At 41.0% G+C, this 57,671-nt stretch carries 47 protein-coding genes, 1 tRNA gene and 1 pseudogene (1 of these 49 only partly in view); 19 read left to right on the top strand and 30 right to left on the bottom strand.

Annotation, left to right across the window (positions count from 1 at the left end):
- Positions 1-50 precede the first annotated feature (50 nt).
- Together H6G08_RS09185 and H6G08_RS09180 are read left to right on the top strand one after the other, a co-directional pair.
- Positions 51-2,582, top strand: coding sequence for a sensor histidine kinase (locus tag H6G08_RS09185; RefSeq protein WP_313941667.1), 2,532 nt, complete (start codon positions 51-53; stop codon positions 2,580-2,582).
- Positions 2,583-3,028: 446 nt separating this feature from the next.
- Positions 3,029-4,798 (top strand): PAS domain-containing sensor histidine kinase, encoded by a 1,770-nt coding sequence (locus tag H6G08_RS09180; protein ID WP_190540703.1) that lies wholly within the window; start codon positions 3,029-3,031, stop codon positions 4,796-4,798.
- A gap of 232 nt (positions 4,799-5,030) precedes the next feature.
- Here H6G08_RS09180 and H6G08_RS09175 read toward each other — a convergent pair whose 3' ends face one another.
- The 3 genes from H6G08_RS09175 to H6G08_RS09165 all read right to left on the bottom strand — a co-directional run bounded on the left by H6G08_RS09175 (position 5,031) and on the right by H6G08_RS09165 (position 6,548).
- Complete coding sequence (locus tag H6G08_RS09175; RefSeq protein WP_190540702.1) at positions 5,031-5,315, bottom strand: peptidase; 285 nt, start codon at positions 5,313-5,315, stop codon at positions 5,031-5,033.
- A gap of 304 nt (positions 5,316-5,619) precedes the next feature.
- On the bottom strand, positions 5,620-6,252 hold the full coding sequence (locus H6G08_RS09170; protein WP_190540700.1) for a hypothetical protein: 633 nt from the start codon (positions 6,250-6,252) through the stop codon (positions 5,620-5,622).
- Between the two features lie 101 nt (positions 6,253-6,353).
- Positions 6,354-6,548, bottom strand: a complete 195-nt coding sequence (locus H6G08_RS09165; protein WP_242046105.1) for a peptidase associated/transthyretin-like domain-containing protein — start codon at positions 6,546-6,548, stop codon at positions 6,354-6,356.
- Between the two features lie 206 nt (positions 6,549-6,754).
- Here H6G08_RS09165 and arfB point away from each other — a divergent pair, with 206 nt between their 5' ends.
- Positions 6,755-7,168 (top strand): alternative ribosome rescue aminoacyl-tRNA hydrolase ArfB, encoded by a 414-nt coding sequence (gene arfB / locus H6G08_RS09160; RefSeq protein ID WP_190540698.1) that lies wholly within the window; start codon positions 6,755-6,757, stop codon positions 7,166-7,168.
- Between the two features lie 399 nt (positions 7,169-7,567).
- On the opposite strand, the gene H6G08_RS09155 is transcribed toward arfB, so the two are convergent.
- Positions 7,568-8,332: a DUF6748 domain-containing protein gene (locus tag H6G08_RS09155; protein WP_190540696.1), complete on the bottom strand. Its 765-nt coding sequence runs from the start codon at positions 8,330-8,332 to the stop codon at positions 7,568-7,570.
- A gap of 299 nt (positions 8,333-8,631) precedes the next feature.
- Between H6G08_RS09155 and H6G08_RS09150 the strand changes: the two genes are divergently transcribed.
- Both H6G08_RS09150 and H6G08_RS09145 read left to right on the top strand, forming a co-directional pair.
- On the top strand, positions 8,632-9,312 hold the full coding sequence (locus H6G08_RS09150) for a response regulator transcription factor (protein ID WP_096644867.1): 681 nt from the start codon (positions 8,632-8,634) through the stop codon (positions 9,310-9,312).
- Positions 9,309-10,745, top strand: coding sequence for an ATP-binding protein (locus tag H6G08_RS09145; protein ID WP_313941651.1), 1,437 nt, complete (start codon positions 9,309-9,311; stop codon positions 10,743-10,745). Before H6G08_RS09150 ends, H6G08_RS09145 begins: the two co-directional genes overlap by 4 nt.
- A 104-nt stretch (positions 10,746-10,849) precedes the next feature.
- On the opposite strand, the gene H6G08_RS09140 is transcribed toward H6G08_RS09145, so the two are convergent.
- The 6 genes from H6G08_RS09140 to H6G08_RS09115 all read right to left on the bottom strand — a co-directional run bounded on the left by H6G08_RS09140 (position 10,850) and on the right by H6G08_RS09115 (position 20,337).
- Entirely contained in the window at positions 10,850-11,407 is a 558-nt protein-coding gene (locus tag H6G08_RS09140) for a hypothetical protein (protein WP_190540694.1), read from the bottom strand.
- Between the two features lie 451 nt (positions 11,408-11,858).
- A complete protein-coding gene (locus tag H6G08_RS09135; protein ID WP_190540692.1) occupies positions 11,859-13,208 on the bottom strand; it encodes a cytochrome P450 in 1,350 nt (449 codons plus the stop codon).
- Between the two features lie 338 nt (positions 13,209-13,546).
- Positions 13,547-16,429 carry an isoleucine--tRNA ligase gene (gene ileS, locus H6G08_RS09130; protein ID WP_190540690.1) on the bottom strand — a complete coding sequence of 961 codons (2,883 nt, stop codon included), beginning with the start codon at positions 16,427-16,429 and terminating at the stop codon, positions 13,547-13,549.
- A 676-nt stretch (positions 16,430-17,105) separates the two neighbouring features.
- Entirely contained in the window at positions 17,106-18,539 is a 1,434-nt protein-coding gene (gene glgA / locus H6G08_RS09125) for a glycogen synthase GlgA (RefSeq protein WP_190540689.1), read from the bottom strand.
- Positions 18,540-18,655: 116 nt separating this feature from the next.
- Positions 18,656-19,627 (bottom strand): hydroxymethylbilane synthase, encoded by a 972-nt coding sequence (hemC, locus tag H6G08_RS09120; RefSeq protein WP_190540687.1) that lies wholly within the window; start codon positions 19,625-19,627, stop codon positions 18,656-18,658.
- 287 nt (positions 19,628-19,914) lie between these two features.
- Complete coding sequence (locus H6G08_RS09115; protein ID WP_190540685.1) at positions 19,915-20,337, bottom strand: lysozyme inhibitor LprI family protein; 423 nt, start codon at positions 20,335-20,337, stop codon at positions 19,915-19,917.
- 47 nt (positions 20,338-20,384) lie between these two features.
- Here H6G08_RS09115 and H6G08_RS09110 point away from each other — a divergent pair, with 47 nt between their 5' ends.
- The 3 genes from H6G08_RS09110 (at position 20,385) to H6G08_RS09100 (ending at position 23,605) form a co-directional block, all read left to right on the top strand.
- Positions 20,385-20,642 carry a hypothetical protein gene (locus H6G08_RS09110; RefSeq protein WP_190540683.1) on the top strand — a complete coding sequence of 86 codons (258 nt, stop codon included), beginning with the start codon at positions 20,385-20,387 and terminating at the stop codon, positions 20,640-20,642.
- Positions 20,643-20,884: 242 nt separating this feature from the next.
- A complete protein-coding gene (locus tag H6G08_RS09105) occupies positions 20,885-21,877 on the top strand; it encodes a YegS/Rv2252/BmrU family lipid kinase (RefSeq protein ID WP_190540681.1) in 993 nt (330 codons plus the stop codon).
- 165 nt (positions 21,878-22,042) lie between these two features.
- Entirely contained in the window at positions 22,043-23,605 is a 1,563-nt protein-coding gene (locus tag H6G08_RS09100; RefSeq protein WP_190540679.1) for a metallophosphoesterase family protein, read from the top strand.
- Here H6G08_RS09100 and H6G08_RS09095 read toward each other — a convergent pair.
- From H6G08_RS09095 to H6G08_RS09070, 6 genes are all read right to left on the bottom strand, one after another.
- On the bottom strand, positions 23,602-23,907 hold the full coding sequence (locus tag H6G08_RS09095; RefSeq protein ID WP_190540677.1) for a hypothetical protein: 306 nt from the start codon (positions 23,905-23,907) through the stop codon (positions 23,602-23,604). The two genes, H6G08_RS09100 and H6G08_RS09095, sit on opposite strands and share 4 nt — an antisense overlap.
- Before the next feature lie 28 nt (positions 23,908-23,935).
- The gene (locus tag H6G08_RS09090) at positions 23,936-24,508 is read right to left on the bottom strand and encodes a GNAT family N-acetyltransferase (RefSeq protein WP_190540675.1); all 573 of its coding nucleotides are present in this window, start codon (positions 24,506-24,508) and stop codon (positions 23,936-23,938) included.
- Positions 24,509-24,799: 291 nt separating this feature from the next.
- Positions 24,800-25,207: a hypothetical protein gene (locus H6G08_RS09085; RefSeq protein WP_190540673.1), complete on the bottom strand. Its 408-nt coding sequence runs from the start codon at positions 25,205-25,207 to the stop codon at positions 24,800-24,802.
- Positions 25,208-25,483: 276 nt separating this feature from the next.
- Positions 25,484-25,918, bottom strand: a complete 435-nt coding sequence (locus H6G08_RS09080; RefSeq protein WP_190540671.1) for a CAAD domain-containing protein — start codon at positions 25,916-25,918, stop codon at positions 25,484-25,486.
- Between the two features lie 199 nt (positions 25,919-26,117).
- Positions 26,118-26,588, bottom strand: a complete 471-nt coding sequence (locus tag H6G08_RS09075) for a BON domain-containing protein (protein WP_190540669.1) — start codon at positions 26,586-26,588, stop codon at positions 26,118-26,120.
- A 268-nt stretch (positions 26,589-26,856) separates the two neighbouring features.
- Positions 26,857-28,800: a hypothetical protein gene (locus H6G08_RS09070; RefSeq protein ID WP_199322445.1), complete on the bottom strand. Its 1,944-nt coding sequence runs from the start codon at positions 28,798-28,800 to the stop codon at positions 26,857-26,859.
- A gap of 700 nt (positions 28,801-29,500) precedes the next feature.
- Here H6G08_RS09070 and H6G08_RS09065 point away from each other — a divergent pair.
- Positions 29,501-32,650 (top strand): YrzE family protein, encoded by a 3,150-nt coding sequence (locus H6G08_RS09065; protein ID WP_190540667.1) that lies wholly within the window; start codon positions 29,501-29,503, stop codon positions 32,648-32,650.
- Here H6G08_RS09065 and H6G08_RS09060 read toward each other — a convergent pair.
- Positions 32,633-32,833: a hypothetical protein gene (locus H6G08_RS09060; RefSeq protein ID WP_190540665.1), complete on the bottom strand. Its 201-nt coding sequence runs from the start codon at positions 32,831-32,833 to the stop codon at positions 32,633-32,635. The genes H6G08_RS09065 and H6G08_RS09060 overlap by 18 nt on opposite strands.
- A 110-nt stretch (positions 32,834-32,943) precedes the next feature.
- On the opposite strand from H6G08_RS09060, the gene H6G08_RS09055 reads away from it, so the two are divergent.
- The 3 genes from H6G08_RS09055 (at position 32,944) to H6G08_RS09045 (ending at position 34,686) form a co-directional block, all read left to right on the top strand.
- Positions 32,944-33,099: a QAALIT motif small membrane protein gene (locus tag H6G08_RS09055; RefSeq protein ID WP_190540664.1), complete on the top strand. Its 156-nt coding sequence runs from the start codon at positions 32,944-32,946 to the stop codon at positions 33,097-33,099.
- A gap of 98 nt (positions 33,100-33,197) precedes the next feature.
- Entirely contained in the window at positions 33,198-33,968 is a 771-nt protein-coding gene (locus H6G08_RS09050) for a pentapeptide repeat-containing protein (RefSeq protein WP_190540662.1), read from the top strand.
- 88 nt (positions 33,969-34,056) lie between these two features.
- Positions 34,057-34,686 (top strand): TenA family protein, encoded by a 630-nt coding sequence (locus H6G08_RS09045; protein ID WP_190540660.1) that lies wholly within the window; start codon positions 34,057-34,059, stop codon positions 34,684-34,686.
- 102 nt (positions 34,687-34,788) lie between these two features.
- Here the strand turns inward: H6G08_RS09045 and H6G08_RS09040 are convergent, their stop codons facing one another.
- A complete protein-coding gene (locus tag H6G08_RS09040) occupies positions 34,789-35,802 on the bottom strand; it encodes an IS701 family transposase (RefSeq protein WP_190540781.1) in 1,014 nt (337 codons plus the stop codon).
- 126 nt (positions 35,803-35,928) lie between these two features.
- On the opposite strand from H6G08_RS09040, the gene H6G08_RS09035 reads away from it, so the two are divergent.
- The gene (locus H6G08_RS09035; RefSeq protein WP_190540658.1) at positions 35,929-36,072 is read left to right on the top strand and encodes a hypothetical protein; all 144 of its coding nucleotides are present in this window, start codon (positions 35,929-35,931) and stop codon (positions 36,070-36,072) included.
- Positions 36,073-36,351: 279 nt separating this feature from the next.
- Complete coding sequence (locus tag H6G08_RS09030; RefSeq protein WP_096644585.1) at positions 36,352-36,648, top strand: hypothetical protein; 297 nt, start codon at positions 36,352-36,354, stop codon at positions 36,646-36,648.
- Positions 36,649-36,688: 40 nt separating this feature from the next.
- Here the strand turns inward: H6G08_RS09030 and H6G08_RS09025 are convergent, their stop codons facing one another.
- From H6G08_RS09025 to sufB, 4 genes are all read right to left on the bottom strand, one after another.
- A complete protein-coding gene (locus H6G08_RS09025) occupies positions 36,689-37,951 on the bottom strand; it encodes a cysteine desulfurase (RefSeq protein ID WP_190540779.1) in 1,263 nt (420 codons plus the stop codon).
- Positions 37,952-37,983: 32 nt separating this feature from the next.
- The gene (gene sufD / locus H6G08_RS09020) at positions 37,984-39,336 is read right to left on the bottom strand and encodes a Fe-S cluster assembly protein SufD (protein ID WP_190540656.1); all 1,353 of its coding nucleotides are present in this window, start codon (positions 39,334-39,336) and stop codon (positions 37,984-37,986) included.
- The gene (sufC, locus tag H6G08_RS09015; protein WP_096593905.1) at positions 39,336-40,124 is read right to left on the bottom strand and encodes a Fe-S cluster assembly ATPase SufC; all 789 of its coding nucleotides are present in this window, start codon (positions 40,122-40,124) and stop codon (positions 39,336-39,338) included. Before sufC ends, sufD begins: the two co-directional genes overlap by 1 nt.
- Before the next feature lie 105 nt (positions 40,125-40,229).
- Positions 40,230-41,669, bottom strand: coding sequence for a Fe-S cluster assembly protein SufB (gene sufB / locus H6G08_RS09010; RefSeq protein WP_096593907.1), 1,440 nt, complete (start codon positions 41,667-41,669; stop codon positions 40,230-40,232).
- 244 nt (positions 41,670-41,913) lie between these two features.
- Here sufB and sufR point away from each other — a divergent pair, with 244 nt between their 5' ends.
- Positions 41,914-42,594: an iron-sulfur cluster biosynthesis transcriptional regulator SufR gene (gene sufR / locus H6G08_RS09005; RefSeq protein WP_190540654.1), complete on the top strand. Its 681-nt coding sequence runs from the start codon at positions 41,914-41,916 to the stop codon at positions 42,592-42,594.
- Positions 42,595-42,697: 103 nt separating this feature from the next.
- Positions 42,698-42,949, top strand: coding sequence for an NDH complex assembly factor CRR9 (locus tag H6G08_RS09000; protein ID WP_190540652.1), 252 nt, complete (start codon positions 42,698-42,700; stop codon positions 42,947-42,949).
- Between the two features lie 135 nt (positions 42,950-43,084).
- On the opposite strand, the gene H6G08_RS08995 is transcribed toward H6G08_RS09000, so the two are convergent.
- The 5 genes and pseudogenes from H6G08_RS08995 to H6G08_RS08975 all read right to left on the bottom strand — a co-directional run bounded on the left by H6G08_RS08995 (position 43,085) and on the right by H6G08_RS08975 (position 50,797).
- Positions 43,085-43,705 (bottom strand): Uma2 family endonuclease, encoded by a 621-nt coding sequence (locus H6G08_RS08995; RefSeq protein ID WP_190540650.1) that lies wholly within the window; start codon positions 43,703-43,705, stop codon positions 43,085-43,087.
- A gap of 131 nt (positions 43,706-43,836) precedes the next feature.
- Positions 43,837-44,892: a c-type cytochrome biogenesis protein CcsB gene (gene ccsB, locus H6G08_RS08990; protein ID WP_190540648.1), complete on the bottom strand. Its 1,056-nt coding sequence runs from the start codon at positions 44,890-44,892 to the stop codon at positions 43,837-43,839.
- Positions 44,893-45,098: 206 nt separating this feature from the next.
- Positions 45,099-46,799: a DUF3352 domain-containing protein gene (locus tag H6G08_RS08985; protein WP_190540646.1), complete on the bottom strand. Its 1,701-nt coding sequence runs from the start codon at positions 46,797-46,799 to the stop codon at positions 45,099-45,101.
- 279 nt (positions 46,800-47,078) lie between these two features.
- Positions 47,079-48,350, bottom strand: a pseudogene (locus H6G08_RS08980) (RNA-guided endonuclease InsQ/TnpB family protein).
- Positions 48,351-48,820: 470 nt separating this feature from the next.
- Positions 48,821-50,797, bottom strand: coding sequence for a response regulator (locus tag H6G08_RS08975; RefSeq protein WP_190540644.1), 1,977 nt, complete (start codon positions 50,795-50,797; stop codon positions 48,821-48,823).
- 866 nt (positions 50,798-51,663) lie between these two features.
- Here H6G08_RS08975 and H6G08_RS08970 point away from each other — a divergent pair.
- Together H6G08_RS08970 and H6G08_RS08965 are read left to right on the top strand one after the other, a co-directional pair.
- Positions 51,664-51,864 carry a hypothetical protein gene (locus H6G08_RS08970; RefSeq protein ID WP_190540642.1) on the top strand — a complete coding sequence of 67 codons (201 nt, stop codon included), beginning with the start codon at positions 51,664-51,666 and terminating at the stop codon, positions 51,862-51,864.
- A gap of 594 nt (positions 51,865-52,458) precedes the next feature.
- Positions 52,459-54,606, top strand: a complete 2,148-nt coding sequence (locus H6G08_RS08965) for a peptidase domain-containing ABC transporter (RefSeq protein ID WP_190540640.1) — start codon at positions 52,459-52,461, stop codon at positions 54,604-54,606.
- A gap of 280 nt (positions 54,607-54,886) precedes the next feature.
- Here H6G08_RS08965 and H6G08_RS08960 read toward each other — a convergent pair whose 3' ends face one another.
- Together H6G08_RS08960 and H6G08_RS08955 are read right to left on the bottom strand one after the other, a co-directional pair.
- Positions 54,887-55,510, bottom strand: a complete 624-nt coding sequence (locus H6G08_RS08960; protein WP_190540638.1) for a chorismate lyase — start codon at positions 55,508-55,510, stop codon at positions 54,887-54,889.
- A gap of 192 nt (positions 55,511-55,702) precedes the next feature.
- Positions 55,703-55,783, bottom strand: a tRNA-Leu gene (locus H6G08_RS08955).
- Between the two features lie 369 nt (positions 55,784-56,152).
- On the opposite strand from H6G08_RS08955, the gene accC reads away from it, so the two are divergent.
- Positions 56,153-57,496 (top strand): acetyl-CoA carboxylase biotin carboxylase subunit, encoded by a 1,344-nt coding sequence (gene accC, locus H6G08_RS08950; protein ID WP_190540636.1) that lies wholly within the window; start codon positions 56,153-56,155, stop codon positions 57,494-57,496.
- A 129-nt stretch (positions 57,497-57,625) separates the two neighbouring features.
- Here the strand turns inward: accC and H6G08_RS08945 are convergent, their stop codons facing one another.
- Positions 57,626-57,671, bottom strand: partial view of a YggT family protein gene (locus H6G08_RS08945; protein ID WP_190540634.1) — the end only. Its footprint extends 248 nt past the window's final position; 46 of the gene's 294 nt are visible here — the last part of the coding sequence; its start codon lies off the right edge, out of view — the gene reads right to left on this strand; its stop codon occupies positions 57,626-57,628.

The following is a 57,671-nucleotide window of genomic DNA, read 5'->3' as shown; positions in this document are numbered from 1 at the left end:
CAGAAATTGTCACAATCAGATTATTTGCTGGTTTTATCAAGGCACAAAAAGTGGATGAAATTGTAAAATTACTGCATAAACCAGATTTTCCACAGGGGAATCACACTTTGTTGGAAAAAATTGCTGCTAATTTACCGGGAATGATTTTTCAAATCCTGCAACGGCAGGATGGTTCGGAATTGGTGATGTATGTAAGTTCTGGTTGTCGCGAATTATATGAGTTAGAACCAGAAGTTATCCAAGCAAATTTGCAGGTTTTAGATCGACTAGTTCATCCAGAAGATGTGCAATCGTTAGCGAAATCTATAGAAGTTGCGAAAGCTACATTATCACCTTGGCGTTGGGAAGGTCGCATCATTACACCAAGTGGCAAAATCAAGTGGATTCAAGGTGCTTCCCAATTGGAAAGACAAGCTAACGGTGATTGGCTATGGGAGGGTTTGGTAATGGATATTACAGACCGCAAGCAGGTAGAAGAACAATTGCGTCACAGTGAGAGGCGCTATAAAGCAATTGTAGATGCAATTCCCGATTTGATGTTTCGCCTCAGCCGGGAAGGCGAATATTTAGATTTAAAAGAAGATGTAGACAGTTTGCTGCTACCTAAAGAAGAGATTTTAGGCAAAAAAGTAGGAGATTTATTACCTTCTGATGTCGCCGCAATTAGTCAAGAAGCGATCGCTAAAACTTTGGATTCGCAAAATTTACAAATTTGTGAATATCAATTAGCAACACCTGTAGGCGTTCGCGATTATGAAGCACGCTTGGTAGTTAGTGGTAGCGACGAAGTTTTAGCCATTGTGCGGGATATTACAGAACGCAAACAAGGGGAAACTAACTTACAAAGTCTCGCCCAAAAATATGCTAAAGCTTTTCGTTGCAGTCCCGATCCAATTCTCCTCAGCACTGTGGAAGAAGGACTTTTCTTAGAAGTGAACGAGAGTTTTGTCAAGCTTTCTGAGTATCAGCAAGAGGAAGTGATTGGACGTACAGCTTTTGAATTAAATATTTGGCTAGATAAGCGCGATCGCATGGCGTTGTTGCAACAATTGCAAATGGAAGGCTTTGCGCGTAACTTAGAACTCAACTTCCGCGTCAAATCGGGGAAAATCATTACAACCCTAGTATCAGCCGAAATCATCGAATTAGAAAATATTCCCTGCATACTGGCTGTAATTCACGATATTACCGAACGCAAGCAAGTAGAAGCACAATTACACCTGACTGTACAGCGCGATCGCTTATTAACAGAAACATTAGCGCGAATTCGTTCTTCCCTGAATCTAGAGCAAATTCTCCAAACTACAGTCACCGAAGTTCGGCAATTTTTGCAAGCAGATCGCGTATTTATTGGGATTAGCGATTGTCAAGGGAAAGCGAAAACTGTCGCCGAATCAGTCAATCCCCAATATCCCGCAGTCTTAGGTTGGACTACTGACGATGAAAGTTATCTCCAGGAATTAAAAAATCTCCTGATCACTAATAGCGTGCGGTTAGTGGAAGATGTGAATAAAACTGTTGTTTCTCCCAAAATTAGAACGCACTATCAACAATTTCAGACAAGAGCTACCTTAGCTGTACCGATTATGCTCAATCAGCAATTATTTGGGGCGTTAGTAGCTAATCAATGTTCTGGGCCTCGGCAATGGCAAACTATCGAAATTGATTTATTGCAGCAAATGTCAGAGCAATTAGCGATCGCTATTCAACAAGCTCAATTATATCAAGAATTAGCTGCACTTAATTCTAATTTAGAACGTCAAGTAGAAGAACGCACCGCCCAACTCCAGCAGAAAATGCAGGAACTAGAAGAAATGCAACGGGTGAAAAATGTAGTTTTACATACTGTAGCCCACGATTTGCGGACTGCGGTTATGGGTAACTTAATGGTATTGAAGAATTTACTCAAAACTCAAAGTTTAGGCAATAGTGAGTGGGAACTAGCTAAAGAAGCAACCCAAAATCGCCTTCCCAATTCTCAATCCTTTATTCCTGTATCGCGTTCGGTGATTGAACGCATGATTCAAGGTAACGATCGCCAACTAGCAATGCTCGACTCTTTGCTAGAAATTCATAGTTGTGAAGCTCAAGGAATTAATCTGCGTCGAGAGCTAGTACATTATAACACGCTGCTAGACTCAATTATCAAAGATTTGCAGCCATTACTTAACCACAATCAAGCCATATTAAATAATTTAGTCCCTGACGATTTACCCTTAGTCATGGCCGATCCGACGCGGTTGCAAAAAGTTCTCGCCAATATATTCACATATAGTTTGCAAAACAACCCACCAGGACTGACTTTTACCCTAAAAACCAAAGTTGAAGGCGACATCATTCGCACCGAGATTCAAGATAATGGCATTACTCTAAGTAAACTAGAGTGCGATCGCTTGTTTGATTTGTACATTCCCGAACCACAAGCTTGTTGTTCTAGCAGTATTGCTTTAAAAATGTATTTGAGTCGCCAAGTGATCCAAGCGCATGGTGGGGAAATTGGAATTATTAGTCATCGCCAGCGTGGTTTAACATTTTGGTTTACATTACCCCTCGCTACCCCAAATTCCACAGTTCGCCCTTAAAATCACCATGCATATCAATATATTCTAGAGGGCATGGCAGTGCCCATTAGTGTCAACTTAACGCAAAACCCAGCTACCGCAAGGAACTGAAGTTCCTTGCTAATAGCCAAAGTCATCTCAAGATGACTAAATATCTTCCAAATCTTGAGTCTACTTTAGTAGACTTGAGCTTTGGCCCTGAGAATTCATTCTCAGGCGGGTGACAAAGCCAAGACATAGGCTATTTTTAACTTGAGTTGACACCTATGCCCTACCATCTGTGGCATTCTGTTTGAAAATGAGTAGAATTTAGCATAATTAGGCGATCGCAAAATCATAGCAATATCCCAAAAACCCTTACCAATCAAACTTGTACAGACAAGGGTTCATCGCGTCTCTAACTCACGACTTCATCGCCCAATTCAGAATAGGAGACAATAGCATATAGGCAAACTTGGTAAAAGCTGATGGCTACCTTCTGGAAAACACTGCAAAGGTGGGGGAAAAAAGCCTTTCCAGCCTCAACATCAAAAATAACGGCGGATGTGGCGATAAATGCTGTTCGCGATGAACAATGGCTGAATGCTAGAAGAAGCTTTTTATGGCAAAGATTGCAGTTATGGTTATTAGTAGGATTAGTCTGCTTATTTACTTTTACTTTGCGTAGTATTTATGATGTTTATTTTCCCTTAAAAGAGTTAGACAAACTACCCCAACCATTGAGAACCCAAGCATTATGTATTAATTTTGCCATGTTCTTGATTCTACTGGTTTGTTTTATTGTGCATAAAACCCGGTTTGGTCAACGTTATCCGGGAATGCTATTATTGGGGTCTTCTTGGTCAATTAGTCTAGGAACGCAGTTTTTCGCTACAATTCAAGGCTATGCCCTACGCGATCCTTTATCTTGGTCATTGCTATTTGTCAGTCAAGCTACATTTATACCTGTGTGTTGGCATTTACATTTAACTTCACAGGTGGGTTTGCTAATTTACTATTTTGGTGTGAATCAAGTCTTAGGACTGAAAACATTCCTACCCGAACATCCAGAACTTTATGATGTAACTTTTATCTTATATGTTTTTTGGCTATGTGCTATCTGTGACATCGGCGTTTATCTTTACGATCGCCTACAACGCTCAGATTTTTATGCCCATCAAGAACTAGAATTAGCTTATCAAAAACTGCAAGTTGCAGAAGCTAAATATCGCAGTATCGTAGAAAACGCCATCGAAGGGATTTTCCAAAGTAGTGCTGATGGTAAGTATATTACAGCTAATCCCGCTTTAGCGAAGATTTACGGCTATGCATCGCCCCAAGAAGTCACAGCCAAATTAACAGATATCGAACATCAATTATATGTTGACCCTAAGCGGAGAGCCGAGTTTGTTCGCTTAATCGAAAAATATGGTAGTCTCTCGGAATTTGAATCGCAAATTTATCGCCAAGACGGAAGCATTGTGTGGATTTCGGAAAAAGCCTACGCAGTACGTGACGAACAAGGAAAACTGCTTTACTACGAGGGAATGACAGAAGATATCACCAAGCGCAAGCAAGCAGAGGAAGCAGTGCGGGTATTTTTTCATGCGGTTTCCCACGACTTACGCAACCCCGTATTAGGAACTTTAATGGTGTTGAAAAACTTGCTAGCTAACCCAGAGAGTAAAATCACTATTTCTCGGTCAATTTTAGAACGAATGGTGAAAAGTAGCGATCGCCAACTCAATTTAATTAATTCCTTGCTCGAAGCTCATATCAGTGCAGTTCAAGGCGTAATCTTACAATTACAATCAGTACAATTACATACAGTGGTCGAAGCCGCGATCGCAGATTTAGAACCGATGCTAGGGGAAAATCAAGCCACCCTCACCAATTTAGTTAGTGCAGATTTACCATACATTAACGCCGATCCGACGCAACTATGGCGAGTTTTTTCTAACCTAATTGCCAATGCAATTAAACACAATCCCCCTGGTTTAATGTTAACCATTAACGCTACCGTTGCCGGAGACAAAATTTATTGCACTGTCAGCGATAACGGTGTGGGAATCAGTCAACAGCAAAGCGAACGCTTATTTGACCTTTATTATCGAGGTACAAACACCCGCAATTCTGTCAGCTTAGGATTAGGGTTATATCTGTGCAAGCAAATTATCCAAGCGCATGGTGGGGAAATTGGTGTTACTAGCGCATTATCCGCCGGTGCGACATTTTGGTTTACGTTACCTATAGGATAATGGGCATGGGGCATTGGGCATTGGGCATGGGGCATTGGAGCGTTGCGATGAATAAGAAAAGGCTTGACGATGATTGTCAAAGCCTGGAGCATGAAGATGAAATATATCAGGCAAATTTAATAGTTATTTGTCATTTGTCATTGATAAGGGTTGCAATCCTATTTACATTTTTTAATATAGTAGGGGCTAGGCACTGCTTTGCCCTCTAGAATATATTGATGTGTCGCGAATATTAAACATCAAGTCTATTACCAGGTAAACGGCGATCGCGAAATAAACTTGTCATATAAATTCCGCTCACTAATAAGCCTAGTAAACCAAATCCGTTAATTATGGGGAAAATCCCATCGAGTCCAAAAGTTTCTAGGGTGTGCAGGTGGATGAGGAAACCTGCTAATTCTCGTTGATGTAGAGCTTTAGCGATGGGAAAAGTCATACCAGTGATGACTGTTAGCATTAACGGTAGGGCACAGACAATTGCCAACCAACGATGATATTTGCGAAAAAAGCGATTCATAACACAATACGGTTCAGTTAAGGATAAATGTAGGTTGGGTTGAACGAAGTGAAACCCAACAAAGCGCCGAAAATGTTGGGTTTCGTTCCTCAACCCAACCTACACCAAATCAGTTTTTTGAGGCTAACTGAACCGTATTGATTCATAACAGCTCCAATATACCAAATATAAATGGGGTAGTTGTATAATTTGGGCGGGCAAGATGCCCACCCCACAAGAGATTGATAAAATTTAATCCGCAAATTAGATGTGTTTGAGGTTACTCTTCACCTTCTGCCCTCGTCCCTCTGCCTTTGTTTGTAAACTATCTATTTTGGGAAGACTCTGGGCGATCGCCTTCGCCGGGAGGATGGGGAGGAACGCCTAAGGCATCTTTTAATTGCTGTTCAGTCACACCTAATTTGGCGGCTGCGGCTTTAAAATCAGGGCGGGGTGGGCGCTGGCCTTCACTGGGAGGATTAGCGGGAACGCCTAACGCATCCTTTAATTTTTGTTCAGTTACGCCTAACTTGGCTGCGGCTGCTTTAAAATCGGGACGGGGTGGTCTTTGATTTTTGTCACCTTCACCGGGAGGATTAGCGGGAACGCCTAAGGCATCCTTTAATTTTTGTTCAGTCACGCCTAACTTGGCAGCTGCTGCTTTAAAATCGGGACGGGGTGGTCTTTGATTTCTGTCACCTTGAGCCGGAGGATTAGCGGGAACGCCTAAGGCATCTTTTAATTGCTGTTCAGTTACACCCAGTTTGGCGGCTGCTGCTTTAAAATCAGGGTGAGGTGGACGCCGTTGTCCATCCTGTTGTTGTTGATTAGGTTGTTGTGAACCTTGGGCAATGCGGTGGGATGGCTTGGCAGCATTGACTGAATTGAGAGAAATTAAACTAAATGTACCTGCAAGAATAGAAATAGCTGCTACGACAACTGTTTTATTAACCTTCATAATCTTTCCCCGTGTGACTTGTGTTGTGTGTTGATATTTATGATTTAATCGACTCAAAATTACAGTTCGCCTTGCTTGTGGATTACATTTTTGTAATTTTTCTAGGCGATTTGTAGTCCCACATCAAAGGTAGCTGTATAGCCTTGCCCGTTTTGGGTAAGCTTGAGTAACATTTGTTCGCCACCATCTTGAAAAATTCCGTCATCGGCATTTTTCAGCGTGCGTTGTCCCTTGCTGTTGTAGGGTGCTTGACTGTAGATGCGATCGCTCATTGCATCATCAAAGTACGGGAGCATCCCAAATGTGCAAAAACGCCCTCACCCTATAAGGGTGGGGCTAGAAATACGAAGCCTGCCTTGGCAGGCTATCAAACTTTTAGCCTGCCAAGGCAGGCTTTGTTGGTATAGCAATACCCTTCTAGGGTATTGCGTCAAAATTGGGATGCTCCCCAAAATACAACTGTGACAAACAAAGACCGCCCTAATAACGCTATATATAAGGTATGCTGCAAATTTCTCATAAAATTCTCATCTCAGATAGCGAACTCGAAATTAGCGCGATTCGCTCCCAAGGCGCAGGTGGTCAAAACGTCAACAAGGTTGCTACCGCCATTCACTTACGCTTTGATATTGGAGCTTCATCTTTACCCGCTTTCTATAAACAGCAGCTTTTGACGCTAAACGACAGACGCATTACCCAAGAGGGAGTAATTGTCATCAAAGCCCAAGAACACCGCAGCCAGGAGCAGAACCGAGAGGAGGCTTTAGAAAGACTTAAAGAACTGATTAAAAGCGCAGTTGTACTCAAGAAAAAACGCAAATCTACTAAGCCAACACGCAGTTCGCAAAAAAAACGCCTTGATAGTAAAACCAAGCGCGGACAGATTAAATCCAGTAGAAGGCAGATCATTGATTAAAATGCAATGGCCAAAAGACTTCTCCTAATTACAGAGCTACCAAGCTGGGGCTTTTTGTTGCACCTATGAAACAAAAGCAAGTTTCGACAGAGGAAAAGGCGATCGCAGTTATTGAAAGTGACTCATCAATTCCCAGCGCCTAACTTTCGCTATTACTGCTCATTTCACCCCGGATCAGACTAAGGCATCAAGTAAAAATAAGTAGTGCGAGCATCTTGCTCGCGCGGGCAAGATGCCCGCACTACAAATATTAAATTGTTCAACTTATTTTTACACGACTCCTAAGGGATTTCCAAATAAAAAAATATTCCAATTATTACTTACCAAATCCGCAAATTGTAGGGGCGGGGTAACCCCGCCCCTACAATTTGGGATAATTTAATTTTTGGAGTTCCCTAATCAAAATTTCGGTTCTACTCTCAGATAAAATTGTGTACCCACAAACTTAATATCTCTCTTGGTCGGATCTAAGTTGTTTACTACCTCAGTTCTACCTACAGTAATTAAACCTTTAGCAAAAATTTCTCTTGTTGCTGCTTCAATTTGTTTCTTTGTTGCACCCGTTTGACTTAAATCGATTGACGAAACTTGAGAAATGTTAGGCTTATTCAAAACCAGTTGATTTGTGGAGAAGCAAGGGGTAGTGATGCAGACAATGCCATTGTTTTTGAGTCCCACAAAAGTACCTTTTGGTGGCGCAGCTGTAGCAGCGATGAAGGCTTCTTTAACTCTCAAATTCCCAAACTCACCAAATCCAGGAAATTCCACTGGAACTATGCTACCTCGAAGAATCACACGGCTACCATCATCACTTTGGATTTTTGCCAGTTCGGAAGATGCTACTTTTAGGGAACTCCAATCAATTGCAGACACATAGCATTCCTCACGAAAAACACCATCGATGCAAGGAGTAGCTTTCAAGTTAACCTGCTTAATGAAATATCCCCCACATATAGGAGAAACACATTTGCGAAAATCTCTTCTTACCGTGTAATATCCCCACTGTGGAAACTCTTGGTTGTTGACAGTGGTTGCTTCAGAATCTGTAGTGTCTGGAGCAGCAATGTTTTGAGCAGATACTTTGGAGAAAAATCCGTAGCTAACAATTAAAGCACTGAATAGGAGAATAAATGGGTGTTTGTAGTCAAACAGTCTTTTGTTCATGGTAGGTTTATTTTTTTTTGAGAGTTCAATACCTTTGTTAAGAGCCGAGTTGACAGAATTTTTGGCAAAATTATCATATAGTAAGCTCTTATTTGACAAGATAAGTTAAAATGCCATAACTTTTACAATACTGACAATAGGTTAAAAAAACCTTGCGGGAAACCTTAAAAGAATTTTAAGGACTAAGCCATATTAGAACAAAAATGACAGATGCTCTAGTTTTTAAATTACATTTTTGTAATTTCAGCTAAAGATTAATCAATTTAAAATAGAACCTATAGATCAACTCATAAAAGCTTGTGAATGTTCTGTTTGTCGAAGATGAAGCAAAAATTGCTAACTTCGTCCGGGCTGGACTGAAGGAGCAAGGATTTGTCGTAGACTATTGCGACAATGGCGATGATGGCTATCTCCGGGCATTAGATAACGAATATGATGCGATTATTCTTGATATCATGGTTCCGGGAAAAGATGGACTATCAATTCTCAAACAATTGCGGCGAGAAGGACGCAATGCTCCCGTAATTTTGTTGACGGCGCGGAATGAATTAGACGATCGCTTGCAAGGTTTGAACTTGGGAGCCGATGATTATATTGCTAAACCTTTCTTTGTCGAAGAGTTAGCCGCGCGGATTCATGCGGTGGTACGTCGCAGTGTGGGCGATCGCCAAAATATACTCACAGTAGGGCCGATTAAACTCGATCGCATTGCTCGCGAAGTTACTTGCAATCAAAAAGCAATTGAACTTACCAGTCGGGAATTTAATCTTTTAGAATATCTCATGCGATCGCCTGGACGAGTTTTCACCCGTACCCAAATCCTGGAACATATTTGGGGTTACGACTTTAACCCGAATACAAATGTGGTGGATGTCTGTATTCAGCGCATTCGCAAAAAAATTGACCCCAGTGACGAACCGAGTTGGATTGAAAGTATTCGCGGTGTTGGTTATCGGTTTCGCAAACCAGAACCATCGTGAAACAACTGCGATCGTTTCGCTTACGGATGGCGCTATTATCTGCAGCTTTGGCGGGTAGCACCTTGCTTGGGTTTGCGGTTGTCTCCTGGTTTCAGATTTACAATGCTAAAATCAGCCGCTTGGATGCACAATTATTAAATCAGTTAATGCGGACTAGTCGTCCCCCAGAACCAGAGCGATTGCATCCTCGCCCAGAATTATTATCCTTTGATTGGGGTAACCATACAACAATTCCCGTCGCCGCTTTAGTAGTTGATAGCAATAGCAACACATTGACTGAATTTAACTCCCTCCCGGAAGATACACAGGTGCAGGGCTTATTAGTTAAACGTCTGCAATTAACGCCTTTAATACTACCACCGCGAGAAAGACGAGATTCTCGACCATTTCGCCCAGATCCGCCGCCATTTGTCACAGAAAAAACAGCAAAAGCTCACTGGCGAATCGGTGTGATGAAATCTCCCCACAGTCAAGTTGCGATCGCAGTTAGTTTGCAAGCTGTCAATCAAGAAATGGCAAGTATTAGCAATATTTTCTTGGTTTCCATTCCCATCGCTTTGCTACTTATAGCAGTGGGAGCATGGTTAATTTCTGGTGGTGCGTTACGTCCCATCGCTCAATTAACAGGTGTAATTCAACAGGTAACAGTCAAAGGACTAGATCAGCGCATCCCCATTGGGACAACAGATGTAGAATTTGTCGAACTGATTCAGGTGTTTAATCAAATGCTGTCACGCCTAGAACGCAGTTTTACCCAAGCTTCCCGCTTTAGTGCTGATGCAGCGCACGAATTGAAAACGCCCCTAACTATTTTACAAGGGGAATTAGAAAGAACTCTACAACAAGTTGACCCCGGTAGTGAAGTCCAACAACGCCTCAGCAATTTATTAGATGAAGTGCGTCGTCTCAGTGGAATTATGCGCAAACTCTTGCTGTTATCCCTAGCTGATGCGGGACAGATGAGTTTGTATTTAGTGGGGGTGGATATGTCTGAGTTACTAATGGAAATGCTAGAAGATGTCGAATTATTAGCCCCTCATTTAACTGTTAAAAATCACATTCTTTCTGGATTAAAAGTACAAGGCGATCGCGATTTACTCATGCAAGTACTGCAAAATCTTTTGAGTAACGCCATCAAATACAATCTCGCTGACAATGGCTGGATTGAGATTTCCGCTCAACAACAGCAAAATCAACTCCATATTACCATTACAAATGCATCAAAAGATATTCCCGCAAGCGATCGCGATCGCCTATTCGACCGCTTTTATCGTGGCGATCCAGCACGTACCCGCCAAGTAGAAGGAATCGGACTCGGACTCAGCCTCGCTAGAGAAATCGCCCGCGCCCATCATGGCGATTTGACTGTAAATAGCACATTTCCAGGGCAAACAGCCTTTACCCTCACCTTACCAATAGGGACTAGGGGCTAGGCAGGGGAGCAGGGAGCAGGGAGCAAGGGGGAAGGCTTGGAAAGAAGCTTGGACTCCGCCCCAGTAAATCCACCAAATCACAAATGACTAATGACAAATGACTATTAAGAATAATTCACAATTACTAAACATTCATTGTTAACCTTACTCAGCATATCTGAGAAGGCGGGTGTATATTTGCCTTCAGCATCAACAACTTTACGTAGTGTATAGTTTCCCATCCCGGAAAATCTGCCGAAAAAAGTGTTTTTACGATACCAAATATCGCCATTAGGAGAATTCTCGTCTTGGATCATTGTAAAATCTAGTATCCACTTAGGAATTGGGATGCCAAAAGCAAAGGCGATAATTTGCGATCGCTGTAAGGTTTCATCTTCAAATTGAACTTTGTAGGTAAATCGGGATATTTGCGCGCCTATTAGTAATAGCCAGCCTGCAAAGGAATTATGAAAAGTCCATTGCAAAGGTGCAAAAACAGGAAGGAGTAAGCTGAGGTCTTGGGTGTCCCATTCTAGGTTGTAAAATGTGATGCAATCATCAGGTAAGGGATTGCCATCCATAAAGAATACACCTTGAAGAATGGTCGGTAATTTGGTTTCGACAGTGGGAACCATCCAGGTAGCAATATTGTCGAGTTGCTTTTTCTCAATAGGTTTAATCATTAGTTAATTCCAGTGTAGAAAATAGAGGTTAGAGCTTAGAAGTAGCTTTTCAAGGTGAAATAAAATCTATTTTTTTCTCTGCCTACTCTGCGTCTGGTGCGGTTGAGATTTCTTTATTTAACCACAGAGAACACAGAGGAAGAGATGACTCAGGAATCATGGGCGAGATGTTGTTATTCACCTTGAAAATACTAATACCAATTCACTATGATGCACTAAATATTTATTTACAGCAGTTTTCATGCATTTGAACCACAATCGTAGTAGGGGCACGGCACCAGTAAGATTATTGTATATATGAGAATATTATGGATGCCGTGCCCCTACAGTGTGGTCGATTTACCTGAAAATTTCTGTAATGAACCGCCAAGTACGCCAAGAGAAAAGAAGCAGTTATTAAGTGCAAGTTTACAGAGAATTGGTATAAGGTTTATGCAAGAGAAGTGTTTCTTTACTGTTGATGAGTAAAGCCTTGTAAGATTAAATTATTAGGAGTCACAGCAGTTACTTTTTCAAAATCCCACTTTACTTCTGTAATTGAGTTCCATTGATATTTTTTCAACAAATAGAAACAGAACATTTGAATTATACCAATGGATAAGGATTTACCAGGACAAACTCGTTCATGTCCTTCGCCATTCCAAGATAAAATATCAGAGAAATCTCGCGTTACATCAAAATCATTGGGGTTTTGGTATCTTTGAGGATCTCGATTAGCATTAAAGATAGAGCCAAGTAAACGAGTCCCTTTTTGAAATGGACATTGTTGTCCGCCAATTTCTACTGTTCCCTTGTTAGTCGTGAGTTGGCTAACAAAGCGTACTGGGGGATATAGGCGAGAGGTTTCTAAAACTATTCTATTAGTTAGTGTTGACTGTTCTAAAGCAGAACCGTTGGGAGTATTTTGTCCATTCCAGACAGTATTAATCTCTGCTAATACATCATTTTTGAGATTATCATCTAGGCAAAGAACACCAATTACAGAACCTAAAAGGGCACTAGTTCCCGCAGTACCAGCAATATGAATCATATCAAATAAGCTGTTAGCAATTTGGTGTTCGTTCAGCCGATATTGGGCAGCAATTTGCATGTATGATGCCCATTTGGGGGATTGTTTATAGCGTTCAATTAAGCGTTGGCGATGGCGAATATTTGGCCCTGTTTTGGAAAATAGAAGATATTTGCTGACAAAAGTTGGTAAGGATGAAAGTACCAACCCTTTAATATAAGCACCCGATCCAGCAAGTTCTTCTTCAGATAAGGAAATTTGAAAAACAAGTTGGTGCAAAATCTCTAACATCATTTTTGGTAAATCATTACCAACATGTAACTGACGCCTATCGGCAGCTTTTGCTAGGGATTGATCGACTAATTGTCCTAATAATTCTGCTTGGGAATAGGGATTTGGTAATGCTTGTAAAAATACAGCCCGTACTCCTGTATGTTCGTTACCATTCATTCCTAAACTTAAGGGATTATTGAGCATGTAGCTAGAAGCGTAGATTCTAATAATCCCTAAATCATTACCCCGCAATTGTGGCTCGACATGCATCAAATCTCTTACCAAAGTGTGAGAGGCATGTATAATTGCATGATCTACTGCAAAGAATTTGTCGCCAATATTTTCTCGACGGATGTTCAGAAAATCTCTCCAGGCTTTGAGTAAGATAAAACCATCCTGATAATACATTATTAAGCGGAGGAACTTGCCAATGGGGCTGTTATAACCAACTTTGGCAAGCCAACGTGAAAGCCGTATTTGGCGTTTGTGTCCTTTGAGGATTTTATCTTTAGTTTCCATAATTTTCTCCAATTAGAATTGGGCATGGGGCATGGGGCATTGGGCATGGGGTATAAGGAATGATTTATGATTTCTTTCCTGCGTCTTTGGCTGAGAGGATGTTTTAAAAGTCTGGGGTGATTTAGCAAATTTTGTTGGATTACCCTAAATACCCCTGTTTGCGGGGGTTAGGGGGTGAAAAATTATCTAAATCATAGCCAATCACTTTTAAAACCACTTCTTAGCATTGAATGAGGAAGAGAAACGATAAATAATTAAGTACAAAGCCAATAAAGCACAAAGTCTGAACGGAGAAAACCTCTGTTCAGACTTTGTTAGAAAATAACTATCCCTCAGACTTAAAATTCACCTGCTAAGGCATCAACACACCTTTCGCACAATAGAGGATGCTCTTTTGATTCTCCTACATGAACTGAATAATTCCAACAGCGATCGCATTTTTCGCCATCTGCATTAACTACACCTATAGCCCAAGTATCCGATTGTAGGTTATATTTCAATCCTTCTAAGGCTGCGGGTGTGTCTAATACTTCCACTTGGGAGGTGATGAACAAATAGCGGAGTTCATCGATACCGTTACCTTTGTCTGGATTCAGTGTTTTTACAGAGGCGCGTAACTGCTCGTCATTGATATATAGTAAGACTTTGGCTTCTAAGGAAGAACCGATTAACTTCTCGATTCTTGCTTGTTCTAATACCTTGTTTACCTCAGTACGCAGTTGGCGAATTTGTTGCCAGAATTCTGCAATGGCGGGATTTTGCCATGCTTCGTCTAATTGTACCCAACCTGCTTCAAACACCGATTTATACGGTGTTTTATAAGGGAGATGTTGCCAAATATCTTCAGCCGTGTGACATAACACGGGAGCGATCGCTCGTGCTAAATTCTCTAAAGCTATTCTCAGCACTGTTTGACAACTGCGACGGCGGAAACCATCAGGGGTGCTGATATAAAGTCTATCTTTGGCAGCGTCGAGATAAAAGTTAGATAAATCGACGACGCAGAAATTCTGCACTGTTTGAAAGAAGCGGAAGAATTGGAAGCTGTCAAAGGCTTCGGTTACTTCCTGAAATACTTCTGTCATCCGATGCAGCATATAGCGATCGAGTTCTGGTAATTCTGCTAAAGGTACTGCATCTTTTTCGGGATCGAAATCATGCAAGCTACCCAGCAAGAACCGCGCTGTATTGCGAATTTTACCCCTAACATCATTTAGCTGCTTGATGATGTTGTTCCCGATACGGACATCGGAGGTGTAATCAACAGACGACACCCACAACCGCAATACGTCAGCACCATAGGGGGGTTCTTTTTTCTGATCTTTACCGCCGACAATCATCACTTGGGGATCTACTACGTTACCCAGTGATTTACTCATTTTCCGCCCTTGTTCATCCAGAACAAAGCCATGAGTTAAGACAGTTTTATAAGGTGCAATATCATTCACCGCTACACTGGTAAGCAAACTCGACTGGAACCAACCGCGATGTTGATCGGAACCTTCCAGATACATATCTACGGGGTAGCCTAATTGCGATCGCTGTTTAGCGACAGCCGCCCAAGAAGAACCAGAATCAAACCACACATCCATTGTGTCTGTACCTCGGCGGTAAGACTTGCCATTATTGCGGTATTGTTCGGGTAACAATTCCTCTATCGACATTTCCCACCAAGCATCTGAACCTTTCTCAGCGATGATTGCTTGCACGTGGTTGATGGTTTCTTCTGTTAGCAGGGGTTCCCCAGTTTCCTCATCATAGAATACCGGAATAGGCACGCCCCAAGCACGCTGACGAGAAATACACCAATCAGAACGTTCCGCTACCATTGGTGTAATGCGGTTTTCACCTTGAGCGGGAATCCATCTTACTGATGCGATCGCTTTTAGTGCTTCTTCTCTAAATCCTTCCACCGAAGCAAACCACTGTTCAGTAGCGCGGAAAATCGTTGGTTTTTTCGTCCGCCAGTCGTAAGGATATTTGTGCTGATAAGGTTCTTCCTTGAGTAAGGAACCAGCCCCAGCTAAGGCATCAATTACCGCCTGATTTCCATCACCCAGCACATTCAACCCAGCAAACTCTCCCGCTTCGGCAGTAAAGTTACCGTTATCATCCACTGGCGCGAGGATAGGTAAACCATAGCGCTGACCGACAATGTAGTCTTCTTGACCGTGTCCGGGGGCTGTATGTACTAACCCCGTACCGGACTCAGTGGTAATGTAATCGCCACCAATCACCACCGGACTTTCCCGATCGTATAATGGATGACGGTAAGTAATATGTTCTAATTCTTGCCCTTTAAATGTGGATTTTACGGTTAACTCAACTCCCAAAGTTGCCGTTAATCGTTCCACCAAATCAGCCGCGACAATTAGGTATTTAAAATTACTCTGCGCCTCTGCGTCTCTGCGTGAAACTTCCACCACAGCATAATTGAGGTCAGCATTTACCGCTACCGCCAAGTTACCGGGAATTGTCCAAGGTGTAGTTGTCCAAACCGCCACACCCAAATCTGGTAAATAATCCCCTAGCAATGGTTGAGCAGATTCAGAAAGACTGGTAACGGGGAAAGCTGCATAAATACTGCGAGAAGTATGACCTTCAGGATATTCTAATTCAGCTTCCGCTAAAGCCGTCTTGGAGCTAGGACTCCAGTGTACAGGCTTCAAACCGCGATAGATGTAACCTTTTAACACCATCTGCCCGAACACGCCAATTTGCGCCGCTTCGTATTCCGGCTTCAAGGTTAAATAAGGATCTTCCCAATTTCCCCAAACACCATAACGTTTAAAACTTTGGCGTTGGGCATCTACGGTAGCGAGGGCAAATTCCTTGGCTTTTTGGCGCAGTTGTAACGGTGTGAGGTTTTGCCGTTCTGCGGACTTCATATTTTGTAAAACTTTCAGTTCAATTGGCAAGCCGTGGCAGTCCCAACCAGGCACATAACGCACCTTCCGCCCCCGTAGCAGTTGGTAGCGGTTAATAATATCTTTGAGAATTTTATTTAAGGCATGACCAGTATGTAACGAGCCGTTTGCGTAGGGAGGCCCGTCATGTAGTATAAATAATTTGCCGGGGTTCTTTTCACTGAGGCGATCGTAAATTTTATTTTCTTCCCAAAACTTTTGAATTTCCGGCTCGCGCTTGAGTGCGTTTGCCCGCATATCAAAATTAGTCTTAGGTAGATTTACAGTATCTTTGTAGCTTCCAGTTTCTGTCACAGTTTCATGCCTAGAATTAGTTGTGCAGGATTTATAAATTATAGAAGATGGAAGGCAGAGGGCAGATAACAGAAGGATGGTTTTTAATTTGCGAGGCGTTGGCGCAAGCTAGGGCGATATTTACAGCAGTTTTCACCTATTTGAACCACATCTATCGTAGGGGCACGGCACCGACAATCTTTTTGTACATACAATAATTTTACTGATGCCGTGCCCCTACAGCGTGGTCTATTTACTTGACATCCTCACCGACCTAAAGGAACGGTGATTCCCAAACCTCACGATTTGAGTTTCTGCTTCATAGCAACTGCCTCCACCCTCAAGGAGTTTTATGGTCTTATGTTCGCTCCACAGACTAACCCCGCTAGTCCAGCGGTTTTATGTGTCGAATACCCAAAAGGAATTCTTATCTGTTGTTTTGATTCTAGGGATGTTTGCCATTGCCCTATCCTATGCATCCCGGTCTACCGATTTGTCTGCGCCGCCAATTTTACTGGACTTCGCTCGTTAGGCTGTCTGAATCCATCGTCTCGGGTGGGTCATTGACCATCTATATTTTAATATAAAGCCGTCCTACAAGGACGGGGTTTCTACCCAAATTTTCGATGAAAATAGCTGTAAGCAGTCGGGGGAGTTACTAAAAGTCTCTTCACTAGAGGAAGAGACTTTTGTGCTATCAACTAGTAGCTACTGGCTGATTTAACTCTAATTCTGGTTGCGGTGCTTCCTCTTCTTCTGGTAAGCCGTAAATGGATCTATACAGCTTGACATATTGCTTGGCTGATTGATACCAGCTGAAATCCTGACTCATACCGCGTTTTTGTAATTCTTGCCATTGGGGTTTGAAACGGAAACCTTCCCAGGCGCGAATCATGGAGGTGAATAAATCTAGGGGTTCATAACGGTCAAAACAATAACCAGTACCGGCATCGTTCATGGGGTCGAAATGGGATACTGTATCAACTAACCCACCTGTACGCCGAACAATGGGGACGGAACCGTAACGCAAAGCCATCATTTGACTGATACCGCAGGGTTCAAACCGGCTAGGCATTAAGAAAGCATCTGTACCAGCGTAGATGCGGCGAGATAAAGCATCGTTATACAGCAGGTAAGTAGCCATGCGTCCGGGATAGCGGGATGCTAACTGCCACATTTGAGTTTCGTAATAGCGATCGCCTGTTCCCAGCAACACGAATTGAGCATCAGTATATGCCAAAAAGCGATCGAGGATTTGGATCACCAAATCTAAGCCTTTTTGCTCTACTAACCGGGTTACCATGCCAATTAAAAAGGCATTGGAATTAACTTCTAACCCAACTTCTTCTTGTAAGGCAATTTTATTGGCTTTACGTTGATCTAAAGTATCCTTTGTAAATGTCTGGGCAATATATTTGTCGTTTTCTGGGTTATAAACCTCAGTATCTATACCGTTAATAATCCCGGATAACTTACCGCTAATAAAAGACAATAAACCTTCTATGGTTTCGCCATAAGCAGGTGTTTTAATTTGCTCGGCGTAGGTGGGAGATACAGTATTTACCCTGTCTGCATATTGCACCGCCGCCGCCATTGTGTTGTGTCCTTGCATATACCAAGGACACCAAGTAATTTTATCTAAATACCAACGCCAAGGCCCTTGATAAGCCAAGTTATGAATGGTGAACACGCTGGTGATATCTGGATCTTGGTTCATCCATACGGGAATCATCCCTGTGTGCCAATCGTGACAGTGGACAATCTGTGGCTTCCAATAATTCCAGCAAAATTCGGCTGCACCGTTGGCAAACAAGGTGAACCGCCAGTCTTCATCCTCTCCCGAATAAATCCGTCGAGGCATAAAGGCAGGATGTCCAAATAAATACAAGGGAACATCAGTACCAGGAAGGATGCTTTCGTAAACAGCAAAGTCCTGAAACATGGCATATCCCCGCCAAATGGGTTCTTTAGGAATCTCCATTTTGTCTGGGAGAAAGCCATAGTAGGGCAAGAATATCCGTACATCATGCCCCATTTTTCTCAAGATTTTGGGTAATGCGCCGACAACATCACCCATTCCGCCAACTTTTGCAACTGGAGCTGCCTCTGCTGCAACAAATAGAATCCGCATGGTAATATATGTTTCCCCGATTCTGCCTACACAGTGAATCAGTTTTTAGTTACTCAATCATGACTTTTTCACTGTTCACTGATTACTTATCTAACCATATCCGGGTGCGGATTGGCTTAAGAACCTCTTTGGATTTCGGTAAAAATCACATCTAAGATTGCTTGTGCGCCTTGTTCTCGCAATAAATGCGCCAGTTGTGTACCCAGATTTTCGGCGTTTTTGGCTTCTCCGGTAACGGTGTCTTTGACTAGATTTTGTCCATCGACGCTAGCAACTATCCCGGTTAAGGTTAAAGTATCACCATTAATTTCCGTATTTACACCAATGGGTACTTGACAGCCGCCTTCGAGATCGCGTAAAAAGGCACGTTCAGCTAAACAGCGATCGCGGGTTTCGGGATGTTCGATCGCTTTGAGCAGAGATATCAATTCGGTATCATCTGCACGGCATTCTATACCCAAAGCACCTTGACCAACTGCATGGAGCGAGATTTCTTTAGGTAAAATTTGATGAACGCGATCGCTCATTCCCAACCGCTCTAACCCGGCAACTGCCAAAATTAAAGCATCATATTCACCCGCATCTAATTTAGCCATGCGTGTATTCAAATTTCCCCGCACATCTTTAAATGTAAAATGGGGGAATTTATGGCGTAACTGGGCTAATCTCCGCAGAGAGGATGTACCAATTACTGCACCTGCTGGTAAAGTATCAATTTGCTGACCTTTATACTTTTCGTGCAGTACCAAAGCATCTGCTGGATTTTCCCTTTCGGTAATTGCTGCCAATGTTAAACCTTCTGGTAATTTAGTTGGCAGATCCTTGAGGGAATGTACCGCAAAATCAATCTCCTTGTTGAGCATCCCAACTTCTAATTCTTTGGTAAATAATCCTTTATCACCAATTTTGGCTAATGCTACATCCAGGATTTTGTCGCCTTGGGTAGACATGGTATGGACTTCAAAAGCAATCTCAGGATAGCTTTTTTGCAGTTGCTCTTTTACCCAGTGGGTTTGAACTAGAGCCAGTTGACTTTTACGAGAACCAATACGGATTGTGCGTGCAGGACTGGAAACAGTTGAAGTCATAAAACAAAATGTCAAACAAGGCGATAATTTCACTCTCATCTAGACTACCGCAGTGAGTGACTTACCGGATGCTAATTGCTTAATTTGAGTTAAGTTTAATTGCGATTTTCTTTACATTTATTTACCAAATAACAGGATAAGCTAATCTGCTTTGAAGTTGCACAATCCATTGTGAGGGCTGTTGACGGTTGACTGTTGACTGTTGACTGTTGATAGCCCTTATTAGTAGTTACGCAATTTAGATGCGTATTAGCTTAAAGGATCGAGGATTCAGCCTTCAGTTAAGATTAATTATCTGAATTGAGGTAATCCTGTAATTGTTGAGTACGTTGTTGTGTAGTGCGTTCTAAACAACCTAAATAAATTGTAGGTGCAATAGTTCCGCCTGCATATTGGCTGCGTTCAAACTCACAACTAGCATCGCGAAACTTAATCCAGGCTTGCTGTGCAGTAATTAATTTCTGTTTTCTGGAACTAGATAAAGTTGGCAGAAGTTTTTTATAAACTTGATTCAATTTTTTATCAGCATTTTGATAGGATAACTGAGCGCATTGATTAATTTCGACTTGAGTTTGCGCGTTATTACAGTTAAGCTTTTGCGCTAACTGTAGCTTGGGATTTTCCGGTGTTGTGTTTGCCATTGTCACAGTCGCAACAGACAAACTACTGAGGGCAATAATACTGAAAAAATGTGGTAAAAACCGATTCATAATATTTTAGAATGTACGTGTATGCACCAAAATAGCAGAAAATAGCATTGTTAGTCGATGCGATCGCGTTCAAACTCGATTTGATCGCATTCAAACTCGATTTGATTGCATTCAAACTCGATTCGATCGCGTTCAAACTCGATTTGATTGCATTCAAACTTGATTTGATTGCATTCAAACTTGATTTGATTGCATTCAAACTTGATTTGATCGCATTCAAACTCGATTCGATTGCATTCAAACTTGATCCGATTGCATTCAAACTCGATCCGATTGCATTCAAACTCGATCCGATTGCAATCTGAAAAATTTCTCCTCCCAGTCAACAGTCTGTAGGGGCGGGTTTATTTAGATCATTGTTGATCGGTGAGGATATCTGTGAACCCGCCCCTACAACAATCAACAATATTTTCAAGCTACCCCCCTTCCTTCATCAAGTGTGTCAATAGCTGAGAACCTGCCGTGAGGAGGAAGAGGCAATCTTATCGGTATGGTATGAATAATTTTGATAATTTTTAACGATATTGTATTTTAAGCTTTGATTCTTATGAAGCGTTCCGCTTGCCTCATCTTTAATCCCGTAGCTGGTCAAGGTGACTCAGAACAAGAATTGGCACAGATTCGGGCAATATTAGAGCCAGAAATTGATTTAGATATTTACATTACCACCGAAGAAGTTGGTGCAGATAAACTAGCTTATGCCGCAGTGGAACGTGGAGTAGATGAAATTATCGCTTCTGGTGGTGATGGAACTCTCTCCGCCGCCGCCGCAGCTGTAGTTAATACTAATATTCCCTTAGGCATCATTTCCAGGGGAACGGCGAACGCCTTTGCCACAGCTTTGACTATTCCCGATACCATTGAAGCTGCTTGTGAGACAATTCTCCAAGGTGCAACGAAGAATGTCGATGTCGCCTATTGCAACGATCTACCGATGGTACTACTAGTAGGTATCGGTTTTGAAGCGGAAACGGTAGAACGTGCAGACAGAGAAGCAAAAAAGCGCTTTGGTATTTTAGCTTACGTCCTCGCCGGCATTCAGCAATTGCGAGAATTAGAGAGTTTTGATGTAGAAATTGAAACCGAAGACAGAATCATTAAAACTCAAGCTGCGGCTGTCACTGTTGCCAATGCAGCACCCCCGACTTCAGTTTTAGCCCAAGGGCCAGCCGGGATTATTTATGATGATGGACTGCTAGATTTAACTATTGTCGCACCAGCAAACAAAGCCGGCGCGATCGCAGCTACATATCATTTATTCCAAACCGCTTCTGCGGGTAATCCCGTAGAACGTGATGATATTGGCTACCTCCGCGCCAAACAATTTAAAATCACCACAAATCCCCCGCAAAAAGTAGCTTTAGATGGCGAAATCATTGGTAACACGCCAATTGAAGTTAAATGTGTACCATGTGGATTAAAGATTTTTGTGCCCCAAGTAGATGAAGTAGTACCAGTAGAGAAGTTAGATGGACTACCAAATTTGGTAATTGAAATGAAAAATCCGGCAGAGAATTCAGGGAACAAGGAGGACAAATAATTCAAAATTCAAAATTCTCTCTTGGAAAGTTCTGATGCCTGCGGCAACCCCTTCGGTGTACGGAGGAAACCTCCGCTCAGACTTTCCGCAAAATTCAAAATTAAGAATTCTATTTGACTTTTGCCCAATGCCCCATGCCCCATGCCCATTTAGGAGTAAATTACATTGAAACTTGTTTCTGACCCAGCGATCGCCAAAAAAATTAGCAAGATGCAGCAACGGGTAAAATGGCAAGATCCGCTCATTCTTGAACGTGGTATTGACCAAACTCAGCTAGTAATCGAAGACGATCGCACAGAAGATTTGGAGTTTTCATTTTTAGTTGTCGGGGATAGTGGTTCGGGGACGCATAAGGGACATAACCCCCAACGTCAGGTGGCGGAATTAATGCTACCTCATCATCATGAATGCCGTTTTATGTTGCACACAGGCGATGTAATTTATCTGGTAGGGTCGAAAGAATATTATCAACAAAATTTTATTCAGCCTTATCAAGAATTTCTCGTTGATGGAGAACAGGCGAAAAAAATTGCCTATGACAAAATGGTATTCAAACTGCCAATTTTACCTGTACCGGGAAATCATGATTACTACGATTTACCCCTATTATTTGGCTTAGTTTCTATTAGTACTTTACCAATCAGGCGATTATTGCGATCGCGCCTAGATTTAGATGTGGGTTTATATGGTTCGGGCACTGGTGATGCTTATGCGAGGGCGTTTTTAGACTATCTCTGCACCTTGCAGTTTCCAGGCGATTTAGCCAGTCATTTAGACCAACATTATACAAGTACAATCAATAATAGTCGCTGTCTTTCTTATCAGCCAGGAAGCTTTACTCGCCTGCCTAATCGTTATTATACTTTTCGCTATGGTGGCATTGATTTCTTTGCTTTGGATTCTAATACATTTAACGAACCACCACCAATACCAAAAACGCGAGAAGGCGATGCTGATAGAAGATTTTTAGAAAAACGCCGCACTTCTTTAGAACAAGAAAAGCAGCAAATTGTGGCAGATTCAGCAATTCTTAATCCGAATAATCCTCAAGATGCTGAACAATTAGACGATTTGCAAGTTAAACTCACACAAATTGAAGAGATTATAGTTGATATAGAAAAGCAATTAGATTTTAATAAAACTACAGTTATTGATATTGAACAATTAGATTGGTTAAGACAAAGATTAATTGAATCTTGGCAAAATCCCCAAGTGCGGGGAAGAATAATTTTCTTTCATCATCCACCCTATGTAACTGAGGCGACAAAATGGCAACAAGCGCAAACTTTAGCAATTCGTAATCGGTTGCGTGGGGTGTTTGATGCGGTAGCAGAAAAATTAGGTTCTCTGACGGAAAATCGTCCTTTAGTAGATTTAGTGATTAACGGTCACGCCCATTGTTTAGAATATCTACAAACAACAGATACAGGACATGCTGATTCTCATATCCCCTGGATTGTTTGTGGTGGTAGTGGTTTTAGTTTACGCCGCCAACGTCCAGAGGGTGCAGATTTAAAGGAAATTCGGGAAGATGGCGAGAAATTAGTAGCGCGATCGCAACTTTTCATCGGACGTAGCGGACAGGGTTCTCATAAACATAGACCTTACTCCTGTTTGCGCATTGATGTCAAAGGCGATCGCCAGCCTAAATTTATTGTCCGTCCTTTAGTTGCAGAATGGTATCAACGCCAATGGTGCGATCACTCAATTGAGCCGTTTGAGATTTAATTCAGCAAGCTCTCATTTTTTACCTGAATTACAATTGCACGTCCATCTGCTTTAATAACTTGGATACCATTATTTAAGGTTTCTAATTCTTCAAGGAGTAGATAAGCAAGAAGTTGGTGATTTTTCGGGTCAATTCCTTGTAAATCGCTAGTAATAATAATTGCATGTAAATTATTAGGTAGCAAATCAACTTCTGCTAATAAAATGGGAAGATATCTTTCAATCAAACCCAAACCACTAGAAGCTGCTGTAAGATACTGGATTTGATAAATAGGTGAGTTAGAAATTGAGATAATTTGCATCAAGATAAAATCTAGATATAGGCTGTTTTTATTTCAAAACCATATCTTTTAATCTTAATGAAAACGCGCTGCATTCTTTTATTTTATTTGGTAAATCTTTCTGGGAAACTTCTGTAAACCCAAGACTTTCATAAAATGCTACTGAATGACTAGATGATTGTACATATAAAGGCTTTATTATTTCATGTGAAAGTGTTTGAATTAATAAATAACCTATTCTTTTTCTTCGTAAATTAGGCTTAATTCGTATATTTTCCAAAATTGAATAATCTTTCTGAGTATTAATATCAACCCAACCAATAACTTTCCCTTGATATATTGCAACCCAAGAAGTTATCTCTCTGGGTTGTATTGGAAATTTACCCTGTAATCTCCCCAAATTATAAGTAATTGACACCAAAGCTAAAATCAAAGGTAGTATAAATACTATTAATAAAATCCATGCATCTGCAAAATAAGAAATAATAAAAAATGAAATAATCAAGATTGAAATTAATATAACAATACAATAATTAACTGATTCTATTATTTTTTTGCGTAAATCTTGTACAGTTGCTTTTCTAATAATTAAATCTGAGCGATCAAAATGAGAAAGAGGCATAAATAAGATAATTTACCAATAACATATGTTGGGTTCTACTTCGTTCCACCCACCGATGAGGATTCTATGGGTGATTGCTTTGAAAGGGCGGCTAACAGCCTCTCTTCTAGCAAGAGTAGAACATATGCCTAGTTTAACCTGGACTTTCCCTATACAAAAATCCGAAAAGCCATAAAAATTTTACCAATTAAAGGTTTTATTTAAAAACAAAAATAAAGATGAGGAAAAAAATCCTCATCATCATAATTACAGTACCACTAGAAATTTCAGAGTTTATAGACAGGAAAACAGTTACACTAGTCCCGGGCCTCTACCGCGAGTATCATTCTTATCTGTTAATTCACCTTCTTTATCTTCATTTGCTTCAATTAGTTCTTCCACACGGTTAGCTGTATCTTGTGCTGCTGATTCTTGTGCATCACCAGGTACTTCATAATACATTTCTGGCTCAACAGCATAATTGTTTAATAAACCTTCTTTATCAACTGTGTAACCATCTGTAGTGCGGATGCTATCAGAGTGGGTTTGATCGTCGGTGGGAGCGCTGGCTTCTCTTTCTTCGGTGGGGACTGTTTTATATAAGTCTCCTTCTCTTTCTTTACGCGCTGCTGTTTCTGCTGGAATAATACCTCTATCATATGCATCTGATTCAACGCGCTCGGAAGAATCTACTGCTTTTCTAACTTCTTTATTAGTCATAAATTACGCCCTCGTTAAACATTTTGTTCATAACTTCTGGGACTAGATTAAACTTTTCATCAAGATAAAGATACTATCTTTAGAAGTGCATTACTGAGGATAATTAACTATTTACTCTATCCCCAGGGATATATTATTTTCTTTTAAGTTGGTCGGTGTAATTAAATATAAAAGTCATTAGTCATTTGTCATAAATATAGACGCCAGAAAATGTAGCCTTTTTATTGCTAGGCTACATTTAAATAAATGATTGAATTAAATTAAGCTATCAATAAATTACGAGCCGACAATCTGATTTTGAAAACGGCGAATTTCTTGAGTTAATTCTTGGCGATTGTCAGCTTTAATCAGATAACGGGAAGCAAACCAAGCTGTGTAACCGATACCAATTAACTCAAAAGTTGGCGCAAGTAAAGGAATCGTATTAATTGCACTGAGAAGTGCTAACACTACTTTTAGTGTCACAAATGCAGACAAAATCAAAAATACAGTGACTAAAGGCTGTTTATATTGGTTGAAAAATCTGCTTACATATTCAGGAAGCTGTGCTAAAAAGTCAGCAACTTGACGCCCAATTTGTTGCCATTGCTCATTAGATTGATTTGCTGGAGGTAGCTTTGGCAAATTTTGATTGTTTGTACCTGTAATAGCTACACTAGCCTCTGGGGAGGTAGAGTTAGCGAATTCCATTTGCTGTTGTTCGGTTGTCATAACTTTTGTATTGTGTGCTTCACCCAAGTTGTCATTATTGATTGAATATCAATCAATAAAATAGCCTTGATTGTAATTCAAAATCATTGCAATCGCGGCAAAAGCCTATAATCAATTATACATAATTTTATGATTACAGGCTCTAATAATTATGAAATTTTAGAACTAAATCCTAGTTAAAATTAACAGGGATTTATAATTATCGATTTTGTTGAGTTGGTGGCGCAACTACTGCTTTAACAACTACTTGTTTTACACCTTTTATTTCCTTAGATAAAGGTGCAATTTTATTTAACTGATCCTGATTATTTACAGTTCCACCAACAGTAACTGTACCATTTTCAGCAGCTTCAACTGTGAGAGCGCCATTAGGAATATTCGCTTCTAATTTAGAGCGAACTTCGCTAGCAAGGTCGCCTGTAGCTCTTTGAGTATCGCCACCGGTAGCATTATTTCGCTGTTCGCGAGCGCGAATATCAGCATTTAATTGTCTGCGGCGAGTCTCGCTTTGAGCATCTTTTTGTGCAGCTTCTGTTGCTTGCGCATCAGGTCTTTCTACTGCTTCGTTAGGATTAGCGGGTGCTGATTCACTGGTTCTCTCAGTATTATTACAAGCAACAGCACCGAAAAGTAGAAGACTGCTAATTAAGATAGGTGTGAGTTTTTTCATTTCTTTACTCTTGAGATCAATATGCGAATTTTGATTTGTGCTGATGTGTGTGGGAGCAAGTGATACCAATTCAAAATTCTCTCTTGGAAAGTTCTGATGCCTGCGGCAACCCCTTCGGTGTACGGAGGAAACCTCCGCTCAGACTTTCCGCAAAATTCAAAATTCAGAAAGCTAGATATCACAGGGATTTAAGATTGTGTATCTGTAGCATTCTTTTTTAAAATTGGTATCATTTTTATCCTTGCTCAACAGGGGAAATTCTTACGCCTTAGAGAGTTTCATCACGGCGATCGATAATCACCACAGCCGGCTCGTCTCTACTAACGTCACCAGGATGAGAAGCATCTACAACATGGCGATCGCTATGATGTACTCGATCTAAATCAGCAGCGTCAAAAACTCCGAATTCTTCAATTCCCCGACGTTTGAGGATAGTTTCAGCTTGATGGATTTCCGATTCTGTACCATCAACGATGACAATATAGTCGCCGCGATTAAAGCGATCGCTATAGACTTTGGCGCGATTTTCGGGAATACCTAAGCCAACCAAACCACCTGTAATCCCACCAGCAGCAGCACCAATCGCGCCACCTGTAACGGCTGTAGCCAAAGCTGTAGCGGCTGCACCACCGGCAATTACAGGGCCGACTCCAGGGATAGCTAATGCACCCAAACCAACCAATAAACCACCTAAACCACCTAAAGCTGCGCCTGTAGCTGCACCTGCTTTCGCACCTTCATCGGCTTTATTGCCTCTGTCAACGTTTCTATCTATACCTGTGTTGGTATGAGTATTAACGCCAGCAATGCGATCGCCATCTGTATTTTTTGCAATCAGCGAAACTCGGTTCATGGGGAAACCAGCATCGCGCAGTTCTGTCAGTGCAGCTTCTGCATCGCGACGGTGCGCAAATACGCCAATCGCTCTTCTATGAGCGCGGACGTTACTAGGATGAAGATCCCCAGAATGAACGCCACCGTGATGAACTTCACCTACTGGTCGGTCATGATGACCTACTCGATCTAAATCAGTAGCGTCATAAACTGCGAATTCTTCAATTCCCCGACGTTTGAGGATAGTTTCAGCTTGATGGATTTCCGATTCTGTACCATCAACGATAACAATATAGTCGCCGCGATTAAAGCGATCGCTATAGACTTTGGCGCGATTTTCGGGAATACCTAAACCAACCAAACCACCTGTAATCCCACCAGCAGCAGCACCAATCGCGCCACCTGTAACTGCTGTAGCCAAAGCTGTAGCGGCTGCACCACCTGCAATTACAGGGCCGACTCCGGGGATAGCTAATGCACCCAAACCTACCAATAAACCGCCTAAACCACCTAAAGCTGCGCCTGTAGCTGCACCTGCTTTCGCACCTTCATCGGCTTTATTACCTCTGTCAACGTTTCTATCTATACCTGTGTTGGTATGAGTATTAACGCCAGCAATGCGATCGCCATCTGAATTTTTTGCAATCAGCGAAACTCGGTTCATGGGGAAACCAGCATCGCGCAGTTCTGTCAGTGCTGCTTCTGCATCGCGACGGTGTGCAAACACCCCAATCGCTCTTCTATTGGCGCGCACATCTCCATGAGTAGCAACAGGAGTATGAGCAACTCCAGTACCTACAGCACCAACAGGAGTACCAGGAACATCATATTCACTGCGTGGACGGTCGTATACATTGAATTCTTCGACATTCCACCGCCGCAGAATCGGTTCGACTCTAGCAATGTCTTCGTCTGTACCATCAACTATGACTAAATAACCGCCTCGTTCGACTCGTTCGTTGTAAACTCTGGCGCGTTCTTCGGGGATTCCTAAACCAATTAATCCACCAAGCAAACTACCAGCCGCCGCACCAATCGCACCACCGGCGATAGTTGTCGCTAAAGCGGTAGCGGCTGCACCAGCTAGCATGATTGGGCCTATTCCGGGGATGGCTAAACTACCAAGGCCTACCAATAAGCCTGTTAAACCACCCAATGCACCACCGGAAACTGCGCCGACTTTTGCACCTTCATCAGATTTATCGCCTACCTTTTCGGTCACTGGAGCGCCAGCAATTTCACCGTTATGGTCTCTATCTCTGGCAATTACGGATACTCTATCCATAACAATGCCAGCTTTACCTAACTCGCGCAGAGCTTGTTCAACATCACTACGATTATGAAATACGCCTATAGCACGTCTAGTTACTACAGCCATTTGTTTCTCCCGAATAAGAAAATTACTTAAACAGCTAAATTATGTAAGCTCTCTAAGCCTATTTATGCTTTTTTTTAAATCAATTTTCATCAATCATTTGGGAGAAATTATTTATCTATCATTGGATATAGATAATTAGAAAATAGCTAAATTCTGTCCGAATATATAGTTAATCAATCTGATTTTATGAATTGCTTTTCAATTAAAATTGAATTGTAAATATTTGCAAAGATTATGAGATTAGGCATAATAAATCTAATATAGAAGATAAATATATTTTATCGAAATTAATTTATAAGATTGCTTTGGTTTGTTCCGGATGCCAAACTCTGTTTATGAATATCTACTATTGAGATAATTAACAAAAATTATCTAAATTGTAGGGTAGGCATTCAATTTTAGATTTTGGATTTACGATTTTGGATTAACCTCTCCTTGTCAAGCTGTGTAGGTTGGGTTGAACGAAGTGAAACCCAACAAACCCCTGGAAATGTTGGATTGAGGAACGAAACCCAACCTACAATTATCCTTAAATGAACCGTATTGAAATATATACTTATCCAAGAATAAGTATACCTTTTGATTGATAGATTTATGACTTCGGAAAGTGTATATCACAACAACTACTTTCTAGACTGATAAATAAGCCATTTTTTCAATAAATGGATTTTCAACCATCGCACGCAAGAGAGATAATTCTATGTTTCAAAATCTTGAAACTATGTTGAGATGGGATTGGCTATCGTTGGGAGTAACACCTGCTAACGGTATACCAGAAGTTATCAGTCAAGAAAGATTGCCGATTATTTTTTCTAGCCCAAAGTTTTTTGTGGCATTCTTGGCTGGTACTTTAATGGCATTAGCCTTCCAGTTACTATTAACAAACTTTTCTGTAGCTGCGGGGATTTCCTCGTGGGATATTGATGATGACGATGATAGCGATCGCTCAGAAAGTTTGGGGCATAAAATTCGCGAAGTAGAATCTAAAATTGGCATTTGGGCATTAATTACTTCGACAATTTCTATATTTGCTGCTAGTTTTTTAGCGGTGAAACTAAGTTTAATCCAAAGTGCCCTATTTGGAGCCATTATCGGTATAGTTATCTGGTCTACCTTTTTCTTTGTGGTAGTTTGGTTAGGTTCATCTACCGTAGGTTCCTTAATTGGTTCTCTCGCTAATACATTTACTTCTGGTTTGCAAACCCTAACTGGCGCTGCAACTGCGGGTATCGGTGGAAATTTAGCCCAAAGACAAATGGTTTCCACTGCTGAAGAAATCACAGCAGCTGTACGCCGAGAATTAACTTCAGGTTTTGATGCTGATACTATTCGGAATACGCTACAAAGTTCTTTAAGTTCTCTGCAAGTACCAAACCTGAATGTCAAAGAAATTGGCAATCAATTTCAGCAGATACTCAAAGATGTCAATTTCCAGGATATTGCTAATAGCGATGCAATCCGCAATATCAATCGCCAAACCTTTGTGGATTTAATTAGCTCTCGCCTCAATTTATCTTCAGGCGATATTAACAAAATTGCCGATCAATTAGAAGCTGTTTGGAAACAAGCTGCATCGCGCACAAATCCCACAGAGCAAGTAATTAACATTCTCAAATCTGCCACACCTGAAGAATTAAAATCAGAAAACTTAGGCGAACGCCTTCAGGAATTAGTTACAGTTGGTGGCGGAAATGGTAATGGTAGCAACGGTGGACTCAAGCAAGCTGTACAATATGGTGTAGGTGCGGCGGTTCCCTTAGTATTAGATAGAGTTAACCTTTCTGATATCGATGTGAATAAAATTACCAATCAGTTGCAAAAACTGAAAGATAAAGTTCAAGACATCGATGTGGATAAAATCACAACCGAACTGCAAAAATTCACAGATAAAACTAGCGAACAAATATCTGAGAATTTACCACAATCAAACCGCAATAATATTAAAACAGATGTCGAGGATTATATTTCTAATTCCTTCCCTTGGCATTTTAACCGCTTGACAATTAAAGATGAATTTCAAGATATCATCTACGATCCACAAGCCGATCCAGAAACTACGCGCCGAGAATTAGCAGAAATCGATCCAGACTATCTAACAAACTTGCTAATTAGACGCAGCGATCTGAGCGAAGCGCGAGTTAAAGAAATTGTCCAACAGCTAGAAAGTATTCGCCAAGAAGTTTTAGCAACTGTACAACAAGGTACAGCTAAAAAACAATGGCAAGATGTGAGAACGCAAATTGAAAATTATCTGCGTTCTACAGGGAAAGAAGAACTCACGCCAGAAAATATTCAGCAGAATTTTTCTGACTTGTTATCAGATTCAGAAGCAGGTTTAGAAGATTTACAAGAGCGGTTCTCACAATTGAATCGCGACACATTTATCCAAGTGCTGCAGCAACGTCAAGACTTAAGCGATGAGCAAGTTAATAATATTATTAACCAACTCGAAAGCACTCGCGACTCTGTATTAAATAATGCGAGAGAACTGCAAGAACAAGCACAAGCTAAAACTGCTGAACTGCGTCAACGAGTAGAAGATTATCTGCGCAATACCAATAAGGATGAACTCAATCCTGAAGGTATCAAACGCGATTTTAGAACTTTATTAGAAGACCCACAAGCGGGGATTTCTGCGTTAAGAGAACGCCTATCGCAATTTGACCGCGATACATTGGTACAATTGCTATCTCAGCGCCAAGATTTGAGCGAAGAACAAATTAATCAAACTATCGATCGCTTAGAAGAAGTTAGAGATAACATCTTACAAGCACCGCAAGCCTTAGCAGGTAAAGCCAAAGAACAATACGAACAAACTAGCGCTAAAATCGCTGAATATCTCCGCAATACCAATTTAGAAGAACTCAACCCCGAAGGTATTCGCCAAGATTTAGAAACCTTACTCGCAGATCCGCAAGAAGGTGCTATAGCCTTAAGAGAACGCCTATCGCAATTCGATCGCGATACCTTGGTACAACTCCTCAGCCAGCAAGGAAACCTCAGCGAAGAACAAATTAATCGTACTATCGATCAATTCCAAACAGCGATTAATAATATTGTCAACGCGCCGCAACGTTTAGCAAAGCGTACTACCCAAAGAGTTGTAGACTTTGGTAAGACTTTAGAAAATTACCTGCGTCACACCAATAAAGAAGAACTCAACCCTGAAGGTATCAAGCGCGATTTACAATTACTGCTGCAAGATCCAAGATTGGGAATAGGAAATTTAAGCGATCGCTTATCCAAATTCGATCGTTCCACAATTGTCAGCTTACTATCTCAACGGGAAGACATCTCCGAAGAAGAAGCCAACCGCATTGTGGATCAAATCGAATCTGTACGCGACTCCTTAAGTAAGCAATATCAGCAAATTCAGCAAAGAGTACAATCAGTGCTAGATAACTCCACTAGCCGAATTCGCGACTATCTCAACTCCTTAGATCGTCCAGAATTGAACTACGAAAACATTCAGCAAGACTTTGCGAAATTGTTTGACGATCCCCAAGCTGGATTTGAAGCCTTACGCGATCGCCTCAGCAACTTCGATCGCGATACCCTAGTAGCGTTACTCAGTTCGCGCAGCGATATTTCCCAGGAAGATGCGAACAAGATTATCGATCGCGTAGAAGCCGCACGAGATAGCGTATTACACCGCGCCGAACGCATTCAACAAGAAACGCAAAAACGCATCAAAGCCATCCAACACCAAGCCAAAAAGCAAGTCGAAGAAACCAAGAAAAGCGTTGCAACTGCTGCCTGGTGGCTATTTGGAACCGCTTTGACTTCGCTAGTTGCAAGTGCGATCGCTGGTGTCATCGCCGCCACAGGTGGTTTAAACTTCATCAGTTAATACCAGTTTTACGCAAGGCTGCACATTAACGCCCTCACCCTCAAGGGTGGGGCTAATCACACGAAGCCCACCTTCGTGGGCTTTGTAACGATAGCCCCAGGCTTCCAGCCTGAAGGCTTTCGGGGTTTGAAAACACGCCCTAGCCCCTAAAATTGCGATCGCAATCACAACCTGACTAGACATATATCACAGTAAATAGCAGCAGTTATCACTTAGCGTTGCCGAAAAATAAATAATACTTACAATCAACCTCATCTTCGGTGTTTTTTTGGCAACTATGTGGAGTAACTCTTATGCTCGAAAAATTATTACTAGCTTTTGGTTTGACACTCAGCCTTAGTTTATTTACAGGATTGAATTTGTCCAATCCTAAACAAACTGGCAATATTAACTTAAATTCTCAACAAGCCTTTAATTATACTCAAGTCTTTAGTAATATTTCATACTAATTGTGGCGACTAGCTAATATTGTTCATATCATAGGCTGAAGTATAAATATATCTCAGCGAAAGTTGAGAACTCAGTCATCAATATGGCGGCAAAGAGTATGAAAAGCCAAGTTTTAGCCACAACCCTATTTTTAACAATAATTAGCTTGACAACGCGAGTCGAAGCAGCAAATTCCGAACATATCAGACAATTATTATCGACAAAACAATGTCAAAACTGTGACTTAGTAGGTGCAGGTTTAGTTTTGGCTGACTTAACTGGAGCAAATTTAAGCGGCGCTAATCTCGCAGGTGCGAACCTTAGCCGTGCAAACTTAACTGGTGCTGATTTGCGCGGTGCAAACTTAGCAGGTGCGAGTTTATTTGGCGCGAACCTCAACGCCGCTAGACTTGCTGGTGCAAATTTAGCCAGTGCAGACTTCAGAAACTCCTATCTAGTCAATGCAGAATTAACTGGCGTCAATCTCAATAGTACTTATCTACAAGGTGCAATTGGCATACCTACACAAATTGCCACCCCAGAAGAATTTTATGCTTGGGGGATAGCAGAAGCCCAAAAAGGCAATACACAACAGGCTATTGATTATTTTAATCAAGCGATCGCCACCAAAACCGATTACGGTGAAGCCTACTTAGCCCGTGGTGTTGCTCGTTACCAAATATTAGATAGACAAGGCGCATTCAAAGATGCGGAAATTGCCGCTAAAGTCTTTACAGAGCAAAAAAACGCTCCTGGTACCCAAACAGCCCAAGCATTTATTAAAGAATTACAAACACCTCCAGATGGTAAAGTAAATGTTGGCAAACCCAGCTTTTTTGACTTCTTAGGTAGTCTTGGTTCTGTATTGTTACAGTTCTTTCCCTTCTAGGGCGACAAGGAAGACAAGGGAGAAAAGGAGGAAAAAAGCCCAAGGGATGCCCAATGCCCAATGCCCAATACCCCATGCCCAATGCCCAATGCCCCATGCCCTATCCCTTGAATTATGGACAGCTAATCAAGATTTAGCCCTAGCTTGTCTAGAGCATCCTTTTGTGCAAGGCATAGCTGATGGTAGTCTAGAGGCAGAAAAATTTGCTTATTATGTCGGACAAGATGCTTTTTTCTTAGAAGCTTTTGCCCGTGCTTACAGTGTCGCCGCCGCTAAAGCACCAGATTGGCAGGGATTCACTACATTTCACGCCCTAGCTGATGGCGTTTTGCAGGAACTCAAGCTCCATGAAGGCTATGCTGCGCAATGGGGAGTTAACTTACAGGCTGTCGAACCAGGCGCAGCTACCCGCCGCTACACTGACTTTTTATTAGCGACTGCTTGGGGTGGAGATGTGGGTTTAACGGCGGCGGCGATGTCTCCATGTATGCGCCTGTATGCTTTTTTGGGAGAACAGTTAGCTGTTAATGGTATTCCTAATCATGCATATGCAAACTGGATTCAGACTTACAGCAGTGCGGAATTTCAACCTTTAGCACCACAATTAGAAACTTTAGTTGACAATTACGCGATCGCTACGCCGTTGGTACAATCTACCTATCGTTATGCGATGTTCTGCGAGCGTGACTTTTTTCAAGCTGCATGGACATTGCAATAGTTTTGCCATTCATAAGTCAACTATACTCATAATATACTTCAGGACTTACGCAACTGGCACAAATAGCAGGCGGGGCTACACCCCGCCACGCAACAATTTAAATCAAACCAAGCACATAGGAATACTTGGGCGTTTTAGTTGCTGAATTAAATAATTAGAAAGCAAATTATGCTTGATTTGATAAACAGTTTGTCCAGTTTTATAGGCTAAATTCTTTAATCTAACCCAAACCAACATTGCACAAGCAATATGATTTCTTTGAAGCCTAGCTTTACGACATTGACAAGATTCAATGCCTGTTAGTTGTTTAATTTCTCGGTGAAACTCCTCGATTTTCGCTCCGATTTTGCACACCTCTTGTACAACATCCGTGGAGCTTTGAGATAAATCGTTAGTGGCGATAAAATCCGTTCTGTTGGTAGAAACAGTAACCCGGAATAGCTTCACTTTTTTCTCTTGCGGAAACCCTTTAATTTTTATGATTTTACCACATTCTAACTCTTCATTACTCCATTCTAATAATTCAATACGTTTATATTTTTCTTTAGCAAATGTATCATCAACTAACCGATTATTTTTTAAAGGGCAATAATAAATTTTTTCTAGACTATCAATATAAAGCATTAAACTATGTACGGCATACCATGTGTCCATCAAAACAGTATCAAATGGTAAAAGTTTATGATATACAAGGTTTTGCAGCATGTCTTTCACATGGTCTATCTTGGTTTTACCATCGACATCAGGATTAAAAATACGGTAATCTATTACCCAAAATCTTTGAATATTAGGGTTGACATACACGCAACTAACTACACCAATACCTTTGAGGACACCATGCTCATTACCACTATATTGCCTCCTGACTATTTCTATTTCTTCAGAATACCTTTTATCTAAAACGCTATCATCAAATATTATGTAACCATTGGTATCAGGCTCAACTACCTCTTTCACGTTATCCCATAGTAATCGAGGTGTTAACTTTTCTCTCTTCAAATAGTAGTTAATTGCATCATGGCTTATAGTCTCTAAATGCTCTGCCAAATTGGTCATCGTATAATTAATTTGACTACTTAATAAGTATTGGCAGTAATTAAGCTTAGTAAATCTCATTACCTTAAGCAACATTTATCTAATACAACCTCTACCTATTTTCTCATGAATATTTCAATAGTGTTTCTAATACAGCGACTTCTTATGCGTTGATCAAGCTTTCGGAATCGGATTCAATTAATACCTATGTACTATCAACTAGCGATCGCCCTTTACCTGTTGCGTCACTCATATAGTACAAAAGCACTATATTTTAGCGATCGCCTGTGCCAGTTGCGTAAGTCCTGTACTTATCAAGTTGATCATCGGATTATAAGTATTTTTTGCTGAATTTTACCTTTTACAGCAATTTTCAGGTAAATAGACAACACTGTAGTGGCACGGCATCCACAATCTTCTCGTATATACAATAATCTTACTGGTGCCGTGCCCCTACGACAGATGTGGTTCAAATAGGTGAAAACTGCTGTAAATAATAGATCTCTGGCAACGCACAGGTTTAGGGTTAGCTTTTAACTGCTTAAGCAAATGGGAAGTTGCTCAAATTCCATAATTTTTATTTTTAGCGGTTATAATTACTGTTGCTTGTTGCTAAATTTTATACGATTTATGAGCGAAACGAATACTGAATATCAAGCCCTACTTGATGAGATGATTAGAACCGGTAAACTCAAGCCGGAATATAAAGAGATACTCTTAGAAATCGGGGAGTTGGGAAGCAAGGCTTGTAATTTAGGATTAATTTACGGTTTGAGTTGGCGTGAAGATGCTAATAATGTCATTCTCGATCAATACGAAATTCTTGTTCAATACAACAATTTTTTGTATTTAACCTTCGCTGAAACCCGCGACTATCTGAAGAATTTAATTGCAGGTGCAGAGGTTGAACAGTTAGAGAAAGTTTAATATTTGCAGATTAAAAAAGCTGGGCATTGCCCAGCTAAAATTAAGCAAATATTCCGGCAAAAAAGTCAATAGTCTCCTTCAAAGCCTTGATAAAAATATCAATTTCCTCACGGGTATTGTAGAAATATAAACTGGCTCTTGCAGTTCCCGCTACATTTAAGTAACGGTGTAATGGTTGAGTGCAGTGATGTCCAGAACGGATGGCAACGCCTTCTTGATCTAATAATGTAGATAGGTCATTGGCATGAATATCTGTTACCGTAAACGAGGCTAAAGCGGCTCTACCTTCTCCTTTAGCATCTGGTTTCGGCCCGTAAATTTGAATTTGGGGAATTTGCGCTAATTGTTGAAACAAATAAGCTGTTAATTCGGCTTCATAAGTATGGATTTTATCCATACCTATATTAGTAAGATAATCTACTGCTGCACCAAGTGCGATCGCTTCCCCAATTGCAGGTGTACCCGCTTCAAATTTATGGGGTAATTCTGCATAGGTGGAATGGTCTAAATATACTTCAGCAATCATCTCACCACCACCAAAAAATGGTGGCATAGATTCTAACAGTTCTAATTTGCCATACAAAAAGCCTATCCCAGTTGGGGCGCACATTTTATGACCGGAGGCGACTAACCAATCACAGTCAATATCCTGTACATCAATATGCATATGAGGGACACTTTGGCAAGCATCCATTAAGAATTTCGCACCGTATCTGTGAGCGATCGCAGCTATTTCTTTCACTGGATTTATGCAACCCAAGGTGTTAGAAACATGAACGACTGACACTAATTTAGTTTTAGCAGAAATTAGTGTTTTGAACTGCTCAAAATCAAAAGTTTGTTCTGGAGTCAGTTCGACAAATTTGAGTACCGCACCCGTTTTTTGTGCTACAAATTGCCAAGGAACTATATTACTGTGGTGTTCCATCACCGACAGAATAATCTCATCTCCTGGCTGTAAATTATTCATTCCCCAGCTGTAAGCTACCAAGTTAATTGCTTCACTCGCGTTGCGGGTGTAAACAATTTCTTGACGCGAAGCAGCATTGATAAATTTAGCAACTTTATCTCTAGCACCTTCATAAGCATCAGTAGCTTGAGCGCTGAGAATATGCGCGCCTCGATGCACGTTGGCATTATACTTTTCGTAATAATCTCGCAGAGTATTTAGTACTGACAGAGGTTTTTGGGAAGTAGCAGCATTATCTAGGTAAACGAGGGGTTTACCATTGACTTCCTGATGCAAAATCGGGAAGTCAGCACGAACTAAATCGGCTAGGGTTTTGGTAGAAGTAAATGTCATTGGTGATTTAGTCAATAGTCAAGAGTCAATAGTCAAGAGTCAAGAGAAATTGACTTGAGATTATTGACTGTGGTTAATAGGCTTTGTCGCAGGGAAGCAACGGGGATTTTATTGATGATTTCGGCAGCAAAAGCGTTAATTAATAAATTACGGGCGGCATTTTGGTCGATTCCCCGGCTTTGCAGATAGAATATTTCATCATCCTCTAACTGGCTAACAGTAGCACCGTGAGCGCACTTCACATTATCTGCGGTAATTTCCAGTTGAGGTTTGGTATCAACTCTCGCTTTCGATGATAGTAGCAAATTCCGGTTTAATTGGGCTGCGTTTGTTAGCTGTGCTGGTTTGGGAACAAAAACCTTACCGTTGAATACTGCATGAGCGCGATCGCCTACAATACACTTATGCAATTGTTCACTTTTACCATAGGGATGATTCAGCGCGATCGCACTGTGAGTATCCGCTAACTGATTGCCAAAAATCATCGTCAAACCGTTGAGTGTGGTTTCCGTTTGCTCACCAGTTTGCAAAACCTCTAAATTATGGCGTGACAGCTTCCCACCAAAACTAATCGCGTTACAAGTATAGCGACTATCACGCGCCTGAGCGATCGCCGTCTTCCCAACATGAAAAGCCTCTCCACCTTCCCTCTCAACCCTAGTGTGACTCACCTGGGCATTCTCCGCCAGCCAAATCTCCGTCACCGCATTCGTAAAATAAACCTTCTCCTCTTCCTTCGTGTTCTTCGTGTCTTCGCGGTTCGTATATTCCTCAACCAAACTCACCTGCGAACCACTTTCCGCTACCACCAAACAACGCGGCTGAGAAATCGTCGCTTCTTCCCCAACAACAGAAACAAACAACAAATGAATTGGCGTGTCAACCACTACATTCTTTCTCACCAATACCACTGCCACATCAGCCAAGCCAGCAGTATTCAGCGCCGTAAAAACCTCTTGCGCACCCTCAGTTTTAGCCAAATACTTGCTAATCTCTGCTTTTACCTCATCCGACAAAGCTGTCAAATTGCCGACAACCACATCCTGAGGTAAATCAATAGCCGACAACTCCGGCGCATATACACCATTAACAAACACCAAACGACTATTCGCCGCTTCCGGTAAAGCCAGCGCCGAAATATCAGTAAGAACTTGCTTCCCTAACTGAAATTCCACCTTGCGCAAACCTGACAAATCAGTAAAGCGCCATTCTTCCTCACGGGTGGTAGGGATATGCGAGTGACTTACCCAATTAGCAGCACCTTGACGTAAACCTTCTAACCAACCTGCTGCTGTTTCTTGACTTACCCGACTTAATAACCCAGTCAGATAATCATCCTTATCCAACAAATTAGCAATCGAACTGGGGGAAACTTGAATAGTCATTACACACCCACCTCAACCGCAGCTTCTTCCAAAATCCAGTCATAACCGCGAGACTCCAACTCTAGCGCCAACTCCTTACCACCACTAGTAAGAATTCTTCCGTGCGCCATCACATGCACAAAGTCGGGCACAATATAGTCAAGCAAGCGCTGATAGTGGGTAATCATAATCGTGGCATTTTCCGGACTGGCTAATTGATTCACCCCATTCGCCACAATTTTCAGCGCATCAATATCCAAACCAGAATCGGTTTCATCCAAAATTGCTAACTTCGGTTCCAGCAGCGCCATTTGCAAAATTTCATTGCGCTTTTTCTCACCACCAGAAAAACCTTCATTCACACTGCGGTTGAGGAAAGCGGGATTCATCTTCACCACTTCCAACTTTTCCTCTACCAAATCGTCAAAATCAAAAGCATCTAGTTCTTCTAAACCCTGTGCTTTGCGGCGAGAATTATAAGCCACCCGCAAGAAATCCAAATTGCTAACGCCAGGAATTTCTAAAGGATATTGAAACGCCAAAAATACACCCGTTCTCGCGCGTTCCTCCGGTTCCAATTCCAGCAGATTTTGTCCTTGAAAAATTACCTCACCACCAGTCACCTGATATGCTGGATGTCCCGCCAATACTTTAGAAAAAGTACTTTTACCAGAACCATTCGGCCCCATAATCGCATGAATTTCGCCCGCACGAACTTCCAGATTCACACCCTTAAGAATCGGCGTTCCATCAACCGTTGCTGTCAGATCCTTAACTGACAGCACAACTTCACTATTTTCAATAATCATGTTCTCTCTCTCTTCTCTCTCTTCTCTTCGTGTTCTTCGCGCCTTCGCGGTTCGTTAATCCAACCACAAACACAAATTTATCAGTGTGAATCTGCGATTTAAATCTTACCCAACAGAACCTTCTAACTTCAGGCTCAATAACTTATCAGCTTCTACTGCAAATTCCATCGGTAGCTGATTAAACACATCCTTACAGAAGCCGCTAATCATCATCGAAACAGCATCTTCCGCAGAAATCCCTCGTTGCGCAAAGTAGAATAACTGATCTTCGCCAATCTTAGAAGTCGAAGCCTCATGCTCTACCTTCGCAGTATTATTTTGTACCTGAATATAAGGGAAAGTATTGGCATGGGCATTATCGCCAATCAGCATCGAGTCGCACTGGGAATAGTTTCTCGCGCCTTCAGCTTTCGGATTAACCTTCACCAAACCGCGATAGCTGTTACTAGAGTTACCAGCAGAGATACCCTTAGAAATAATTGTACTGCGAGTATTTTTCCCGACATGAATCATCTTAGTCCCGGTGTCAGCTTGCTGCATATTATTTGTCAGCGCCACCGAGTAAAATTCACCCACAGAATTATCACCCACCAACACACAGCTAGGATACTTCCAAGTAATAGCTGAACCTGTTTCTACTTGCGTCCAGGAAATCTTAGAATTCACACCCTGACACAAACCGCGCTTGGTTACAAAGTTATAAATTCCACCTTTGCCGTTAGCATCACCAGCGTACCAGTTTTGCACTGTGGAATATTTAATTTCCGCATTATCTAACGCTACCAATTCCACAACTGCCGCATGGAGTTGGTTGCTGTCATACATTGGCGCGGTACAACCTTCCAGGTAGGAAACATAGCTACCTTCTTCAGCCACAATCAACGTGCGCTCAAATTGTCCCGTATCACCAGAGTTGATGCGGAAGTAGGTAGACAGTTCCATTGGGCATTTTACGCCTTTAGGAATATAGACAAAAGAACCATCGCTAAATACAGCAGCATTCAAAGCCGCAAAATAATTATCAGCTACTGGAACAACGCTACCCAGATATTTTTTGATCAGTTCTGGATGTTCCCGCAGTGCTTCAGAAATCGAACAGAAAATCACGCCATCTTTAGCTAGCTTTTCCTTAAATGTAGTGGCGACAGAAACGCTATCAAAAATTGCATCAACAGCGACGTTGGCTAGACGCTTTTGTTCAGATAAGGGAATACCTAGCTTCTCAAAGGTTTCTAGGAGAGTGGGATCTACCTCATCCAAACTTTCCAGCTTTTGTTTTTTCTGTTTCGGCGCGGAATAGTAGATGATATCCTGATAATCTATGGGGGGATACTTGACATTAGGCCAAGTTGGTTCTGTCATTTTCAGCCACTGGCGATACGCTCTGAGGCGAAACTCCAGCATGAATTCCGGCTCGTTCTTCTTGGCGGATATCAAGCGGATAATGTCCTCGTTTAGTCCACGCGGAATAGTGTCGGCTTCAATATCAGTGACAAAGCCGTACTTGTAAGGTTGGTTGACTAAGGTTTTGACAGTGGCGCTCATCGGTAGTAATCTCTCGTGTTCGTGAAAATCTCTTCAAGGATGGGAGACGGACTTGTTTTGTAGCCGATTCCCATCTGGGGTTACAGAGTGGTTACACGGCTGTTAGAATAAGGATGGAGAATAAAACAACAAGCATGTTGTTTAACTTATCTTCATTTTACGCTAGATTAACAACAACAATGTTGTTAAAGTCAAATTTTCAAATAAATTTTTTGAGACGTTCGCGCAGCGTCTAGCAGAGAAGATGACGACTACCCACCAGTCCTCAACGAAGCAAGATATTCTAGAGTATCTCCTGAAACACTCACAAGCCACCGCTTTTGAGCTAGCCGAAGTGTTGGATATTAGTCCACAAGCGATTCGCCGCCATCTTAAAGATTTGGAGGCGGAAGAGTTAATTTTATATTCAACAATGGTACAAGCGGGGATGGGGAGACCGCAGCATGTATATCAACTGAGTTCTAGAGGACGCGATCGCCTGTATCGTCAAGATAGCGATCGCTTGGGTGATAGTTACGGAAATTTTGCTGTTTCCCTGCTGGATACTTTAGCAGAAACCGTAGGTAAAGACCAAGTTAAAACCATTTTACAAAAACAATGGGAACGCAAAGCCCAAGAATATCGCGATCGCCTGGGTAACGGTTCCCTTAAAGAACGAGTCGCCAACTTAGTGGAATTTAGAAAAGCAGAAGGCTTCATGGCAGAGTATCATGCTGTAGAGCCTGATGATTCCAAAAAGAGCGATCGCTTTCTCTTCATCGAGCATAAATGTGCTATTTCTAATGTTGCCGAATCCTTTCCTAGCGTTTGCGGTCATGAACTAGAAATGTTCGCCGCCGTCCTCCCCGATTGTACAGTCGAGCGCACCCACTGGATTATAAATGGTGAGCATCGTTGTGGATACTTAGTCCAAGCGCGGGAATAAGGACAAGGGGGACAAGGAGGACAAGGAGGACAAGGAGGACAGGGAGGACAAGGAAGATATAATGACCACTGACCACTGACCACTGACTACTGACTACTGACCAATGACAAATTCTCCATCAGAACAATTTTTAAATTTGGAAGAGTCTGCAAAAGTAGACGCAGCTTTGTTATCTTCTTCAGAAAAATTTTTAACAAGATTAACAATTTCATCCCTGAAGCTTTTAAAACATATCGCCCAAGAATATGGTGTGACTATAGAAGAATTAACCACAGCACAAGTAATTGCTTGGTTTGAAAAAGATAGCAAAATTAAGCGCGAACAAGGAATAGACGCTGCTTATTTGAAGTGGTAAAACAGTCGTTTATTATAAAATAAAATAGCTGTAGTCAGATAAATTAGAACATTAAGCTAAGATAAAACCCTGACAATAAATGCTTTCTAGCCTGTCAACAGTCAACAGTCAACAGTCAACAGTCAACAGTTATAATTAAAGTTTTTGGATTTGACTAGAATCTACAATTTGTTTAACAGTAATTTGTAATTCTGGGAAAGTGACAGAGATAATTCGGTCATTACCTGTAAACTTTTGCACTTGATATTGTCCATCAATTAATTGATAAACAAACACCGTAGGTAGTTTAGGATTACCGAGATAAGCACGAGAAGCAATGGCTAAATAATCCACAATCCAATATTCAAGAATACCAAGGCGTTGATACTCATCTAATTTATCAATATAATCATCATCCCAATTAGTTGAAGTCACTTCTACAGCCAGTTGAATCGGCTCAATTAACGCCCCATAAGCTAGCACATTACTATTCCACTGAGATGCTTTAACTACACCCACATCAGGATTTCTACCTTGTTCTTCCCCCGTAGTTGAAAATGTTCTCACAACCACATCTTTATCAGCAATATAGTCAAGATTTAAGCGCCTAATTTCATCATTAAAGCCCAACATAATAAATCTTGCTACATTCTTATGCGCCCTAGTCGGTTCCACTTTGATAATCTCTCCATTTACCAATTCATAAATCCCAGAACCATCAGGATACTGTTCTAAAAAATCTGCAAAACTTAATTTCTGAACTGGAATTTGAACCATATTTATTCACAACTAAATACAGAATCTAATCTCCTCAAAAATCTGCGTTACTTTGCGCTTAACTCCGCGATACTCTGCGTTTAAAAAATAAATCATCCCCTTCTCCGCTACCAGAGAAAGGGATAAATTCCTTAGAAAAACCAACCGTAAGAATGTAAACCCTTACCTAAAAGATTCACACCCAAATAGCAAATCCAAATTACCACCAAACCACTAGCCGCTAAAATTGCCGGACGACGACCTTGCCAACCACGAGTAATTCTCGCATGAAGATAAGCCGCAAAAAATAACCAAGTAATTAATGCCCAAGTTTCTTTCGGGTCCCAACTCCAATAAGAACCCCATGCTTCATTAGCCCAAACCGCACCAGCAATAATTCCAATTGTTAATAAAGGAAATCCCAAACCAATAATGCGATAACTGATGTTATCTAGAGTTTCAGCTAAATTTAGACGCTGAGGTGAAAGAGGTTCAGCAGATGTAATAGTTTCTGATTGAGGTGCAGTAACTAAATCTAAAACGGCGGTTTTACCATTGCCATTACTATTGCTTTCGTAGCGCACAAAACCATTATTATCCGCCGCAGGTACTTGTGGTTCTGTGACTAATTCACCGGCTTTGCGTAACTTATAACCATTGCTGCGATAGCCACCAGTACCAACAGAACTGCCTTGGAGTTGGATATTTTGACCGCGAGTGACAATAAGAAATGCGATCGCTAACAAAGAACCCACCATCAAAGTAGCGTAACTTAACATCATCACACTTACGTGCATCATCAGCCAGTTAGACTTGAGTGCCGGTACCAAAGGTTCTGACACTTGCATTTGCGATGGTAATGTTAAAGCCGCAAAAGCTGTAATCCCCATCGCCACAGGCGCAGTAACCACACCCACCAAGCGACTGCGACTAGAATTTTCGGCAATCAAATGAATTGTCGTAATCCCCCAAGTCAAGAAAAACAGCGATTCATACAAATTACTCAGGGGAAAATAGCCAGCTTCGATCCATCGCGCCCCTAATAAGGTAGCTATACACAAATTAGCGATCGCCATTCCAGCTGTCCCCAAAGCAGCAAAGGCCGGCAGATTCGGAAAAGCCGCCCCTACCCAATACACCAGCATAGTGAGGAATAAGACAGCAAAGGAAGCATTATCCAGCCAGTTCTGGAGTACAACCAGATTCATAAAGTGTTCTCCCCAGTCATTCTTTAATTATTTATTCTGACTGTTCTGATCCTATCTGTTTAGCGGTTATATTGGGCATTGGGCATTGGGCATGGGGCATTGGGCATTGGGCATTGGGCATTGGGCATTGGGTAAGAGTCAAGAGTTAAATATAATTCCTAATTTTGAATTTTGAATTTTGAATTTTGAATTGTTTGTCCCCCTTCCTAAGAACGATCCGCTTTCTTCAGGGCGAAAAATATATCATAGCGGGTACTGCGATTATCGCTGACAGCTGTTGTTACACCAATCGAACGGGTGGCAGCTAACCAAGTTTGTTGATTAGGAAATAAACTTGGTAAAGGGAAATTTTTCGCTGTCTGTTCTACATCCAAGAAAAATTGACCGTTTGTGGGATTGGGTTCTGTCGGTACTGTTTGTTTAAAAGGTATGGTGCTAGCTAAAGTAATACTAGGCTTGGGAACGATTTTATCGGCAATTGGCGCACCCACGATTAAAAAAGCAATGTCTCCATCTAACCAGCCATGAGTAGCCGTTAAAGTACCATAAGGCGCAACCCAGTTGGTAACGGTTTTACCTGCAACCGTAGCGGGTTTAATTTGGAACTGGTATTGATTTTTCATCACTTCATCAAGCTGTTTGATGGATGCTTCCGCTAAATTGCGATCGCTTGCCTGTACCATAAACAGCAATCCAGCCCGAAAATCTGCTGTCGCCGCATCTTTTGGGGTGTTGGGAATTACCGATAAAGAAAACTCGCCTTTCATCCACCGCAGCAAATCCCGATCCAAATCCAGGGTTGTCAGGGATTTCACTCCACCTCGTAATTGTTCGGGGATAATTGGCGACTGGGGATTTCCTCGCGATGTTCTCTCATAGTCATCCCACAGCCTTTGTAAATTCCCACCAGAAAGCATCATTAAGGTTTCAGCAGGGACTAGGCTTTGCATTCTCCCAGCGTTATTTTCCACTGCCAGCACTCGCTGACTATTCGGATTTAGCCAAGAAACGCCTTTTAAACGTATTCCTTCTGGTTCTAAGTTAATTGTCCCTGCCAAACCTTGATTATTTTGCAATTGCGCCAAAACTTGGGCAGGTAATTGGCGGTTGGGTGCTGCTGCGGCTATCCTCGCAGCTGTGGGTACATTAATATAAAACTGAGCAAAAGGTTGATAATTAGCAATTTTCGGCAAGTTGGATGCGAATCCGGCTGTATTAGCTAAGGAAGTTTTATTTTTATAAGCATCAATTGCTCTTTCTGTAGCTTTGGGATTATCAGTAATAATTAAGAATTGCCCATTTAATACTGTAGCGGAAATATTTTCCCCAGTTTGACCATCAGTTTGTTTAATTGTAAAACCCTGATATGTGCGGTCAATCCATTGACTTTGTTTTAAAGTTTTCGGTTGTGCTAACAGGCTTTTCGCCTTTTCTGGGTTTTTGATTGGCAGAACCATCACCATCGACTGCTGGCTACCAAAAGCCTCTGCGTTAGTCGAAACTGGTTTAGGTGGCGGTTGACTAGCTTGGGGTGCGAGAATTGCTAAAGTGACTTCATTACCTACCCAAGGTTGAATATCTTTTTGGAAATCATAACCATTATTAGTCAAAAAGCGATCGCGCAGCTTCACTAAATTTCGATCCAGTTCTGCTTGGGTTTCTTTTGTCCCATACTGTCGCAATTGCTGCCATTGTTTCGGATCTGTAGTTAAAGAAACCGTCAATAAAGCATCTTGAGGAATAATTGTGGCACCTACTGGCAAATCTCGAGACAATAGTTGAAACCGAGTTAATAGCCAATATGCCGCACTTCCTAAACCTATTAATATCCAAGCACAAGACAGTATCAGCAGCAAAGACGGTTTCTTGGTTTTCTTTATCGGAACAGACACAATAGGCAGTGGCATTAAAACCTATACCTCATACTTACGAATTCATTACTTGATTGATCAAGTAAACCAAAAGGTTTCCCATCTTATCGGGCAGTTAATTAAATAGATTAATTTATCTACCCTTAATAATCTTGCTCCTTCGAGCATCTCATTTCCCAACTATTTCACCAGTTTTGTATTTGTCGTAAATCACCTTTGTTAACACACTTTATTGTATTTCACCGGACAAAGTTAAAATTTTTTTCAGGTAAATCCGTTATCTTCAGCAATTTGAGGATTTGACACTCCACCGCCCTATAAGGGCGGGGCTTCTACATTCAACGACTCGCCGTTAGACAGCAGGGTTACCCCAACCGCCCAAGAGGAGCCACTGCGTTGGACGGGTTCCCCGGCTTAAAGCAAGTGGCGTGGCAAATCTCCTGTAGCGTAAGTTCCCGTGTGCCCCACGGTACTGAGTCCTAGTCTCAAAATGTTAATTGCTGCATTGATATCCCTATCCTCCACATATCCGCAATGAGGACAAACATGAGTCCTGGTGGACAGAGATTTTCTCACTTTAGAGCCACAGTTAGAGCAGTCTTGGCTTGTGTTATGGGGAGGCACTGCAACAGTTGCCTTTCTATATTTATGCCCAAAATACTCTAACCAACTGCGAAAAGTGTACCAACCAGCATCAGAGATGGATTTAGCTAGATGTCGATTTTTTACCAGCCCTTTGACATTTAAATCTTCATAGGCTACCAAATCGTTAGATTGGATGACGGAGTATGCTAGTCTCTTGCAATACTCTTTTCGTTGCCTACTTACTTTTAAATGTTTCCGAGCATATCTATTTCTAGCTTTGTGGTAATTGTTTGATTGCCGTTGTTTGGCTTTCCTTTTGGCTAAACTGAACTTTTTAGACTTCTTGCGGTTGGCTCGGTTTAACTGTTTCTCTGATTTGCGGTAGAACTGGGGCGATGGTTCAATATTGCCTTTATTGTCAGCAATGAAGTATTTTAACCCCAAGTCAATACCAACCACTTGATTAGTCGGTTGAGTTTCTATCCTGACATTAATATCTATTGCAAATTGGGCATAATACCCATCAGCACGACGAACTAAGCGCACTCGCTTAATCTGTTTGATGTCATAGTAATTCAGGTCGTAGGTTCCCTTTAATTTCAGGGTTCCAATACCTTTTTTGTCCGAGAAAGTTATGGCTTTTCGATTTACTGAAAGCTTCCATCCAGTTGATTTATACTCAACAGAACGGCAGTTTTTCTTAAACTTCGGAAAACCCTTTTTACCCTTAATCTTCTTCTTACAGTTATCATGAAATCGAGCTATTGCACTCCAAGAACGTTCAGCCGCAGATTGTCTAGCCATCGAGTTCAAATCATCAGCAAAAGGAAATTCAGAGGCTAATACTGCACAGTATTTATTGAGGTCATATCTACCCACATCTTTGTTATCCATCCAATAGCGCAAGCACTTGTTTTGAATGAATTGTGATGTGCGGATAGCCTCATCTATCGCTTGATATTGCTTGTCTTTCCCTTTAACTTTAAACTCGTAAACAATCATGGGTATCGACCAATTAACCACATCTTTATGTTAACACAAAACACATAAAGCTGTCCTAGAAGCGGCGCACTGAGAGCTACACCCGAAGTAGACGGGGTTTTAGACCCAAATTTTTGATAAAGCTGCAAGTCAATGGTGTTTACTGTGCCATGAGTGCGCGATAAAAAATTGATGTATTTTGATGAAATCAGGCTTCAGAGCAACCACAGGAAGACTTTGATCTGCAACAAAAACAAGTCCCACACAGCCACAACAGGCGCGGATGCGGGACTGACATTCAATAATAGTCGCGATCGCTGCAGTCTTCTCGCTGATACTAGATACAGCAGATTGCAAGTTGGTGAGGTACAGATTATCGTCTATTGTAGGGGCACTGGCACTGCCATGCCCCGAAGCGCGTACCTCATTTTCCTGAAATACGCTGTATTTTTCATACAATCAACAGTCAACAGTCAACAATCAACACTCAACTATAAATTAGTCAGCAACCGTGCTTTCCGCAGAATAAATGTTAATAAAGTTTCTTTTTGGGAAATAATTTCCGCCGTTACTTCCATTCCTGGTTGAATAGGATAAGAGCGATCGCCTTTTTTTAAATAAAGTTTTTCCGGTTCAATAGTCACCTCATAATATGCTTCAGTTGCAGCGCTAGCATTATTTTGAGGTTCAATCACATCCCCACTAATACTCCTCACAGCACCGTGCAATATCCCGTAATCTGGATAAGGATAAGCAGAAATTCGCATTTGCACTTTACCTTCTTGGCAATCAGCAACTTTTGGCGATTTACAAACTTTTACTTTGCTAATATCCTTGACATTGACATTAGCTTTGACTACCAAAGGAGCCTCAGAAGGTGCTATTTGCGCGATCGCTTCTCCTGGGCGTACTAATTGCTGCGGATTTCGCAGTTCTAACTTCAAAATAGTTCCTGTCTCCGGAGAACGAATTACTGTTAATTGCAGTTGTTTTTCTATTTGTCCTAAGTCTTTTTTTGCACTGTTAATTGTATTTTGAATTTCCAGTTTTCGTTGCTTCAAACTGTTTTCTTCTTGCTTCAATCTTGCTAAACTTCCTGCACCTGCAGCACGTTCTTGGGCAATTTTTTCCTGAGCCATTGCCAGAATAGCATCACTAGGATTAGTTGCTGCGGCTGCTGGTTTATATTTACTAGTAGCTGCTGCTACAGCTTGTTGTTGTCTTTCAATAACTTGCTTTTGAGCTTCTAAACTTGCTTTTTGTGATAATAACGATTGTTGTTGCTGCTCTAATGCTAATTCCACCTCTTCCAATTGATTTTTAGAAATTGAGCCAGATGTCGCAATACTCAAATAGCGATCGCGTTTCAGTTTCGCCGCTTTCCAGGCTGCTTCTGTGGCTTTCAAATTCGCTTGCATTGATTTAAAATCAAATTCGGCTTTTTGTAATTCATCCTGAGCAATTTTAATATTCGCCTTAACTTCTTCTAGTTGTCCGCTACTTGATACAGTAGTTTGCTGATGTTCTCTTTGGGTGCGTTGTAAATCTGCTGTCGCCGATGCGATCGCTCTTTGATTACGCTCTGTTTCTGCTACTATTTGTCTATCCACAGCCCGAATTTGACCATCCAGTTGCATCAGTTGCATCTCATTCTGCTGAATATTACCTAGCAACTGACTTTTTTTAATTTGTAGTTGGCTATCATCAATAACGGCGATAATATCTTGTGCTTTCACCACTTGATTTTCTTGCACAAGAATCTTTGTCACAGTTCCTTCTTGTGCTGCTTGTACTAAACGTATTTCTCCAGATGGACGGACATTTGCAGGTGCTTTCACAACTACTTTATATTGAATCACCGCAGATAAAATTACCCCTGTAGCAACAGTTGCAATTAAAAACAGCCCTCCTACTTCTACCCAACGAGTTGTATTCGGTAAAAGTTCCTCTGTTTGAATTACATCCAAGAAAGTAGGAGTACTTTCTTGAAGAACTATTCCTGAACTCTGAACATCCGAAACTTTTTGAATACTAACAATTTCTCCATCCGATATTGGCTGTTGCGGAATAATTTTACTAATTAAACCAGGTGCTAACTGTGTATAGCCTTTTTCAACCAAACGAATCGAATCTCTCAGTTCTTCTGGCGATGCATCTTTGAGTATATAACCACTTGCTCCCGCATTTAGCGATGCTTGGATATATTGATGCTTGTCATAACCACTTAATACCAAAACTTTTGTTTTAGGAAATCTTTCACTAATAATCTTTGTCGCATTAATCCCATCCATCTCCGGCATTACCATATCGATAATCACTACATCCGGCTGTAAATTAGCGACTTTGGTAATAGCAGTCTTTCCATTATCTGCTACACCAACTACTTCAAGATCTGTTTCTTTCTCAATCAACGATCTTAAGTAATCTCTCACAGCTTGTTGGTCATCAACCAGCAAAACTCTAATCATATATTGTGATATGAAAAATTTATTTTTTTAATAACTATTAAACAGCATTTCTCTGCTATTGCATCAAAAACTCAGAGATGATAAAGCCTCTTTGTTATTTAAGCATATAGTCAATAGGTTAAAAAATATGGAACAAAATTTATTTTCTTGACTAACCATCTAGCAAAATTTTTCTACTATGGCATCAAAAAGTGATGGTCGTACAGCCTACTTGTTATTTAATCATATAGTCAATAAGTTAAAAAAATTAAACAAAATTTTTACACACACTTAATTTGTAGTACTAAAGTACCTGCAAATAAAATCCCACATTTCCACATCACAACTTTAGATTATTTCTTCTTTGCGAACCGTTATTTTTCTATCACAAAAAAATATATTATCCTGGATATTTTTTTATCGTTGGCAAAAATTTATTAAATTTCATATTTTATTTTTACAACAAATAAACGTGTTTTTATGTATAAAAACAAACATTAGATAATTGAAATATCACTAGTGAAAAGATAAATATTCAAACCTGCGGAATCCTTTAATAATCAATTATTAACGCTATATATATTTATTGTTGACTGCCGATGATCGCTGAATAAATCATGCTTAAATTATTACTTAAAAGCATGGTATTTAAAAACTTCAAAAAGACTGTACTTTTTTTTGAAGATGCTGTAGTTTTATAGCCATGAGCTTACGAAATAACAGTAATTGCTCAAAAAAATAGCCATTTTGGCTTAATCTTTTGGCAATTTATGTTATGCAAACATTTTTGTTTATTTGCAGATAAATTTTCTAAAATCTGTAATTAATAAAAATGTTTAAAGGCTCATCAACATCAAAATTAACATTCCAAAATTAGGAAGTTTATCATGATGATCGACTCTGAAAATAAATTGTTGTCTATTGACGAAAGCTGCCTTTCTGAATTGTCTGATGAAAATCAAGCAACAATTTCTGGTGGTACTTTCTTGTTACTGGGTTTGCTTTTGAAGAAGAAATGGTGGAAATGGCATCCAGCACCCCAGCCCCCAGTACATAAACCTTACGAGCCTCCCCATCCTCACCATTAATCAAGGCAAGGGTATAGCAACAATCAATCATCTAACTTTGTGGTGCAAGAATCTTGTCTTATTCTTACCTTGGAAAGACAAAAATTCCATCCCACAAAAAATAATTTGGATGTTTTGTGATTTGCCAGTCCCAATAGTCCCTTGGGTGTAATTGAAAATGGATCGCATAAGCTTGAGGAAGAGACGCGGCTAATAGGGATAGCCGCACTCTATATCGCCTTATTAATCTAATGGCTTATGCATACAATAGCATTAGCTGGTTGTAAAAGCTATATTTTTAGCTAATATTTACAGCCAGCTGATGTCTTAACTAGTTTAGGTTTTGGATTCTTACATATTAAAAATAAAAATTTATTAATCAAAATTCATTAAAATCTACTTCCAAAAAACGCGGCTACGATTATATAAGAAAGTTTATTGCATTCGTTGAGCTAGGGAAAAAAGCTGTCTGTTGAGTGTTTTTATCTTGCTACTATCTATATCAACTACACTCAAGTTAAAAACTTGACATGAAAAATTACAATATCAAATATAACAGCTATATAATCATTTAATTTTTAGGATCAATCGCCACATAAAAACTAAATTTTAACTATGAAGAAATACCCAGTTATAATGCAGCACAGTGAAGAAGACTGTGGTGCAGCTTGTGTTGCGTCTATTCTCAAATTTTATGGACGTAACTTAACTATAAACCGTATCCGCGAAGCTATAGGTAGCGGTCAACTGGGAACTACTTTGCTAGGTTTAAGACGTGGTACAGAAGCTTTAGGTCTTTATACTCGAACTGGCAAAGCATCAGAAAATTTTCTCAAAAATCTCTCAAAAATGCCACTACCTGCGATTATCCATTGGCAAGGATATCATTGGGTAGTTTTGTATGGACAGCGTGGTAAACAATATATTATTGGCGATCCCGCAATAGGTATTCGTTATCTGTCTCAGCAGGAACTAATTGAGGGTTGGCAAAATGGAGTCGTTTTATTACTCCAACCAGATGCAAATCGTTTTTTTGCAGAACCAGATGACAAAGTTAATACTTTTGAAAAGTTTATTCAGGGTATTTTGCCACACCGAGGTGTGATTATAGAAGCCTTGGTAATTTCCCAATTAATCGGCTTACTTTCTTTAGCCTCTCCTTTCCTGGTGCAGATTCTTACTGATGATGTGTTAGTCCGCCGCGATTACGATTTGCTAATATCTGTAGTATTAGCAGTAATTGTAATGCACATTGTTAACAGTAGCTTAGAGTTAGTGCAAAATATCCTGATTGCTAATTTTGCTCAACGCTTACAGTTAAAGCTGATGTTAGAATTTGGGCAAAAAATCTTAAATTTACCTTTGAAATACTATGAAGCCCGTCGTAGTGGCGAAGTATCAAGCAGAGTCAGAGATATTGAAAAAATTAATAGTTTTATCGCCCAAGCAGTAATTGGCTTTCCTACCAAATTATTTATGGCTATAGTCTGCTTGTGTTTAATGTTTTATTACAGTTGGAAATTAGCATTATTTTCTTTAATAATTGTCTTTTTAATGAGCATTAGTACAATTGTATTTCTACCTATTGTGCAACAAAAAACCCGTAAATACATGGTTTTAGATGCTGAAAATCAAGGTGTGTTAGTAGAAATTTTTAAAGGTGCATTAACCCTGAAAACTACTACGAGTGCGGCACAGTTTTGGGAAGAATTACAAAGCCGATTTACGCGGTTGACTAAATTATCTTTAACAACCATCCAAATTGAAATTATTAACCAAAAATTTTCTGGACTCGTTGCTAATATTGGCAGTACAGTTCTATTATTATTTGGTAGTCAACTTGTCATTAGTAAAGAATTAACTATAGGTCAATTACTAGCATTTTCAAGCCTGACTAGTAATGTTACTGGCTTATTTAGTTTTATTATCGATGTTGTCGATGAATTTGCCCAGGTACAAACTGCTCATAGCCGCATTCAAGAAGTGATAGACAGTACCCCTGAAGCTTCTTTAGATACACAGAAACCTTGGGCAAACATTTCCGATAATACAGATATTATCTGTAGCAAATTGAACTTTTATTATGCTGGTAGAGTAGACTTATTAGAAGATTTTTCCGTCACCATTCCAGGGGGTAAAGTTATTGCCTTAATTGGCAAATCAGGTTGTGGTAAAAGTACCTTAGCCAAATTAATTGCTGGTTTACATACAGTGCAATCTGGCAATATTCGCTATGGCATTTATAACCAGCAAGATTTATCTTTAGAATCATTACGACAACAAGTAGTTCTAGTCCCCCAAGATGCTCATTTTTGGAGTCGCTCAATTATTGAAAACTTCCGCTTAGGTTCTCCAAATGTCAGTTTTGAAGAAATTGTCAACGCCTGTCAAATTACCCTCGCTGACGAATTTATTAGTAAATTACCTGACACATATCAAACAGTTTTAGGAGAATTTGGCGCTAATATTTCTGGTGGACAAAGACAAAGACTAGCACTAGCGCGCGCCATAGTTCATAATCCACCCCTACTAATTTTAGATGAATCTACAGCCGGACTTGACCCCAGTAGTGAATCAGAAATTTTAGATAGACTGCTATTTTACAGAACAGGCAAAACTACAATTATTATCAGCCACCGTCCCAGGGTAATTGAGCGTGCCGACTGGATTATTTTCTTGGAAAAGGGAAAATTGAAAATGGAAGGAAAAGTAGAAGAGTTACGTTCCTTACCAGGCGACCATTTAGATTTTCTCACACCGTAATTGATTTTATCAGTGTAGTAGCGTGGCAATTCTAAAATGTTGTGTTCATCAAGTTCAAAAACTAAAATGCAATCATGATAATTAATTACTTAACCCAACAAATTAGATTAGACGCGCTAGTAGGTTGGGTTGAGGAACGAAACCCAACATTTTTCATACTTTGTTGGGTTTCAATACTCTGCGGGAAGCCACCTTCGGTTTCTACCTTCAACCCAACCTTGTATCTGAGAAAGAGTAGTAGACCTTTCCAGAAAAACCTGATGCTTGTAATTGTAGGTGATTAGCGATCGCTAGAATTTAGCTGCATCGGCCCTAAGTATTTAGTTAAATAAGGCGAAAAAACTTCATATATTAATGTCAAAGGCTGTCCGTGATGCCAAAACAAATAATGGCGACCCCAAAAAGGCCCTTTCACCCCAAAACCAGACTCTAAAGCAGGCGAATAGCCATAGTAAATTCCCTGTACATCCCGATACAACTCAGTCCGCAGCCGCGCTAAACTAGCCCAAATCGGTAATGAACGGTTTTGCAAATACTCATCTACATGACTAGCTTCCCACCAAGAAGTAGCATAAGCCAATCGCTGACCAGAAGCAGTCCGCAGCCAAACCTGTCGCCTCAACCTCGGGCCAGGTACAGCTTGAATCAAATCAGGAGCAGCATCCGCATCCATACCAATCAATGACATATCAATCACATCTACTTCCGTCGGCTCGCCCGTGAGCAATTCTAAATGGCGTGTTGGCGAACCATCACCCAAAAGTAGCATTTGCCAAGTAGGAGCCAGCTTTGAATGCGGTAAACTTTGCTTAATGACATCCTCACCACCTTGCCAAATCGGAGTCAGACGATGCCATGCTGCTGGCAATGTTAAGTTGTCTGTCGGTTTAAAGATTGCAGTCAATGTTCTTTACAAAAGTTCATCTATTTCTATAATAGGCTTGTCAATAGTCAATAGTCCAGAGTCAAGAGTCCATAGTCAAAACCAATGACAAATGACAAATGACAAATGACCAATGACAAACAACAAAAGCCAATAGGCTCCGGTTTTTCACCCTTGACTATTGACCTTTGACTTTTGACTATGCACTAAAAATGCGGATGGCGAGACTCGAACTCGCAAGGCAAAGCCACACGCACCTCAAGCGTGCGCGTATACCAATTCCGCCACATCCGCACGGTTTTATCACTGAACATAGAATATAGCATAAATTTTCTGTTAGTGGATATCAGATGGACAGAAATATAGTCACATCACGAGAGATATTAAAAAAGGTAAGCCAACGTGGGATGCAGGGTAAGCTTGCACAAACCTAGTTCAGGTAAATGCAAGAGACTAACAGTAGCAATATTGTTAATCTAGTTAAACCCCGTAGGCGGACTCAGCCAAATCCTGCCCTTGGGGAAACTACTCTGAGGGTTTATGCACCTTTTTGGGAAGAGGTTGGGGAATCTCCTGTCATAATTTGAAATAAGGCGGAAAGCATTGTTGCAAGTTGAATGGGAGAGAATGTCAATCTACTGGTACAGATATCGAAGCTAAAAAATGAAGTTTGACAAAATATTAATTGCCAATCGGGGAGAAATCGCCCTTCGTATTCTCCGAGCCTGTGAGGAAATGGGAATTGCAACAGTTGCTGTTCACTCCACTGTTGACCGTAATGCGCTACATGTACAACTTGCCGATGAAGCGGTTTGTATTGGCGAACCTGCCAGCAGTAAAAGTTATTTGAACATTCCCAACATTATTGCTGCCGCCTTAACCCGGAATGCTACCGCCATTCATCCTGGATATGGCTTCCTAGCTGAAAATGCCCGGTTTGCCGAAATATGTGCCGACCATCATATTGCCTTTATTGGCCCCACCCCCGAAGCCATCCGCTTAATGGGTGACAAATCCACAGCCAAAGAAACCATGCAAAAAGCTGGTGTACCTACAGTACCGGGTAGTGATGGTTTAGTAGAATCTGAGCAAGAAGGATTAGCACTAGCCAAAGAAATTGGCTATCCGGTGATGATTAAAGCCACAGCAGGTGGTGGCGGCCGGGGTATGCGCCTAGTCACTTGTGAAAGCGACTTCGTGAAACTCTTCCTGGCAGCGCAAGGAGAAGCTGGTGCAGCCTTTGGCAACTCTGGCGTTTATATAGAAAAATTTATTGAGCGTCCACGCCATATTGAATTTCAAATTTTGGCAGATAATTACGGCAACGTCATTCATTTAGGCGAACGCGACTGCTCAATTCAGCGACGCAATCAAAAGCTGTTGGAAGAAGCTCCTAGCCCTGCTATTGACCCCGAACTGCGGGAGAAAATGGGACAAGCAGCGATCAAAGCTGCCCAGTATATTAACTATACTGGGGCAGGCACTATTGAATTTCTTTTAGATAAATCGGGTAAATTCTACTTCATGGAAATGAATACCCGGATTCAAGTTGAGCATCCTGTAACAGAGATGATTACAGGAGTAGATTTGGTTGCCGAACAAATTCGCATCGCTCAAGGAGAAAGACTTAAGCTGACTCAAGACCAAGTAGTGTTACAAGGTCATGCAATTGAATGCCGAATTAACGCCGAAGACCCAGATCATGATTTCCGTCCTTCTCCCGGACGCATTAGCGGCTATCTTCCACCAGGTGGCCCGGGCGTGCGCATCGATTCTCATGTTTACACCGATTACCAAATCCCCCCTTACTACGACTCTCTCATTGGTAAGTTAATTGTTTGGGGCCCCGACCGTCCCACCGCCATTAACCGCATGAAACGCGCCTTACGGGAGTGTGCTATCACCGGATTGCCTACCACTATTGGCTTTCATCAAAGAATTATGGAAACCCCACAGTTCTTGCAAGGTAATGTCTACACTAATTTTGTACAAGAGTTAAAAAGCTAAGGAGCTAGGGGCTAGGGATAAGGCACTAGGGGAAAAGCAAAACAAATCCTCAATGCGCCCTGCCCAATGACGGCAGTTGCTTCAAGCCGGGAAACCCGTCCAACGCACTGCCTCCCCCATGCCCAATTTCTAACTTACACGCGACATCATGGTAAGTAATCCTTGCTGACCAAGG

The organism is Calothrix anomala FACHB-343, assembly GCF_014696435.1.
GTDB classification, from domain to species: Bacteria; Cyanobacteriota; Cyanobacteriia; order Cyanobacteriales; family Nostocaceae; genus Aulosira; species Aulosira anomala_A.
This window is presented reverse-complemented; position numbering and strand designations above follow the sequence as displayed.

What these genes read in the sequence shown, in the direction of transcription:
- H6G08_RS09180 (WP_190540703.1), top strand. Translation starts at nt 3,029, where the DNA reads ATGGCTACCTTCTGGAAAACACTGCAAAGGTGGGGGAAAAAAGCCTTT.
- H6G08_RS09175 (WP_190540702.1), bottom strand. Translation starts at nt 5,315, where the DNA reads ATGAATCGCTTTTTTCGCAAATATCATCGTTGGTTGGCAATTGTCTGT.
- H6G08_RS09170 (WP_190540700.1), bottom strand. Translation starts at nt 6,252, where the DNA reads ATGAAGGTTAATAAAACAGTTGTCGTAGCAGCTATTTCTATTCTTGCA.
- H6G08_RS09165 (WP_242046105.1), bottom strand. Translation starts at nt 6,548, where the DNA reads ATGCTCCCGTACTTTGATGATGCAATGAGCGATCGCATCTACAGTCAA.
- arfB (WP_190540698.1), top strand. Translation starts at nt 6,755, where the DNA reads ATGCTGCAAATTTCTCATAAAATTCTCATCTCAGATAGCGAACTCGAA.
- H6G08_RS09155 (WP_190540696.1), bottom strand. Translation starts at nt 8,332, where the DNA reads ATGAACAAAAGACTGTTTGACTACAAACACCCATTTATTCTCCTATTC.
- H6G08_RS09140 (WP_190540694.1), bottom strand. Translation starts at nt 11,407, where the DNA reads ATGATTAAACCTATTGAGAAAAAGCAACTCGACAATATTGCTACCTGG.
- H6G08_RS09135 (WP_190540692.1), bottom strand. Translation starts at nt 13,208, where the DNA reads ATGGAAACTAAAGATAAAATCCTCAAAGGACACAAACGCCAAATACGG.
- glgA (WP_190540689.1), bottom strand. Translation starts at nt 18,539, where the DNA reads ATGCGGATTCTATTTGTTGCAGCAGAGGCAGCTCCAGTTGCAAAAGTT.
- hemC (WP_190540687.1), bottom strand. Translation starts at nt 19,627, where the DNA reads ATGACTTCAACTGTTTCCAGTCCTGCACGCACAATCCGTATTGGTTCT.
- H6G08_RS09115 (WP_190540685.1), bottom strand. Translation starts at nt 20,337, where the DNA reads ATGAATCGGTTTTTACCACATTTTTTCAGTATTATTGCCCTCAGTAGT.
- H6G08_RS09105 (WP_190540681.1), top strand. Translation starts at nt 20,885, where the DNA reads ATGAAGCGTTCCGCTTGCCTCATCTTTAATCCCGTAGCTGGTCAAGGT.
- H6G08_RS09095 (WP_190540677.1), bottom strand. Translation starts at nt 23,907, where the DNA reads ATGCAAATTATCTCAATTTCTAACTCACCTATTTATCAAATCCAGTAT.
- H6G08_RS09090 (WP_190540675.1), bottom strand. Translation starts at nt 24,508, where the DNA reads ATGCCTCTTTCTCATTTTGATCGCTCAGATTTAATTATTAGAAAAGCA.
- H6G08_RS09085 (WP_190540673.1), bottom strand. Translation starts at nt 25,207, where the DNA reads ATGACTAATAAAGAAGTTAGAAAAGCAGTAGATTCTTCCGAGCGCGTT.
- H6G08_RS09080 (WP_190540671.1), bottom strand. Translation starts at nt 25,918, where the DNA reads ATGACAACCGAACAACAGCAAATGGAATTCGCTAACTCTACCTCCCCA.
- H6G08_RS09075 (WP_190540669.1), bottom strand. Translation starts at nt 26,588, where the DNA reads ATGAAAAAACTCACACCTATCTTAATTAGCAGTCTTCTACTTTTCGGT.
- H6G08_RS09070 (WP_199322445.1), bottom strand. Translation starts at nt 28,800, where the DNA reads ATGGCTGTAGTAACTAGACGTGCTATAGGCGTATTTCATAATCGTAGT.
- H6G08_RS09065 (WP_190540667.1), top strand. Translation starts at nt 29,501, where the DNA reads ATGTTTCAAAATCTTGAAACTATGTTGAGATGGGATTGGCTATCGTTG.
- H6G08_RS09060 (WP_190540665.1), bottom strand. Translation starts at nt 32,833, where the DNA reads ATGTCTAGTCAGGTTGTGATTGCGATCGCAATTTTAGGGGCTAGGGCG.
- H6G08_RS09055 (WP_190540664.1), top strand. Translation starts at nt 32,944, where the DNA reads ATGCTCGAAAAATTATTACTAGCTTTTGGTTTGACACTCAGCCTTAGT.
- H6G08_RS09050 (WP_190540662.1), top strand. Translation starts at nt 33,198, where the DNA reads ATGAAAAGCCAAGTTTTAGCCACAACCCTATTTTTAACAATAATTAGC.
- H6G08_RS09045 (WP_190540660.1), top strand. Translation starts at nt 34,057, where the DNA reads ATGCCCCATGCCCTATCCCTTGAATTATGGACAGCTAATCAAGATTTA.
- H6G08_RS09040 (WP_190540781.1), bottom strand. Translation starts at nt 35,802, where the DNA reads ATGAGATTTACTAAGCTTAATTACTGCCAATACTTATTAAGTAGTCAA.
- H6G08_RS09035 (WP_190540658.1), top strand. Translation starts at nt 35,929, where the DNA reads ATGTACTATCAACTAGCGATCGCCCTTTACCTGTTGCGTCACTCATAT.
- H6G08_RS09030 (WP_096644585.1), top strand. Translation starts at nt 36,352, where the DNA reads ATGAGCGAAACGAATACTGAATATCAAGCCCTACTTGATGAGATGATT.
- H6G08_RS09025 (WP_190540779.1), bottom strand. Translation starts at nt 37,951, where the DNA reads ATGACATTTACTTCTACCAAAACCCTAGCCGATTTAGTTCGTGCTGAC.
- sufD (WP_190540656.1), bottom strand. Translation starts at nt 39,336, where the DNA reads ATGACTATTCAAGTTTCCCCCAGTTCGATTGCTAATTTGTTGGATAAG.
- sufC (WP_096593905.1), bottom strand. Translation starts at nt 40,124, where the DNA reads ATGATTATTGAAAATAGTGAAGTTGTGCTGTCAGTTAAGGATCTGACA.
- sufB (WP_096593907.1), bottom strand. Translation starts at nt 41,669, where the DNA reads ATGAGCGCCACTGTCAAAACCTTAGTCAACCAACCTTACAAGTACGGC.
- sufR (WP_190540654.1), top strand. Translation starts at nt 41,914, where the DNA reads ATGACGACTACCCACCAGTCCTCAACGAAGCAAGATATTCTAGAGTAT.
- H6G08_RS09000 (WP_190540652.1), top strand. Translation starts at nt 42,698, where the DNA reads ATGACAAATTCTCCATCAGAACAATTTTTAAATTTGGAAGAGTCTGCA.
- H6G08_RS08995 (WP_190540650.1), bottom strand. Translation starts at nt 43,705, where the DNA reads ATGGTTCAAATTCCAGTTCAGAAATTAAGTTTTGCAGATTTTTTAGAA.
- ccsB (WP_190540648.1), bottom strand. Translation starts at nt 44,892, where the DNA reads ATGAATCTGGTTGTACTCCAGAACTGGCTGGATAATGCTTCCTTTGCT.
- H6G08_RS08985 (WP_190540646.1), bottom strand. Translation starts at nt 46,799, where the DNA reads ATGCCACTGCCTATTGTGTCTGTTCCGATAAAGAAAACCAAGAAACCG.
- H6G08_RS08975 (WP_190540644.1), bottom strand. Translation starts at nt 50,797, where the DNA reads ATGATTAGAGTTTTGCTGGTTGATGACCAACAAGCTGTGAGAGATTAC.
- H6G08_RS08970 (WP_190540642.1), top strand. Translation starts at nt 51,664, where the DNA reads ATGATGATCGACTCTGAAAATAAATTGTTGTCTATTGACGAAAGCTGC.
- H6G08_RS08965 (WP_190540640.1), top strand. Translation starts at nt 52,459, where the DNA reads ATGAAGAAATACCCAGTTATAATGCAGCACAGTGAAGAAGACTGTGGT.
- accC (WP_190540636.1), top strand. Translation starts at nt 56,153, where the DNA reads ATGAAGTTTGACAAAATATTAATTGCCAATCGGGGAGAAATCGCCCTT.